This is a genomic window from Nevskia sp. (assembly GCF_023266035.1).
Classification (GTDB): Bacteria; Pseudomonadota; Gammaproteobacteria; order Nevskiales; family Nevskiaceae; genus Nevskia.
Genome location: NZ_JAHFRY010000018.1, coordinates 1 through 45777 on the forward strand (window position 1 = coordinate 1; position 45777 = coordinate 45777).

Here is a 45777-nt window from a genome sequence, read left to right on the forward strand (position 1 = left end):
CGTTCATCTTCGGTGACAGGGTTAGCCGCAACCTGAGACCACGTTATACCACCATCAGTGGTGGACAAAAAGAGGCCATAGGCCCCAACTGCATATCCTCGATTAGCATCGATGAACAACACATCGAAGAGAGGTTTATTCAAATCCGGCTGGAAGTTCTGCAGTATCCAGGTTATGCCGCCATCAGAGGTATGAAGTATCACCGAATCGTGACCAACAGCCCAACCATTTTTTGTATCTGTAAAGGTCACACTCGTCAAAAGACTGTCCACAGGCGTTTTAGCCTGCAACCATTTTCTTGCATCCGCCGACACAAGAATATGCCCCCGGTTGCCAACAGCAACATAGCGTTCGCCGGTATTGACGACTTTAACGAGTGGACTACTGGGTGCCTTGACAGCCATTTCCACAACATGAGGCTGCGTCGAAGATGAAGCAACCGATGAGGCTTGAATTTCCGCTGTATCCAGACTTCCTGCCGCAACATCAGGTGCCTCCCCTTGAGACATCGCCGACATTGACAGGGCAACGAGGCTTAGCCCGAAGCTCATGCTTACCGATTTTTTACAGTGCTCAGTCATTATCTTTGCCCGATAGCAGGATCTGTTACAGCGGAAGTTCTTTAGAACTGATATTTGAGGAAGAAGCCGATGTTGTCACGATCGCGAATGCTGTTGTTTGCACCACCACGCGTGTACATATTGTAAGTAATGGACAACGACGTGGCCTTCTCGTAGCGGATCTCAAAAATCGAATTCAGCTGAATACGGCCCTCGACGAAGTTAGCACCTGGCCCCGGCGAGTTATGGTAGACGTCGTGCTGAAAGATCAGAATGGGCTGAATCGAAATGCCGGGAAGCACGGATTCATAACTGATTCTGCTGACCACGCGATACCCACCTGCTAGTGCATGCGCGAACTGATTGCGGCTTGCCTGGTAGGGGTTGAAGCGCAAGCCATCCCCACCGATCGAACATGCTGGATTTGTCGAGCAAGCAAGTCTGGAACCATCGGCACCACTGCCATCGGCACCCGCCGAGGCATGTGTCGACGCGCCAAACGGCCCCTCAATCTGCAATTGATCATACTTCGGGAGATTCAGGACATGGGTCGCAGCCACTTCGTACAACAAAATGACTTGATCCGCGCCAATCCAGTTTTCCGAGCCACCCAAGACACGCGTGGCCCCAAAAGCGTATTGCATGACCTTGCCAGGAATCCAGCCCTGGATGTAGGAGTTCGGTGCATTCTCGCCGATAGTTCCACCACGATACGGAGTAATGAAATTGGGAAAGGAGCGAGCCGAACCGGGAACCGATCCCACGAGCAGGCTTAGATTGTCCGGATACGGGTTATTGCCATTCTCGTCAACAAAGTTATTACTTGGATATAGAGAATAAGAATTTCCTCCATTTTCAGTGAATGCAATGGTATTGGTGGTTCCACGGCAGCCGATGGTCTGGTCATGGCATCGAGACAATGTAGGCCCAAACGCCGCAAAGGCAAGATCCACTACTGATACCTGCAAAGGCAAATTTGGCCGATACGAGATTTCACCTTGATAGGAGTAATCACCATAAGTCGTATTGAAGCTGAATCCGAATAATTTTCTATTTTCAGGATAAGACAACTGGATGCGTGCTGTATCGAACGGCACAGCGTCAGAAATTTGCAGCCCAGGGCGTGGCAGGAGAAGATTTGCAAATCCCAGCAGAGAACCACCCAAGTCTTGCAAAACCAGTGGGTTCGTGGCAATCAATTGCGCAGCCTCTTGAACAATCTGACTGCTGCTGCTCGTGTTCAATGCAATTGGAAGATTCGGACAGTAAGAAAGAAACGTCGTGGAACTGACAGCATCCATACCGAACGCATTCCCTTCACGGCGCGCGCAACTGGCATCCGTTGCATACGTACTCGCATAAGGAAGTTTGGAATGATAGTTCATGAAGTACAGACTGAGATCTGTACCGTTATTCAACCATTCGGCAAAATGCGTCAATTTGAAACCGAACTGCCCGCTGTCCTTGGCCTCACGATCGGGCAGACGCGGGATGCGTAGAGCCGTTGGCGTGATTGTAGTCAACGGGTTGTCCAGCCTGCCGCCTGCCAAGCCTTCGAGATCATCCGCTGCGGAGCCAAAACTGGCGTTAACTGCATCACGCTGATTGGGGGTGCCAACATCAATGAACGAGTTGAATGTCCCCGGTGTCGGCACCTCAACGATGCGGGACTCGAATTGGTAATAACCTTCGATCGAAAGGCTGTCTACGATGTTCGTGGACATCCGCAGCATGTTGACCGGAATATAAAGATCTTCCAATAGGCCGTTGCCGCTGCGGAAGAACGCATTTGCATTGATAGGCTGGGCCTGATTGATTGAATTCACGATCGCGACGGTAGCTTCACCCCATTGCACCGTCTGGCGCCCCAGACGAACCTGCAGTTGCCGATCACCTGGAAGGGAAAACCTACCGAAGAAGTTGGTGTCAAGCGGCTGATACCTCAAGCCGATCTGCTGGGCTTCGTCCTCGTTGCGGGCTTCCTCAAAGGCACCACCGGGTCCGTAAACCTGATCATAGTAGCGATTCGAAGGGCTGCCGCCGTTGATGCCGACTCCACCGCCGGATATTCCGACACTAGAAAAATTTCCACTCGTGATCCGATTCCGGTATTTCACTTTGCCGTGGTACAGCGCCGGATCGTAGATGGCTCGTCCTCGATAGAAAAAGCCATAGTCGCCGGATTCGATCTTGAGATCATGCGTCCAGACGATCGGGGACTGTGTGATGTCGCCGCGGTCGAAATTAAGATCGCCGTCATCAAAGTTAAGGGATGGTGCGCCCGGAGACCGACGCAATTGCTCGGCAGGATAAGTCTGCGTTCGGTTCAAGCCCTGGCAAAGCTGATAGACACCCGTGCATACGTTGGGATTAATGTTTGCCTTTCCTATCAGGCGGCTATCCCGTTCTTCGATACGAAACGCTGCACCTGCGGTTAGCGTCTGATTGAGAACCGCGTTGAAATCCTGATCCAGAAACTTCACATCCAGTTCAACCGCCGATGCAGCCATCGACCAAAATCCAACTCCCAAAGCACCAAATATCCAAACGTGAGCACTTTTCTGCTTCATTTCTGTTTCCCCCAATTCGCACAAGATAGCCAAGGTTCCCGGCTTTATTGAAAGCCAGTGAAAATCCGGGTTACAACTTTCGTAACCCGGACTCGTGCCTACTGCGCAGCCTTAACTTTACTTCGATGTCCGCTTCTGAACCGTATCAGCACTGAAGTCGTCATCACTGAAAGTCACCGTCTGGTCATACGGCTGATCTTCGTTATTCATCGCCGTCACGAAGTAACGACCTGAATCGAAGTGATAGATCACTTCTGGCTGCGTCGTCGCAGCGAGTACGTTCGCATACTGAATCAGGTGGCCTTCCTGGAACTGCAGGAGTTTGCCCTGCTGATCATAGTCATCGATCGCGACGATATTCCAGGTATCTTCATCGAAATACATCGTCCGCTTCTTGAAAGTATGGCGCTGTTCCGGTTTGTTGTTTGCTTCAACAACCCAGACACGATGCAGCTCGTAGCGCGGAAGATCAGTATTGACGTGATTCGGACGCGCAATATCCTTGTACTTGACCGATGGCCCCGCGATCTTGTAGCTGTTATACGGGATATACATTTCCTTCTTGCCGACGAGCTTCCATGTAAAGCGCTCGAGCACGCCGTTGTACATATCGACCTGATCGTAGAACTGATGGCCGTCGGTGCCTTCATACGGGTTATCGCAGCAGACTGCTGGTGCGCGGCGGATGCGCTTCAGCACCGGCGCATACAACCATGCGGACCGGCCCTCAGGTCCAAACCCTGCCTTTTCGTGGACCAGAATGAAAGTTCCGGCAACACGCGGCGGCGAGATCGTTTCCGACAGATAGCGCAGGAAGTCCGCACCCGGCTTCAACTCGATCGGCGTCTTGTTATTGATATTCGAGTAGTAGAACTTAACATCCTCGACCACTTTGGTCTGAGAGAATTTTCCGTCCTGCTGAACAATCATCTGATTGTTATAACGCCGTTGGGCGCCACCGCGGTACTTCACGCGATGATTCCAAACCGGCTCTGCTCCGCTTTGTGGAATCGGGAACGGGAAGCCTACGAAAGCGCCCTTCGGATTGTCGACGCCGTCGAGCTCAGCGCGCGTTGCGTTCAGCTTTGTCTCATCAAGCAGCTTGTCCGGGAACGTATACTTTCGGTGTGATGGGTATACCTGCATCTTGTAGGTGCCTGGATAACGCTTGAACAATTCCTTGTGGCCTTCGGACAGTTTGTCCGCGTACTTGGCGACGTCTTTCGCCTCGATCACCATCAACGGCTTTTCATTGGCCAACTCCGGATCGTTCGCATACTCGCCCTTGAGTGCGCCGCGCGCCTTCTGCGGTGTCCAGGCCGGAATCGTGCCTTCCTTGTTGCCAGCCTTTTCGGCACCGACTGGCGTCAGCTCCTTGCCGAGCTTGGCGGCTTCCTCAGGGCTGACCTTCGCGTATGCCGGTGCGGTCATTGCCACCAACGCCGCCATCAATGACGACATCCAAATTCGCTTCTTCATCTATCGATCTCTCTTGCTCGTTGAACGACTGTTGGTTACCGCGTCCCATCGTCGGCGCACCAGCGACATTGACGCGGCATCGCACAAACCGGATTACTCCGATTTCCTCCTGCTGAGCTGCGGGTGCCAAAGCTCAGAGCCATCGACCCCTCAGCCTATCTCGTAAGACAATTTGTAATTTTTCTTGCGCTACTTCGCAGAGGCCTTAGCTGCTGCAGCCTCAGCCTTTGCAGCTTCCTTCGCAGCCTTCGCTATCAGCTTCTCGGGCTTAAGCAAAAAGTAGGCAAAAGCTGGCAGCAGCAGAACCGCAGCGACAGCATTGGCTACGAACATGATGGTCAACAGAATGCCCATGTCGACCTGGAACTGCAGGCCCGAAAACAACCAGGTGCAGACCGAACCAGCCAGCGCCAACGAGGTGAACACCACCGCCTTGCCGGTCTGGTGCAGGGTCTGCTTGTAGGCATCGCGCAGGCTCATGCCGTTCTTCACGCACTCCTCGAGCACCGAATAGATGTAAATGCCGTAGTCGACTCCGATGCCCGCCGCAAAAGCAGCCACCGGCAATGTCGAGACCTTTACACCGATCTGCAGCCAGACCATCACGGCATAGGACATCACCGACACCAATGCCAGCGGGAACAGCACACAGATGACGCTTGAAATGGTGCGGAACGAGATGAACACGCACAGCGCGATGCCGGCGTAGACCCAGAACAGCACGGTCGGCTCGGTTTCGGCGACGACATCATTAACCGCCGCCATGACGCCGACATTGCCTGTCGCCTTGCTGAACTTGACCGGCGAGTCAGCGGGCTGTTCGGCAATGAACTTGTCGATTCCGGAGACGATCCCGTCTATGGTTTCTGCTTTATGGTCGGCAGTGAAGATGAACACCGGAATGGCGCTGCAGTCTTCATTCAGTAAACCCGTAGAGCTAGGAAAAGGTTGGACCGTGATTACCAGCGCCCCACTCTCCCGAGGAAGAACGTTCCATTTCGGATTCGATTCGCCATAGGCATTGAATACTTTCCTCTGAGCCTGCGGCAGCGACAGCGTCGACTGCACGCCAGGCGTGTTCTGCATTCGCCACGAAAAACGATCGATATTCTCGATGATGCCATGGTCGATGCAACCATCAGCTTTCGACTCTGCGATCACCTTCATCACGTCAACGCCGATCGAGAAATTGTCGACAATCGTCTTAGAGTCGCGATTGTAACGAGAATCAGGACGCAGCTCTGGAACGCCGTCAAGCAACTCGCCGATCTTCAGATCCTTCGCAACGTGATCATTGTAGAGATAGAAACCGATGGACAACACAATGGTGCCGATCGCAAAAGGCTTCAGAGTAAGCGTGGAAACAGCGCTCCAGATTGGCTCGAAGATGCGGTCACGACGCGCCTGGTGAGCCCGGAATTCGACCGGGTTGCTGATCTTCGCGTAGGACAGCAGACAGGGCAGCAGCATCTTCTTGCAGAAGATGATCGCGACAAGGCCGAACATGGCGTTGACCGCCATTTCCTGAACGATGCCGATCGGCACCAGCAAGATGGTGCCGAAGCCGACGACATTGGTCAGCACCGCTGAAATACCCGGCACGACAAGACGCCGGTAGGTCGCCCGCGACGCTGCAAAACTGTCGAGACCATGATCGGCGACTTCGTAAAGCCAGAAGCTGGTGATCTGGATGCCATGCGACACACCGATCGACAGCACCAGAAACGGCACCAGGATACCGAACGGATCCAGCGCATAGCCGAACAGATGCAGCATGCCGAGTTCCCAGATTACCGCCAGCACTGCGCAGGACAACGGGATCAGCGCGATCAGCGCGGAGCCGGTGTACAGCGTCAGCAGCATCCAGGTCAGCGCCAGAGTGAGAAAGAAAAACCCAACCACTTCGAGCAGCGAGTCGGCAACGTCGCCAACGACCTTCGCAAAGCCGATAATGTGAATATCAATATCGGGATTGAAATTCGGGTTGGCGACTTCGGCAACATCGAAATCACTGCCTTCCAGTTCAAACACCTGGCTACTTCCATCGGCAGCCTCGGTATCGACGACGATGGTCTTGAACCGGAAAAAGAGGCTGCGCGGGTCGTGATACTCCCGCCTGACCACCTCGCCCGCCTTCAAAGGCTCGTGGTCGGCCTTCAACCGGTATTCGTACATCTTCGAATTAATGTACTTCTGGCGGATGTCCTCGATGACACCTGCCGTCTTGATGTAGTCGATGGTTTTTCCGGTGATCGGGTCTTTTTCGAGCAGTTCCGAAAAGATCATCGCGCCGCGCTGATCGTTGGCGACCAAGCGACCGATGATGCCGGCCTTCGATACATTGGCCTTGACCTTGTCGAGGTTCTCCGGCGTCGGCGTGAAATCCGCCGAGATCACGTTGCCGCCGGCGAAGCCTTCTTCGACGACTTCCAGATAACGCACGTCCGGCGTGAAGATCGAACTGACTCGAGCGCGATCGGTGCCCGGCAGGAAGGTGACCGAGTCGGTTACTGCCCTCAGCGTGTTCATGAACGCCGGGTTGTAGATGTCCTTTTCCTTTTTCTCAGTGACTGCGAACAACACCACGTTCGCACCACCGAATTCCTTTTCGTACTGCTTGAATACCTTGATGTACGGATGGCCAAGCGGCAACTGCTTCTCGAAGCCGGAATCGACCTTGAGGTGAAGCGCCTGCCAGACCATGAAAATTGTTACCGCCGCCAATACCAGCAAGGTGCGGCCGCGGTTACCAAACACGATCGGCTCAGTGACACGGACAAACAGTTTGGAAAATTTGCCTTGCGCTTCTGAATGCATCGATTACCCCCGTTAACGAATGATCTCGGCCTATTGCCCATGGCTGACCGTATTTTTTTAATGCCGTTTTTATACGACGGTTTCTAACGAACGTTAGCTTATTTTGATCGCATCTTCAAGCCTATTCGAGATGAGGCGTTCGGTCTGCTGTCGTAATTTTGGCTTTGCCGGTCAATCGAAGGTGCCTTTGCCGCAGAGCCAACCATCTCCGTGGGCTTGTCGAGCAATGGCACCGCTGAATTTCCTGCACATGAAGGCCCTTGGTAGCATAGGTTATAGAAATAACTAACAGTAGTTTGATTTTTTGCCAAGTTTCGCTTTTAATGTCTGCCTTCGCGGCTCGATCAAATCAGCATGCCAACGGAAACTGACCTCTTGACAACCTCGGTACCGCTTGTCCGTCCCGACAACCTGCACCTGGCAGGCGGCCATTCAGTTCGTGCCGTGTTCGAGTCACAGCAGACGACAGCACTGCGCTGGCGCTTATCGACGGTGGGGCAGCGAATCGCGAGGATCCGAAAATTGCGCGATGCGGTACTGGCAGCTGCGCCAGCGCTGCGAATCGCTGCAGCCGCTGACTTCCGCAAGCCGGAGGCCGAAGTCAATCTGACCGAGATTTTCACCGTAGTCTCCGAAGCCAACATGGCCATCCGTCGGCTGAAACGCTGGATGAAGCCAACGCGTGTCGGATTTTCTCCGTTGATGGCCGGAACGCGTGGAAGCATCGAGTACCAGCCACGTGGGCGCTGCTTAATCATCGCCCCCTGGAATTACCCGGTGAACCTCAGCTTCTGCCCACTGGTCCTGGCACTCGCTGCTGGCAATACCGCGATTATCAAGCCTTCGGAAATGACGCCCAATCTTGCTGCTGAGATGCAGAAGATCATTGATGAAAGCTTTCCGTCAGATGAAGTCGCGATGTTTCAGGGCGAATCCGACGTCGCTCAAGCGCTTCTCGATCTGCCATTTGATCACATCTTCTTCACCGGAGCACCAGCTCTCGGCAAGGTGGTGATGGCTGCGGCGGCGCGACACCTCACCAGCGTGACCCTTGAACTGGGAGGCAAGAGTCCGACCATCATCGATGCCAGCGCCGATCTCAAGGCCGCTGCACACAATGTGTGCTGGTCCAAGTTCATGAACAACGGCCAGACCTGCATCGCGCCCGACCACTTGTTCGTGCACGACTCGGTCGCCGACGAGTTCCTGGATCTGGTGCGCGAGCGGCTTGCGGAAGTCTTCGGCAAAGATGACGACGCGCGCTTCCGGTCGCCCGACCTCGCCCGCATCGTCAATGCCCGACACACATCGCGCGTGCGACGACTGCTGGACGATGCACGTGCGCGCGGTGCCACGGTCGTCGTCGGCGGCGACGTAAGGGAAGAACACTGCTACGTCTCACCAACGGTGCTCGAAGGCGTACCCGCCGATGCCGCCATCCTGCAGGAGGAAATTTTCGGACCGCTGCTACCGGTGATCCGGTTTGACGAACTCGACGCGGTCATCGACCGCATCAACGGCGGCGACAAACCGCTTGCGCTGTACGTCTGGGGCAAGGACCGTGCACGCATCCGCCGCGTGCTGGACCGCACCTCCTCGGGCGGAGCCTGCGTCAACAACACCGTCGTCCAAGCATTGCATCCCCTGCTGCCATTTGGTGGCGTCAATTATTCGGGGCTTGGCAGCACGCACGGGGAGTTCGGATTTCGAGCGTTCTCTCATGCCAGAGCAATTGCCGACACCCGCGTCGGGATGGTGCATCTGTTCTTTCCGCCGTATACAGCGCGCGTGAAGCGGATCATCGAGATGACTTTGCGCTGGCTCACATGATCCCACGCCGGGCGGGCCTCACCCCGCTCCCGTTTTGGTCTCGTCAATCGAGGCCTTCTTTATATTTATAGTCGATTTTTCTCATTCTGGAGAAGCACATGAGTCAAGCTGTGATTGTTGCTGGTGTCGGCATGGTCCCCTTTGCAAAACCCGGGATGTCTGCACCTTATTACGAGATGGGTGCCGAGGCAGCCCGCCGCGCACTCACTGATGCCGGTGTTGATTATCGGCTTGTGCAACAAGCCTATGTGGGTTACGTCTACGGTGATTCCACCTGCGGTCAGCGCGCGCTATACCCAGTAGGGATGACTGGCATTCCGGTGATCAATGTCAACAACAATTGCTCTACCGGCTCGACTGCACTGTTTCTTGCTCGTCAGGCCGTACAAAGCGGTGCTGCTGACTGCGTGATCGCGCTCGGTTTCGAGCAAATGAAGCCGGGAGCACTAGGTTCCTATTACGCGGATCGCCCGACGCCGTTCGAGCCGTTCGACAAAGTCTGCGACCAGCTCGTCGGCCAGCCTGAAGTGCCGATGGCGATCCGCTACTTCGGCGGCGCCGGCATGGCGCACATGGAAAAGTACGGGACCAAGGCCGAGACCTTCGCGAAGATCCGCGCCAAGGCCAGCCGTCATGCCATGAACAATCCTGTAGCGCTCTTTCGCAAGGAAGTGACGGTCGATGAAGTGATGGCTTCGCCGACTCTGATCGGCCCGCTGACGCGCTTGATGGCCTGCCCGCCGACATGCGGTGCTGCGGCTGCCATCGTCTGCTCGGAAAAATTTGCCAAGACTCACGGGCTCGATTCGCGCGTGAAGATCGTCGCTCAGGCGATGACCACTGACACACCGGCTACCTTCGACGCAGGAAACATGATGCAGCTGGTCGGCTACGACATGACCCGCGCCGCCGGCGATCAGGTCTATGCGTCAGCAGGCGTGGATCCGACGGACGTCGATGTCGTGGAACTTCACGACTGCTTTGCGACCAATGAACTGCTCACCTATGAAGGCCTGCGTCTTGCCCCGGAAGGCGGTGCGGAAAAAATGATCCGCGACGGCGATAACACTTATGGCGGACGGGTGGTAACCAATCCCTCCGGTGGCCTGTTGTCGAAGGGCCATCCGCTGGGTGCAACCGGACTTGCGCAGTGCACCGAACTGGTCCAGCAGCTGCGTGGGACTGCGGAGGCGCGACAGGTCAAGGGTGCGCGCATTGCGTTGCAGCACAACCTCGGTCTCGGTGGTGCTTGCGTCGTGACGATGTACCAGGTCTGAGAGGGGAATTTTCATGATCGACACCAAGCACATCGGTCGGCAGCTCGCGACCACTTTTTTCGAAGTGGAGAAGGGGCGCTTGCGCTTCTTCGCCAAGGCCACTGGAGAGACCCGGCCTGAATACATCGACGAGGCCGCGGCCAAGGCTGCGGGGTATCGCAGCCTGCCGGTGCCGCCCACCTTCCTGATGGGGGCGGACCTGGACGCGGGCATCATGTTCACGCTGCTCGATGAGCTGGGCGTGCCCATCGGCAACATCCTGCACGGCGAACAGAGCTTCACCTACCACGCGCAGGTCTGCGCCGGCGACGTACTGAAAGTGGAGTCGCGCATCGCCGACATCTACCACAAGAAAGGCGGCGCACTGGAATTCATCGTGAAGGACTCGGTCATCACCGACCTGAACGGTGTGAAGGTCATGGAGGCCCGCAGCGTCATCGTGGCCCGCAACCCCAAGGAGAAGTCGGCATGAGCGTCCCAACATTCGATCAGGTCAAGGTCGGCGACGAACTCCCCGCGCTGAAGCTGCCGCGCGTCACGCGTACCACGCTAGCGCTGTTTGCGGGTGCGTCCGGTGACCACAACCCGGTCCACATTGATCTGGATTTCGCCAAGGCCGCAGGCATGCCGGACGTGTTCGCGCACGGCATGTTGCCGATGGCATACCTCGGCCGCTTCCTTACTAACTGGGCGCCTCAGACGCAGCTCCGGCAATACGCGGTGCGCTTCTCGGCCATCACGCCGATCGGCGCCAAGCTGACCTGCGGCGGCAAGGTGGTGGAGAAGCTCGAACGCAACGGTGAACGGGTCGTGAAGCTGGAGATCGGCGTCGTTGACGACAAGGGGGAGCTCAAGCTCTCCGGCGACGCGCTGGTCGCGCTGAAGTAATCACATTCAACACTCAGGAATCAGACTCCATGAAACTCGCAGGCAAGGTTGCACTCGTCACCGGGTCGGGCCGCGGCATCGGCCGTGAAATCGCTCTGAAGCTCGCATCGGAAGGGGCCAGTGTTGTCGTCAACGATCTCGATCCCGTTCCAGCGGAGGAAACCGTCGCGGCCATTGTCGCAATGGGTGGAAAAGCGGTGGCCTGTGCAGGCAGCGTGACTGAGAAGGGCTTCGCCGAACGCTTCGTCAATACCGCTATCGAGCAGCTAGGTGGCCTGGACATCATCGTCAACAACGCTGGCTATACCTGGGACAACGTCATCCACAAGATGACCGACGAGCAGTGGCACGCGATCATTGACGTGCACGTCACCGCGCCGTTCCAGATCCTGCGTGCGGCTTCCGAGTATCTTAGGGTGCAGACCAAGAAGGAAGCGATGGAAGGCCGCGAGGTGTTCCGCAAGGTCGTCAACATCTCGTCGATTGCAGGCACCGGCGGCAATGCCGGCCAGGCCAATTACTCGGCCGGCAAGGCCGCAATCATCGGCCTGACCAAGGCCATGTCCAAGGAGTGGGGCCGCTACAAGGTCAACGTCAACTGCGTGGCCTTCGGCCTGATCAAGACGCGCTTGACCGAGGCGGCCGCCGGCACCGACGCCAGCATCGACGTCGAAGGCCGCAAGATCAAGGTCGGGGTCAATCCGGATCTGCTCAAGACCATGGAAGCCATGGTGCCTTTGGGTCGTGCGGGAACGCCGACTGAGGCAGCGGGTTCCGTTTACCTGTTCTGCATCCCGGAATCCGACTACGTCAGCGGCCAGGTGCTGATCTGCGGCGGTGGCTTCTCGATGTGAGCGCGACCATGAAAAAGGCAGAATCGCCATGGATGAACGAGGAACTGACGCTATTCCGCGATAACGTCCGCAAGTTCATCGCTGCGGAAATCACGCCACACGAGGAGCAGTGGGCCGAACGGCAGTACGTGGACCGCGATCTCTGGCACAAGGCCGGTGCGGCAGGGCTGCTGTGCACGGATGTGGCCGAGGAATACGGTGGCGCCGGCGGCACGTTCGCGCACGAGGCGGTGATCCTCGAGGAACAGGCCTATGCCGGCAACACGGCTTGGGCCAAGGGCGTGCATGAAATCGTCACGCACTACATTGTTGGCTGCGCCACGCCAGAGCAGAAGAAGCGCTGGCTGCCAAAGCTGGCGTCGGGTGAAATGGTCGGCGCCATCGCCATGACCGAGCCCGGCACCGGTTCGGATCTGCAGGCGGTACGCACGCGCGCCGAGCGGGACGGCGACAGCTATCTCATCAACGGCTCCAAGACCTTCATCTCCAATGGCCATCATTGCGGGCTGCTGATCATCGTCTGCAAAACGGATCTGTCTGCAGGTGCCAAGGGTATCTCCCTGATCGCGGCCGAAAATCCGACGGAGCTACCAGGCTACAAACGTGGCCGACTGCTGCACAAGATCGGCCAGAAGGGTCAGGACACTGCAGAGCTGTTTTTCGAGAACCTGCGGGTGCCGGCAGAAAACCTGCTGGGCGGACGCGAGGGCCAGGGCTTCTACCAACTCATGAATCAGTTGCCCCGCGAGCGCCTGATCATCGGCGTCGGCGCCATCGCTGCGGCGGAAGCGGCGATGCATCACACGCTGGACTACGTCCGTCAGCGCAAGGCTTTTGGCAAGACCCTGCTGGAATTCCAGAACACGCGCTTCAAGCTGGCAGAGCGACAGACCGAACTCACCATCGGCCGGGTGTTCATCGACCACTGTATTCAGAAATTGCTGGATGGCAAGCTCGATGCGGCGACCGCCTCGATGGCCAAGTGGTGGGGTACGCAGAAGCAGTGCGAGATCGTCGACGAATGCCTGCAGTTCTTCGGCGGTTTCGGCTACATGACCGAGTATCCGATCGCACGCATGTACCAGGATGCACGCGTACAGAAGATCTACGGCGGCACCAACGAAATTATGAAAGAACTGATCGCTCGGTCGCTGGAATAAGCCCGACCAATTCACCACCTTGGCCCTCACCAAAACGATGCGTAATTTTTACGAACGCAACATCCTGCCCTCGATGATTGACGTGATGTGCGGTATGCCGATGTTCGAGCGCCATCGTCAGCGTCTGGTACCGCAGGCCTCGGGGCGGGTGCTGGAAATCGGGATCGGTACTGGACGCAATATCGCCCATTACCGTCCAGAACAGATCCAATGCCTGTGCGCTGTTGATCCCGGCCTTCATCGCAAGGCTCGGAGACGGGCACGCAAGCGTGGAATGGAGATCCTAGAAGTACCGTTGACGGCCGAGAAGATTCCTGTCGCCGATGCCAGCTTCGATTGTGTGGTCTGCACTTTCAGCCTGTGCACGATCTCCGACCCTAACGCAGCGCTGTCCGAAATGCGTCGCTTGCTTGCCCCCGGCGGCAGGATGCTGTTTGCCGAACACGGTTCAGCGCCTGAAGCCTGGGTGCGTCGCTGGCAGGAAGGGATCACCCCGTATTGGAAGCTGATCGGGGGCGGCTGCCACCTCAATCGCAACATTCCTGCACTGATCGAGAGATCCGGCTTCCGCATCGAGGGACTGAAGGCCGGTTATGAACGTGGGCCACGCGTACTCAGTTACCTCTATTCCGGGACCGCTGTGCCCCGCTGATACTTCCGATCATTCCCCTTGGCACACGACCCTATTGCACCCGCTACTCTCAAGCCCATTCAACTCCTGGGGCTGAACGGCCTTCGTCTGGCCGGCGAGTCAGCCGGCAACCCGACGCATGTGCCGGTGGTTCTCCTGCATGGCGGAGGACAAACTCGCCATGCATGGGCGAGCACGGCGATCCGGCTGGCTGAAGCCGGCTATTACGCCCTGGCCTACGACGCTCGTGGACATGGTGACAGCGCCTGGTCAGAGTGCGGTGATTACAGCCCCGAAGCGCTGATTGGCGACCTGCGCGCGGTCACCTCCAGGCTGAGTGCGCGACCCATCCTGGTCGGCGCATCGATGGGCGGACTCACTTTGATGGTGGCTCTCGGCGAGGCTGAAGAGGACTATGCGAGGGCGCTGGTGCTGGTGGACATCGCCGCCCGTCTCGAGGCGAGCGGCGTGGCACGCGTACTCGAGTTCATGCGAGCGCACACGTCCGGCTTCGCCACTCTCGACGAGGCGGTGGACGCGGTCGCCGCCTACAACCCGCACCGGCCCCGCCCGCGCGGCACCGAGGGCCTGCGCAAGAACCTCCGACACCGCGACGGGCGCTGGTACTGGCACTGGGACCCGCGCTTCCTTGACCATGCCACGCGCACGCAGGCCGGTGAAGCGCTGATTCAGCAAGAGCGCCGCGAGAATGCTGCGAGGCGTATCCGCGTTCCGACCCTGCTGGTGCGTGGCGGCAGCAGTGACGTGGTCAGCCCAGCAGGTGCTCGCGCCCTGCAGGAATTGATTCCGCACGCGGAACTGGCCGATGTCGCAGAGGCAGGCCACATGGTGGCCGGGGACCGCAACGATCTGTTCAGCGAGGCAGTGATCGCATTCCTGCATTGCCATGCCCCCCCGCACCAGAGTGCCTGATGTCTACCCTGATCTATCCCGCAGCGTTTTACGTCCTGTACATCTTCGCTCTGTTCCTGAGCCTGATGGTGGTGCGCGTGCGCGCGGTGAAATCCGGCAAGGTGGCGATGGCCTATTTCGCGACGTATTCCGGCGAAGGTCCGCCGGAATGGACGTGGTGTTGGGCCGTCATTACGACAACCAGTTCCAGGTGCCCCTGCTCTTCCTGCTCACCTGCAGCGTGCTCATGCACGCCGGCGTGCAGGATGGATTGACACAGGGGCTTGCCTGGCTGTTTGTAGCCTCGAGGCTCGCGCATTCATGGGTGCACTTGCGCGGCAATGTTGTCGTGAGACGCCTGCAGGCCTATGCGCTGGGCTGGTTCACCATCGTTGCTCTTTGGATCCGACTGCTGCTGGCGGCCTAAACCGACGAGCGCCTGCCACGGCGCTTCACGCCGCCTGGTGTGAAGCCGATCCGATACCGAATTGCGGTACCCAATTATCTCATCATCTCTATCTGAGGATATCTCCCCGTGGATCTTGATTTTTCACCAGAGGACCAGGCGTTCCGCGCCGAAATCCGCACCTGGATGCAGGCCAATGTTCCGCCGAAGGCTGGCCCAGAAATTGGCCTGCCGAACCACCGGGAAACGCAGGCCGCCTGGGAGCACAAGCTCGGCAAGAAAGGCTGGCTGGCCTGCAACTGGCCCGCTGAGTACGGCGGGCCAGGCTGGACCGCGACGCAGCGTTACATCTTCGATACCGAGCGGGCACTGGCCGGCGCCCCGCCGTTCAGCCCCTTCGGACTGATGATGCTGGGGCCGGTGCTGATGGCCTACGGCACGCCGGAACAGCAGTCACGCTACCTGCCGAAGATCGCCAGCGGCGAGGAATTCTGGTGTCAGGGCTATTCGGAACCAGGCTCCGGTTCCGATCTGGCCAGCCTGAAGACCCAGGCGGTTCGGCACGGTGACCGCTATGTCGTCAATGGCCAGAAGATCTGGACGACCCAGGCGCACTGGGCGAGCTACATGTTCTGTCTGTGTCGTACCAATACCGATGTGCCCAAGCAGCAAGGCATTTCCTTCCTGCTGATCGATATGCGTGCGCCGGGGATCGAGATCCGGCCTATCACCACCATTGATGGCGAGCACCATCTGAACGAAGTTTTTCTGACTGATGTTCAGGTGCCGGTTGGCAATCTGGTCGGCCAGGAAGGCCAGGGCTGGACCATTGCGAAGTACTTGCTCACTCACGAGCGAACGGGTTTGGCCGGAATCGCGGACAGCTACTTCCAGATCGGCGAACTGCATGGTGCCGTCAACCGCGATGCGAGCCTTGCTGATGACCCTCTGGTGCGACGGCGATTGGCGGCACTGGAGGTTGATCTTCTTGCGCTCGAATTCACCAATCTGCGCACCTTGGACCGTGTTGCCCGAGGCGAGCCGCTGGGTGCAGGGTCATCAGGCCTCAAGATTCGCGGCAGCGAGCTGCAGCAGGCGATTTCTGAAGCACAGGTGGAACTCGGAGGGCTTTCGGCCTTGCCGTGGCTCGGCGAGGTGTCGACTGGAGACCCGGTATTCCGCACTGCAACCCAACGCTACAACTTTCTGCGCGCCTGCACCATCTACGGCGGCAGCACCGAAATCCAGAAGAACTTGCTTGCCAAGCTGCTGCTTGGCACTAATTGAGACGGAGGCGGAACAATGGACTTTTCCCTTAACTCCGAGCAGCAGCTGCTGCAGGACAGTGCCAACAAGTTCGCGGTCAAGGGCTACGGATTCGATCGCTACCGGACGACGTTGAAGCTCGATGGACACCTCGATCCAGCCGCCTGGGCTCAGATGGCAGAATTCGGCTGGCTCGCCCTTCCCCTGCCGGAATCCGCTGGCGGCCTCGGCGGCAGCAGCACCGACGTAACCCTGGTTGCCGAAGCACTGGGTGCTGGCATGGTGCTGGAACCCTACGTCTCTGGTCTGGTGCTCCCGGGCAGGCTGCTGACCCTGGCCGGCAATGATCGGCAGCAGCAACGGTTGGAGGCGCTTGCGGCAGGCAACCTGCAATTGGCGGTTGGATGGGCTGAACCCGGCGACCGTCAGAATCCGGCTCACTGTGCAACCCGGGCGGTGGCGAAGGGCTCGGGCTACGTGATCAATGGCAGCAAGCTATGCGTGCTGAACGCCCCCAACGCGCAGGGCCTGATCATCAGTGCACGAACCTCGGGCAAGCCCGGCGACCACGGCGGGATCAGCCTGTTCGAGATCGACCCCGCAGCCCCGGGTGTCAGCCTCGTCCGCTACCCGCTTATGGGCGGAGGCTCGGCTGCGAACGTGATCATGGATGGGGCAAGTGTGTCCGCCGATGCTTTGCTGGGTTCAATCGGGGAAGGCTTTGAACTGCTGGATGACGCTCTCGACCATGCAACAGTTGCTGCCTGCGCGCAGGCACTGGGGGCCATGCAGGCGCTGGTCGAACGTACCGCCGCGTACCTGCGGGTTCGCAAGCAGTTCGGGGTTCCAATCGGTAGTTTCCAGGTGTTGCAGCATCGCTTGGTCGACATGTATGTCGACGTCGAACAGAGCCGTTCGATGGTGTTGATGGCTTCAGTGCGCGTCGGCAGCGCCAACGTGGCCGATCGCCGGCGAGCGGTTTCTGCGGCCAAGGCTTATCTTGGCCAGACGAGCAAATTCGTGGCGCAGCATGCCGTGCAGCTGCACGGCGGGATCGGTGTCACCGAAGAGCTTGACGTCGGCCATTACTTCCGCCAGCTCACTGCATTCGGGATCCTCTACGGCGATCGCGAGCGGCATCTTGACCGCTACGCCAGCTTGCCGCGCGCGGCATGATTCCGGCACGAAGAAGGCAATGATCATGATCCATGTCGCGCCACACCCTTTCCTGACCAACGATCACGACATCTACCGCCAACAGCTGCGCCGTTTTGTGCAGCTGGATTGCGAGCCCAACATCGAGGCCTGGGAACAGGCAGGCGAGTTGCCCCGGTCCCTGCAGCGCAAGGCTGCAGAAGCCGGGGTGCTGGGCATCGGCTTCCCGGAGGAGTACGGCGGCAGCGGAGACAGTGATCCATTTTTCCAGTCGATCATGGCGGAGGAGCTGGCACGGACCGGGTCCGGCGGGCTGATCGCCGCTCTCGTCAGCCATCGGATCGGCAGCCCGCCAATCGCAGTCCATGGCAGCGCAGACCAGAAGGAACGCTTTCTGCGCCCCGTGCTGGACGGCAGCAGGATCGCCGCGCTGGCAATCACCGAACCGGGAGGGGGCTCCGATGTCGCCAGCCTGCGGACCACTGCCCGGCGCGATGGCGATCATTACATCGTCAACGGCTCCAAGACCTTCATCACGTCTGGAATGCGTGCCGACTACATCACGGTCGCCGTCCGTACCGGCGGCACCGGTATGGGAGGTATTTCGCTGCTGGTGGTGGAAGCGGGCACGCCAGGATTTTCCCGCAGCCCGCTTCAGAAAATGGGCTGGTGGTGCTCGGATACGGCGACACTGTATTTCGATCAGTGCCGGGTGCCAGTAAGCAACCGTATCGGCGAAGAAGATCGCGGCTTCATGGCGATCATGGACAACTTCAACAACGAGCGTCTGATGCTGGCCGCTCAGGCCTGGGGTCTGGGTCAAGTCTGCTACGAGGAGTCACTGAACTATGCGCGCCAACGCCAGACGTTCGGCCAGCCGCTCATCGTCCGTCAAGTGATCCGCCACAAGCTGGTCGACATGAAGATGCAACTCGACGCCATCAAGGCGCAGCTTGATCTGTTGTGTTGGCAGGTTCGAGAGGGCCACATGCCCGTCGCGGAAATCTGTCTGCTGAAGAACCTGTCGACGTCGGCACTCGAACAGATTGCCGGCGAAGCAGTGCAGATCTTCGGTGGTGCCGGCTATCTGCGTGGGACAAAGGTGGAACGCATATTTCTCGAGACCAAGGTGATGTCGATCGGCGGCGGTGCCAGCGAGATCATGAAGGATCTGGCTTCACGTCAGCTTGCCTACTGAGGGCAATCGATTCGACCGAATGAAGCTCATGGCGCCAGTCACCACTTCTGTCCAACAGCTCCAGATGCCTCGCTCACCCTAAAGTCCGCACACGTTCAATTGGCGGTCACAATATAAACAGGAGGAGACAAAAAATGACGACCCGATTCGTTCCTGCACTTGATCTCGGCTGGTTGCTGCTGGAAACCGTCGATACCCCCAACCATGTTGGCGCGCTGATGATCTTCGAGCCGCCGGAGTCCGCTGGGCCAAGTTACATGAGGGATCTGACGGCCCATCTTCGCGCGGTCGATACTCTCGTCCAGCCTTGGAACCTGCACCTGCGGGATGGGCTGTTCAAGTCTGTCTTGCCGATGCTGGATACCTCGGGGAAACCGGACATGGAGTATCACGTCCGCCGGCTTGCGCTTCCCCAGCCCGGCGGCGAGCGTGAACTGGGTGAACTGGTGTCGCGCCTGCACGCAAACGCGCTCGATCTGCGCCGACCGATGTGGGAGTGTCATGTCATCGAAGGACTCGAAGGCAATCGATTTGCCCTGTTCATCAAGATCCATCATGTGCTGATCGATGGCGTCGCCGGCATGCGCATGTTCCAGCGGGCGATGTCACCCAATGCGCGGGACATCCGTCCCGCTCCCTGGGGCTATGTGCATCAGCTTCGGGGATCGAAAAAGGAAAAGGTGATCGGGAACCGAAATCACACTGCGCCACCGGCTGTTGCCAGTCGCAGAGGCCTGGTGCTCAAGTCGATCGCCAATCTCTATCCAATGCTGAGGCCTCGCAACAGGCGAGTGAAAGATCTGGTCACCGGCTTTTCAGCGCCTAGCACAGTGCTCAATACGCGTATCACCGTTCAGCGGCGCGTTTCGACGCAGCGCTATTCGCTGCTTCGCCTCAAGCGCATTGCCGACGCCGCAAAGGTGTCGGTCAACGATGTGGTACTTGCATTTTGCGGCGGGGCTCTTCGGCGACTGCTATCAGAAGCGGGCGAACTGCCGAGCAAAAACAGCCTCAATACGTGCGTTCCCATCAGTCTCCGCTCCGCCGACGACGATATCAGCGTTGGAACGGCGATCAGCTTCGGCTTTGCGGATCTCGCGACCAATGAATCCAATCCATTGCGCCGACTTGAAAAGGTACACGCTTCAACCCGCGCGCTCAAGGAGGAATTGAGCACCCTTCCGAAAACCACTGTCGGCGCATTTTCCCTTGCCGTCATGGGTCCCTACGCAGCGCAACAGGCTGTAGGCCTCGCTGGACGGATGCGGCCGATGTTCAACGTGGTGATCTCGAATGTACCGGGCCCAACCGACGATCTGTACCTGTTCGGTGCACGAATGGATGCCATGTACCCGGCATCGGTGCTTTACCACGGGCAGGCACTGAACATCACCTGTGTCCGCTACGGCGACCATCTTAACTTCGGCTTCACGGCATGGCGCGACGCATTACCCCATGTTCAGCGCATTTCCGTGTACTGCGCCGATGCAGTGGCCGAGCTGGAACAAGCTTTGGGATTATCTGCAGACCCTGTGAGCTGATCACCGTCGAGCGACTGGGGATAGAAGTCATCGGCATGAATCTGGAGGATTCACGCAGATTCGACCAAAAAGGCACCTTCGGAAATCAGCGATGCGATCTGCCGTGCAAGCTGCTCTACCGATCCTTTTTTGGGATCGTACCATTCTACCGTCCAGTTGACTGCCCCGAGCATCACCAGACGCGCAAGATGGATATCAATCCCCGGCCGCAATTCACCCTTGACTGCCGCTTCAGTCAGCAGCTCATCCCAGAAATCGCTGTACGACCTTCGCAGTTTCTGGTTGGCTTTCCTCAGCTTGTCTGGCAACTGCCCGTAGTTCCTGATGTTCGCCGACGTGAAGTCCCCGTGTTCAAGCAGACCGAAGAGGTGACCCTCGACAGCAGCCGCAATCTTGAGTCTTGAACTTGCATCTTCGGGCAGCGTGGCCAGACGCGCATTTACCGAATTTTGAACAGCGTTGATCCCGGCATCGAGAATCTCCAGCAACATCTCCTCCTTGGAACCGAAATGGTAGTAGACGCTGCCCGCCTGGATTCCAGCCGCGCCGGCAATCTGGCGAACCGTAGTTGCCGAATAACCCTGATTACGAATCAGTCGGGCTGCCGAAGTCAGCAGGAGCCTGCGGGTGACGTCGGCAATTGCTTCAGGAGCCTTCTTTTTCTTGACAGACCTGCGCGTCGCGATTGCCATTTTTCCTTGCCAATATGTTTTGGCTGCGATTTTGACACGCATTTGCCGAAAGCGGCTTCCAGCGCGAGGATCAGCTTGCGACGCCCTCCTTGCGGCCGGTGCCGATCGGCGATGATCGTCGCCCGCATCGGGGCGTAATCCGCACCGATGCTGCGGCCTTCGCCGATAGCGGTACCGGTGCGCGCGAGGTACGCGTCTGGTGCGCGCCAGCAGAGGATCTCGCCGCAGTTGACAATCAACAGCGTCGAGAAACCCACGCCACTTCAGCCCAGACTCGGCCAGCGCGGTTTGCGCTTTTCGAGAAAAGCCTGCTGCCCCTCCACGCCCTCGGGGCCGCGGTTGAGTTCACCGAAGCGACGACCCGCATATTCGATCAGCGCATCCAGCGGCATCTCACCGACCCGGTTCATGATCGCCTTGGTCGCCGAGCAGGCCATCGGCCCGCAGGCGTCGATGTCGTCCAGCATGCGCGCGAGCCTGGCTTCCAGTTCGGCCGTAGTCTGCGCGACCTCATGCGCTACGCCCAGGCGCACGGCCTCCTCGCCGTTGAGACGACGGCCGGTGAGACCGAGATAGCGCGCGTTGGACAGGCCGACGCGGCGCACCACGTGCGGTGCGATCTGCGCCGGTGCGACGCCGATGCGGGTCTCCGACATGCCGATCTGCACGTCGTGCATCACCAGCGTGATGTCGAAGGTGCAGGCGAAGCCGAAGCCGCCACCGAGCGCGAAACCTTCGACCACCGCGACCGTGGTCTGCGGCAGCTTTGCGAGGCGCAGGAACATGCGGCCGGCGCGGATGTTGCGCTCCATGGCGATGTCCGCGCCGGGACGCGACTCGTTGGTCTGCGCGCGGCGCTCGCGAATGTCGCCACCGGCGCAGAAATGCCCGCCTGCGCCGCGCACGATTACCGAGCGCACGGAAGGATCGTCCTCCAGTCGCGTGATGAGGTTCTCCAGTTGCATCAGCATCGCGTCGTTGAGCGCGTTGCGGCGCTCGGGACGATTGAAGGTGACGAACAGACGCGCGCCGTCCTGCTTCAGCAGTAGCGTCGGGGATTCCGTTTCCGAGTTCTGCATGGACTTTCTCGCGTGCTTGATGGCGGATTCAGGACGGCTGCATGCGTCGACGCAGGTCGTCCACTGCCTGCGGATTCACCAGCGCCGACAGGTCCCCCGGATCGCTGCCCTGGTAGACGGCGCGCACCACGCGGCGCATCACCTTGAGGTTGCGTGTCTTGGGCAATTCATCGGCGAACACCACGGATTTCGGACGGTAGGACGTGCCCATGCCGTCGACCACGGCTTTCGACAGACGCTGACGCAGGGCCTCGTCAGCGACCTCACCCGGCATCGGCACACAGACGCAGACCAGCGCCGAGCCTTTCGATTCGTCCGGCACGCCGATCACCGCGACTTCTGAAACGGTGCCGGTGGCGGTGAGGAGATTCTCGATTTCGGTCGGGCCGGTGCGCTTGCCGGAAACCTTGATGGTGTCGTCGGAGCGGCCGAGCACGTAGTACATGCCGTCGGCGTCGTGGCGCACGAAGTCGCCGTGTACCCACAGGCCGGGCAGCAGGTTCCAATAGCTGTCGAGGTAACGCGCGTCGTCCTTCCACAGGCTCTTGGTCATGCCGATGCTGGCCTGGCGCAGCACCAGTTCACCCACCTGTCCCAGCGGCACCGGATCGCCTGATTCGCTGACGATGCCGAGGCCCACGCCGAGACCCGGTCCGGCGAAGGAACTCGGGCGCTGCGGATGGTGCAAGGTACTGACCAGATTGCAGCCACCGACTTCGGTGCCCCCGACGATGTTGAGAATCGGCAGCCGACGCTTGCCTACGTGTTCGAACATCCATCGCCAGGGTGCGGCGGTCCAGGCTTCGCCACCGGAATGCAACATGCGCAGGCTCGAAAGATCGTAGCGTTCCACGTCCTCGTTGCCGTAGCGCATCAGGTTGCGGATCAAGGTGGGAGCGACCCCCAGATAGGTGACCTTGTGATTCTGGATCAGGCGCCAGAAGCGGCCGGTATCGGGATAGTCAGGGGTGCCTTCCGCAACCAGCAGGCTGCCGCCGAAGTAGCTCGGAATGCAAGCGCACATCGCGCCGACCATCCAGCCCATGTCACTGAGGAAGAAGTAGCGGTCGCTGCCGCGAAAGTCGGCGCAGATGTGCATGTCGCGCGTGACCATCGAGCCTAGAAAACTCACGTGCGTCCACACGCAGCCCTTGGGCTTGCCGGTGGTGCCGGAGGTGTAGAGCAGCACGGCCGCAGCTTCGGCATCCATCGGTTCGGTCGCGAGCGCGGCGGGCTGCGGCGTGACCCGCTCGTGCCACCAGTGATCGCGCCCGGCCTGCATCGCCACCGGCAGCTTGTCGCCAAGCCGCCGCACGACGATGACGTGCTCCACGGTCGGCACTTGCGGCAGCGCCTCGTCCAGCACCGGCTTCATCGCACCCAGGCTGCCACGCCGCCAGGTACCGTCGGCCGTGATCACCGCGCGCGCGCCGCCGTCATTCAGCCGCGTGATCAGTGGCTGCGGGCCGAAGCCCGAGAACAGCGGCATGACGATGGCGCCGATCTTGAGGATGGCGAAGAAGGCGACGAAGGTTTCCGGCAGGTTGGGCATGTAGATGCCCACGACGTCGCCCTCGCCGACCCCGAGTTGCTTGAGCGCGTTCGCGAGCCGGCAGATCTCGGCGTCGAACTCGGCATAGCTGAGCTTGCGCTGTTCTTCCGGTTTCTCGCCCTCCCACACGAGGAAAGTCTGATCCCACACCGGCGTGCCGCGATGGCGATCAATGCAGTTGAGCACGATGTTGGTGGTGCCGCCGATGCACCAGCGCGCCCAGGGCTGGCCGCGCGACACGTCGAGCATCTGCGTGCAGGGCTGATAGAAACGGAAATCGCTGAACTGGAACACCTGTTCCATCAGCCAGCCCGGATCGGCGTCGGCGCGTGCGCTCAGGGATTCGAAGCTCGCCTCGCCGACGTGGCGCAGGAAGGCAGTGAGCACGCTGCCCGCGATCAGCTCGGGGGTGGGCGTCCAGTCGAAGGGCGCATCGGGTGCAGCGGCGTTCGGGTTCATGACGGGGCTCTTTCAGCGCGAAGCGTGGCGGCGGTTCCACGAGGGCTTGCGCTTGTCGAAGAAACTCTGCATGCCTTCCTTGGCCTCCTCGGTTTCCCAGAAGTCGGCGAGGCGATCCACGGTGTAGATGAGGTTGTCCGCCTCGTTGTGGCGGGCGACGTACTGCGCGAGGCGCTTGGTCATGGCCACCGCTCCCGGGGCGCAGGACAGCGCAAGGTCCAGCTCGGCGTCGATCGCATCATCAAGCCGTGCCGCGGGCACCACTTCATGCACCAGGCCCAGGCGCTGCGCCTCGGTCGCCGTCATCGGCCTGGCGTTGAGCATCACGCGACGCACCTGGCTGGGGCCGAGCTTGGCGGCGACGTAGGGCGAAATGGTCGCGGGCACCAGTCCCAGACGCACCTCGGTGAGCGCGAAGCGCGCGCTGTCCACCGCAACGGCGACGTCGCAGACCGCGATCATGCCGACGCCGCCGCCGTAAGCCGGGCCGTTGATGCGGCCGATGACCAGGCGCGGAAACGTGTCGAGCCGCGCCAGGATGTCGGCCAGGGGACGGCCGTTCCTGATGCGCTGCGCACGTGGCTGTTCACGCTGGCTTTGCTGCCAGCGGAAGTCGCCACCGGCGCAGAAGCTCTCGCCCTCGCCGGACAGCACCAGCACGCGCACGGCAGGGTTGGCCTCCAACAGATCCAGCGCCGCAGAAATCTCCGCGAACATGGTCTGGTTGAGCGCGTTGTGTACCTCGGGGCGCGCGAGTGTGAGGCGCGCAACGCCGGCTTCGTCGACGGCGAGCTTGATGGTTTCAAAATTTTCCATGGTGCTTTCAGCCCGCCTTACCGATTCTGACGACCACCGCATTGCGTTCCACCGTCTGGCCTTCCGTGCAGTGCGTGGACTCGACCACGCCATCAGCCTCGGCGCAGATGCGCATTTCCATCTTCATGGATTCGAGGATCGCAACAACATCGCCGGTCTTCACCGCGTCGCCGCTCTTCACGTTGACCTTGAGAATCATCCCCATCATCGGCGCGCGAAGCTCGCCGCTCGCCTCGCTGGTGGCGCTGATGTAGCTGAGATAGGGCAGCGCCTCGAAGGCGTGCGTGCCAGCGTCGTCCTGCACGTGGACCGTATCGCCGTCCTGGATCACGCGCACGTTGAGGCGGCGGTTGCCGAGGATGGCGAGATAGCGGTGGTCACCGAGGGGGCGCAGGTTCAGTTCCGTGGGCGCGTCGTCCACCGCGAGCCGCTGGCTGCCGTCGGCAGCCAGCGGGGCGAAGCGGATCGCGGCCGAGACCACTCCGCTTTGCAGATGCAGCGCGGGGATCGGCGCCAGGCCATCGCCGGAATCGGCCATCTGCCAGCCGGTGAGTGCAGCTGCGGACCACACGCCGGCCGCGGGCTCGGCGCGATTGCGCAGCAGCCAGACGTAGGCAGCAATCGCGAGCGTGCCATGGTCGTGCAGTGCGGTCTTCAGTGACCACGAGGCTATCTGCTCGTCGATGAGCCGCGTGTGGAAGCTGGCGTCGCGCGTCTGCGGCAAGGACAACAGGCGCTTGAGGAACGCGCGGTTGGTGATGACGCCGAACACGCTCATCTCGTCCAGTGCGAGCTGCATGCGGTCCATCGCCTGGTCGCGTGTCGGCGCGTGGGTGATGAGCTTGGCCAGCATCGGGTCGTACCAGGGCGTGACCTCGCTGCCGGTATCTACGCCGGCCTCCACGCGCACGCCTCGGGCCGGGAAACTCACGTGCGCGAGCCGTCCGGTGGAGGGCAGGAAGTTGGCGGATGGGTCCTCGGCACAGATGCGCGTCTCGACCGCGTGACCGCTGACCTTCACATCGCTCTGGTTCAGCGCCAGCCCTTCACCCGAGGCGATGCGCAGCATCAGTTCCACGACGTCCAGCCCGGTCACCTCCTCGGTGACGGGATGCTCCACCTGCAGGCGCGGGTTCACCTCCAGAAAATAGTAGTGATCGCCCTGCACGATGAATTCCACCGTGCCGACGTTGCGATAGTTCAGGCGCTCGCCGAGGCGCACGGCGTCGGCCAGCAGGCGCTCGCGCAGACCTGGCGCGAGCGGCGCAGCGGGTGCTTCCTCGACCAGCTTCTGGTGGCGGCGCTGCAGGGTGCATTCGCGCTCGAACAGGTGAATAACCTTGCCCTTTCCGTCGCCGACGATCTGCACTTCGATGTGTCGCGCCCGCTCGATCATCTGTTCGACGATCAGCGAGGGCGAGCCGAAGGAGTTCTTCGCCTCGCGCATCGCCGACTCGATGTCCGCAGCCAGCGTGTCCAGCGTGTCCAGCGCACGCATGCCCTTGCCACCGCCGCCGGCCGCGGCCTTGAGCATCACCGGCAGGCGCAGGCCGCGCACGGTGTCGGCGATTTTCATGGCGTCATCGCTGGCGCCCTCGCTGCCCGGCACCACCGGCACGCCGGCCGCTATGGCCTCGCGCTTGGCCATGGCCTTGTCGCCGAGCCGGTCGATGACCTCTGGCGTGGGGCCGATGAAGGCGAGGCCCGCGGCCTCGACCGCGCGCGCGAAAGCCGCGTTCTCGGCGAGAAAGCCGAAGCCCGGATGGATGGCCTCTGCGCCTACGCTTTTGGCCGCCTCGATCACGCGCTCCATGCGCAGGTAGCTCTCGGCGGCAGGCGCACCGCCGATCTCGATGCTCTGGCCGATCTCGCGCACATGCAGCGCGTCGCGATCCGCTATGGAATGCACGCCGGCCGCGCCGACGCCGAGGCGGCGGCAGGTGCGGGCGATGCGGCAGGCGATTTCGCCGCGGTTGGCGATCAGGATTTTCTTGAACATGGTCGGGTATCAGGTATTGGTCGGCCGCGCATCACATGCGGAACACGCCCATGCGGGTCGGAATGGCCTTGGTGCGGCCGGCGAGATCGAGCAGCAACGCCATCACCTCGCGCGTCTCGGTGGGTTCGATGACCATGTCGCACCACAGGTTGCGCGCGTAGTTGTACGGGCTCACGAAGTCGGTGAACTCCTGCCGGATTGGCGCCTCGTAGGCGGCGCGCTCGTCGGCCGTCCAGCTCTTGCCTTCGCGCTGCTGGATGGTCTCGCGCACCATCGACATCGTGGTCGCCGCCTGGTCCGGCCCCATCAGTCCGGCGTGCGCCGTCGGCCACATCATCATGCAGTGCGGGCTGAAGCCGCGGCCGCACATTGCCATGTAGGCCGCAGCATAGGACGCGCCGGTGATCAGCGTGTACTTGGGCACGTTGGCCGAGGCCATCGCGGTCATGAACTTGGCGCCGTGCTTGGCGATACCCGCGCGCTCCACCGTGGTGCCCACCATGAAGCCGGGGGTATCGACCAGGAACAGCATCGGCACATCGCGCTTGCAGCACATCTCCATGAAATGCGCGCCCTTGACCGCGCTTTCGGGGAACATCACGCCATTGCTGGCGAGAATGCCGATGGGATAGCCGTGGATGTTGGCGAAGCCGCAGATGAGTGTTTCGCCAAACAGCGGCTTGAATTCCTGCAGCACGCTGCCATCCACCAGCCGCGCAAGAATCTCGCGGGTGTTGTTCGGCACACGACGATCAGCGCTGAACAGGCCGTAGATTTCGGCAGGGTCGTACAGCGGCCGCTCGGGCTGCGCGAGCGGCCAGCGCAGCGCCGGACGCGGCTCCAGCCGGGCGACAATGTCGCGCGTGATGGCCAGCGCATGGCTGTCGTTCTCGGCCATGTGATCGGTCACGCCGCTGATGGTGCTGTGCATCAGCGCGCCGCCGAGCGATTCGATGTCGCTCACCTCCTTGGTCGCGGCGTAGACGAGCTGCGGGCTGCCGAGAAACATCGCGCCCTGGTTGCGGATGATGACCACCTCATCGCACAGCGCCGGGATGTACGCCCCGCCCGCGGTGGACGGCCCGTGGACGATGGCGATCTGCGCGATGCCCTCGGCCGACATGCGCACCTGGTTGTACATGATCGAACCGGCCTGGCCCTCGTCCGGGAAGATGTTCGCGAGGTCGGGCAGAAATCCGCCACCGGACTGGACCATGGTGATGCACGGCAGTCGGTGCTGCCACGCAAACTGCTGCGCCCGCGTGTGGCGCTTGGTGGTCATGCCGAACATGGTGCCGCCCTTCACCGTCGCCTCGTTGACGATGAGCATGCAGGCGCGGCCCTGCACCATGCCGACGCCGGTGATGATGGTGGCGCCGGGCGGCACCCCCTCGTACATTCCCTCGCCCGCCATGTGGCCGAATTCGAGGAAGGGCGAACCGGGATCCAGCAGCGCGCTGATGCGCTCGCGCGGCAGCATCTGCCCGCGGCTCTTGTGCAGCGCGCGGGCTTTTTCCGATCCGCCGACGCTCGCCGCAGCGCGGCGTGTCTTCAGCTCGGCGATCTGTGCGAGATAGGCCGCGCGGTTGCGCGAGAATTCTTCTGACGAAGTCGATACATGGGAAGTCAGGACGCTCATGGTGTTCTCGTCCTCACATCCGGAACACGCCGAACTCGGTGGGCTCGGCCGGCGTGCGGCCCGCGAGCTCCAGCAACAGGCCCATCACCGTGCGCGTTTCCAGCGGGTCGATCACCATGTCGCACCAGGTGTTGCGGGCAAAGTTGTAGGCATTGGCGAATTCCTCGAAGGTCTTGCGCGTCGGCGCCATGTAGGCCTCGCGCTCCTCGGGCGTCCAGCTCGTGCCCTCGCGCTTGTGGATGTCGTCCTTGACCATCGCCAGCGTGGTCGCCGCCTGATCCGGACCCATGATCGCCGCGCGACCGCTGGGCCACATCAGCATCGCGTTGGGCTTGAACGCGCGGCCGCACATCGCGAGATACCCGGCGCCGTAAGACGCGCCGATGATCAGCGTGTATTTGGGCACCGAGGCGCAGGCCATCGCCGTGATCATCTTGGCACCGTGCTTGGCGATGCCGGCTTCCTCGGCCTCACGCCCGACCATGAAGCCGGTGACGTCGGCCATGAACAACAGCGGGATGTCGCGCTTGCAGCAGATGTCGATGAAGTGCGTGGCCTTCATCGCACACTCGGCGAACAGCACGCCGTTGTTGCACAAGATACCGACCTCGAAACCCATCATGCGACCCCAGCCGCAGATCAGGGTCTCGCCGTACAGCGGTTTGAATTCGCGGAACTCGCTGCCGTCCATGAGCCGCGCGACGATCTCACGGTTGTCGGTGGGCACGCGGGTGTCGCGGCTGACGATGCCGTAGATGTCCTTCGGGTCGTGGACCGGCGGACGCGGCGGCAGCGCCTTCCAGCGCTGCGTCGGCGGCGTGCCCAGATTGGCAACCAGGTCGCGGACGATGGCGATGGCGTGTCCGTCGCTCTCGGCGAGATAGTCGGTGACGCCGCTGACCCGCGAGTGCATCTCGCCGCCGCCGAGTGTCTCTTCGTCCACCACGTCCTTGGTCGCCGCGTAAACGAGCTGCGGGCCGCCGAGAAACATGCGGCCCTGGTTGCGCACGATGACGTTCTGGTCGCACAGCGCCGGCATGTAGGCGCCGCCAGCGGTGGATGTGCCATGCACCGTCGCGATCTGGGCGATGCCCTCGCCGGACATGCGGATCTGGTTCCAGAAAATGGTGCCGAACTGGCCCCAGTCCGGGAACACGTGGGGCTGGTCCGGCAGGTTGGCGCCACCGGACTGGACCAGGGTGATGCAGGGCAGGCGGTGCTGCCAGGCGAAGCGCTGGGCGCGCACGTGCTTCTTGCAGGTGATGCCGTAGTAGGTGCCGCCTTTCACGGTGGCGTCGTTGGCCATGATCATGCACGGACGACCGGACACCAGGCCCACGCCGGTGATGATGCTGCCACCCGGCGGCACGCCCTCGTACAGGCCCTCGCCCGCCAGGTGCGAGAACTCCAGGAACGGCGAGCCGGGATCGATCAGCGCTGCCACGCGCTCGCGCGGCAGCATCTGCTTGCGCTGCTTGTGCAGTCGCCGCGCGCGCTCGGGGCCGCCGGCGCTGGCTTCAGTGCGGCGCCGCTGCAGGTCGGCCACGCGGGCGAGATAGGCCTCGCGATTGAGGCGAAAGTCCTCGGTGGAGGACGACACCCGGGAAGACATCAGGGCCATCGGCTTCGAAACTCCTGGAACGGTCGACCCGGCACCGGGCGGCGTCGGGGAAAACGGTATTGACGCCGTCTAGTGGACGACGCGGCCCCCGATCACTGCGCAGTCGAGGCGGGTCGCAGGCTTGCGCTGACCCGCCGACACCCGGTACCCGCCTCGCAAGTCGCGCAGAGGTCTGGGTCGCACACGCTGCCTGAACTGCCACTGCATCGGCCAGGCTGATGCATTCGACGCGGCGCGATGCTTCGGCGAACGACTACTGCCCGCCGCAATCCGGTCCCTGCCCTCCGCAGGCCGCGCTCGGCGGGAAGGCCGGCAGCCTCGCTGCACCAAACTTGCGCAACAGCCCCGGAACACCGGGCCGGTTCCCTGGTGACCCTGCCCGACCCGGTCCATGATTTCATTTTCTATCAAACGCTTGATAGAATTTATGACGATTTTCGGTCGCAGCTCAATGGACATCGACAATGCTTTCCCCTGGGTTTCCGCGTCGTTCGGATGTCCGCGGAAGGGACATCGACGCTGTCTTTAAGGCTATGAGAGTGCCCGCGCAAGCTCGCAAGCGCAAGCCCTTCCGGGATCGCGCGATGCCCTGCGCAGACCCTACACGCTGCACCCGCGACCGGAGTCGCAGCGCAGCCTGCATCAAGGTGCGCTGATTCGAGGACACTTGCTGATCAGCAGGGACACAAGGTATTCCGTCGCACCGCGTCAGCTCAGGAGCAGACCATGAACCACCGCAGCGCATCGCCCGTGATGGATCGGGGTCAGTCCCTGAAAATCACCCGCGCTTGGGAAGCGTTTCTCAGCGGTGAGCCGGTGCCGGACGAGGGCTTGCGTCATCTGGTGCTGGCGTCCTGGCAGCGCAGCCACCTGCATCAGGTGGACCCGAAGTTGAGCAAGGCACCGGTCGATCCTGATCGACTGGCCAGCGCCCGACTGGCCCACAGCGAACTGATCGAATCGGCGATTCCGGTCCTGTGCGAAACCGAGCGACTGTTGCACGAGGCCGGTGTCATCGTCCTGCTGTGCAGCCCCAGCGGCCTGATCCTGGAATCGCGCGGCTCGCGCAAGATCCTGGATCTCGGACTCGACGCCAACATCATCCCGGGCGGCATCTGGCATGAGGACGTGTGCGGCACCAATGCCGTAGGCACCGCCATCACGGCGGACCGGCCGATCCAGCTCAACGGACCGGAGCATTTCTGCGAGGGCATCAAGCGCTGGACCTGCGCCGCCAGCCTGGTCAAGGACCCGCTCGACGAGCGGCTGCTGGGTGCACTCGACATTTCGTACAGCGAAGCGCAGCTCGACCGGCATGCCCTGCCCCTGGTGATTTCCGCCGCCAGGCGCATCGAGGCCAACCTGTACGGCCGCGAAATGAAGCGGCAGCACTTCCTGCTGGAAAGCTACCTGGATCGCTACGCACATCGCGCGCACGACGGCCTCCTGCTGCTCGACCGCCGCGACCGTCTGCTGCGCTGGAACGAGAATGCACCGCTGGCCCTGGCCCGCCGAGGCATCACCCTGCCGCTGAAGCGCGGTGCGGCGCTCGATGAGGGCCTGGCTGCACGGGGCATGATTGACGATCGCTGCGACTCGACGCTGCCGCCGTGGATCGCCCCGGACTGGGTGCAACCCCTGATCCTGGATGGCCGTCGCGAGGGGTCCGTGGTCATCATTCCGTTTCGACCGCCCGCCCGCCCCATGGCAGCGTCCGGAAGTACCACCGACACCGGGCATGGTGTCCGCGATCCGCGCCTGGCCGGGCATCGCAGCCCCGGTATGCGCCGCGCGCTGGAGCAGGCCGAGCGGGTCGCCGCACTCGATATTCCCGTGCTGATCGAAGGCGAAACCGGTACCGGCAAGGAGTTGCTGGCGCACGAGATTCATCAGTGCAGCGCCCGGAGCGGCAAGCCCTTCGTCGCGGTGAACTGCGGCGCGATTCCGCGCGAGCTGCTGGCGAGCGAGCTGTTCGGCCACACGGAGGGGGCGTTCACCGGCGCGCGCCGCGGCGGCCACGCCGGCAAGTTCGAGCAGGCCCACGGCGGCACCTTGTTTCTGGATGAGCTGGGTGAACTGCCGCTGGACCTGCAGCCCTACCTGCTGCGCGTGCTCGAGTGCAAGGACCTGGTTCGATTGGGCAGTGCGAGCAGCCGGCCCATCGACGTCAGGATCATCGCCGCGACCAACCGTTCACTGCGCACACAGATGGAACGCGCGCAGTTCCGCGACGATCTGTTCTACCGCTTTCACGTCAGCCTTGTCCTGCCGCCGCTGCGCGAACGCAGGGAGGACATGGATCGCTACATCGCGCACTGCCTCGACGAGCTGGCGCGGCGTCACGGCCTGGACCGATCCCTGAGCCCGCGGCTCATCGCCGCGCTGAAACGCTATTCATTCCCCGGCAATCTGCGCGAGATGCACAACCTGGTCGAGCAGATGGCGGTCATGAGCGACCGTCACGAACTCGACATGCCCGACCTTCCCGAACCTTTGCGCAGCCAGCTGGATCGGCCGGATCCCGCGCAGGGGCTTCAGGTGGAACGCCCCCAGTCCCTCCGACACGCCGAGCGTCAGGCCATCCTCGCGGCCCTGAGCGCCGAGCGTGGCAATCGCGGCCACGCAGCGCAACGCCTGGGCATCTCGCGCACGACGCTGTACCGCCGGCTGATCGAGTACGACCTCGTTGAGGTCCTGACTGCGGACACGGACGCCGCCGATTCGACGATGCATCCGATGCCCCGGGGCGCGAGCGCCATGCAGTAATCGCGAGTCCTAGGAAATGGTGGCCTCGCGCAACTCGCGCTTGAGGATCTTGCCGACCGGGTTGCGCGGAATGACCTCGACCACACGCAGCGATTCAGGGAGCTTGTAGCTGCCGAAGCCCTGCTCGCGCATCCATCCGGTGACCTCGCCCAGCGTCGGCGGAAGCCGAGTGTCACGCGCCACCACGCAGAGGCAGACCTTCTCGCCCATGATCTCGTCCGGCACCGCGATGGCCGCGCAGTCGGCAATGGCCGGATGTCCCAGCGCCATGTTCTCCACTTCGGCGGCGCTGATGTTGAAACCGCCGCGGATGATGATGTCCTTCTTGCGATCGAAGAAGCTGAGGAAATTGCCTTCCAGGATCTTGAATGTGTCGCCGGTGTAGAAGTAGCCGTCGGCGTCGAAGGATCGAGCATTGACGTCGGGCTGATTGAAGTAGCCTGGAAAGACGTTCGGCCCCCTGTATGCCAGTTCGCCCACGCCGCCGGGCTCGGTCACGAGCGCGCCATCCTCGCCGACGATCTTGACCTGCACGCCGGGAATGGCCGACGCCCACTGCACGCCCTCGCGGCCCCACCATGGCAGGTGATCGACGCGCTGCGACGGGTCGGGCACATCATGCGGCCCGGCGACCAGCGCAGTGCCCTCGTTCTGGCCCCAGAGGTTGATGATCTCGATGTCCCAGCGGCGCTTGAATTCCTGGATCGCGTAGGCCGAAGGCGGCGCCGAGCCGACTGCCAAAGTACGGATGTGACTCAGGTCGATCTGGTCCACGTTCGGCAGCTTGCAGATCATGTTGAGCATGGCCGGCACCAGGCTGGAAAACTGCACGTTCTCCGTCGCGAGCTGCCTGACAAACAGGTCCAGGTTCAGCGGGTGATGCAGGATCAGGGTGCCGGCACGGAACAGCCAGGGCAGCAGCATCGCGCCGACCCCGGTCATGTTGACGATGGGCGCGGCGCAGAGAATGCGATCACCATCCCGCACGTCGACGAGTGCCAGCACGCGACCGGACTGAAAGAACCAGTTGTTGTGCGACAGCGGCGTGCCCTTGGGCAGCGACTCGGTGCCGGAGGTCCAGCACAGCGTGAACACATCATTGGCGTCGAGCGAGACCTGTGACAGCAGGCCAGGCTTCGATGCGCCACTGGCCCACCTCGTCAGTTCCGCAAGACCGATGCGATGCTCGATCCGGTGCGCGCCACGCAGCTTGTCCACCAGGCCCAGATACTCCGTGCCCTTGAACGAGTCGGCTGCGATGTAGAAGCGGGCGGCCGTGGTTTCGGCAACGTGTCCGAGCTCGTGCTGGCGCCACTGCATGGCCAGCGGCGAAGGAATTCCGCCGGCCATGCTGACGCCGAAATACAGCGCGATGAGTTCCCAGACATTGGGCAACTGGATGATGACCACCTCATCCTTGTTCAGGCCCAGCTCCAGCAGACGGCTGGCGATGGCCTCTGCCGCCGCGCCGATCTGCGCCCAGGTCTTCTGCTGCGGCGCGGTCCCGACCAGAGCCACGCGATCGGCCGGATCGATCACCGCCATGCGATCGCCGTACGCGGCCACCTGTTCGCGAAAGGCATCGACCAACGTCCGCGTCCCCCAGTAGCCCGCGGCGACGTTTTCACGAATGATTTTTTCGTGGTTCAGGATCATGTTGTTTCTCCGTTGCAGCGATCGGGGTGTGCGCGGTTCAGGCGTTTGCGGTGCTGCCGAGCCGGGTGATGAAAGGCCACAGCCCCTCGCCTCCCACTTCCAGCGCCTTCCTGCCGAGCAGCGTGTTCCAGTACACCTCGGTGCCGAAGTCGTCGCGCCAGCTCCACAGCCGCTTGGTGTAGTGGTGCAGGCGGTGTTCGTAGGTGAAGCCCATCGCGCCATGCACCTGGTGTGCAATCCGGGTCGCCGATTCCACCGCCATGCTGGCGCGCGCCTTGGCCACCGCGATGTCGAACAGGGCGTCGCCGACACTGTGACCGTACTGGGCAGCGTCGGCCGCTGCATCCACCGCAGCATCCACCGCCGCCACTTCCGCAGCCAACAGGGCCAGCTCCTGCTGGATCGCCTGGAATGCCGCAAGCGGGCGGCCGAACTGCTTGCGCTCCAGCACATACGCGGAAGCCAGCGCGAGGCAACGCTGCAAGGCGCCGGCCATCTGCGCGCTGCGCATCAGCGCGCCTCGCGCGAGCCAGGGCATGGCGTCGATGGACGAGGTCACATCGAGACTGAATTCGGAACCCGCAAGGTTCAGTTCGTCACTCGGTTCGCCAGCGAGATTGGCACCTTGCTTGATGACCAGCGCTCGCGGATACAGCCTCAGACGCCGTTGGCCATCGACGCCGCCGAGCGCGACGACCGGCAGGCTGCGGCCCCAGGGCACGCGCTTGTGTGTACCCGGCAACGGGCCGCTCGCGGCATCGGGCGGCGCAATCGTCAAGGCACCGCCGGGCAAGGACTGTCCCGCGTCGACCAGCGCCAGGCCGGCAAGCCAGTGTTCGGCCAGCGGCACCGGAGCGGCGTGGTAGCCCGCGACCTTGAGCAGGGCCACACCGTCGCCGAGGTCCAGGTCGCTGCCGCCGCAGGCCATCGGCAACAGTGCGTTGGCGAGCCCATTCTGTTCCAGCGCATCCCACAGAACCTGGGCCCACTCGCCCTGTTCCAGGCGGTTCACCTGCTCGACCGTGCTGAGGTCGGTGAAGATGCGGTGGGCAGTCTGCAACAGCAGTTCGGTCGATTCGCTCATCTCAGTCCCAGTCCTCTTGCAATTGCACCGCGCAGGATTTCGTTGGTACCACCACGCAAAGTTGACGAGGGCGCGCGCAGCACGGCCTCCGCCAGCAGCCGGCCGAACTCGCCTTCGTGCAGTGGCATTCCCGCGGCGGCGGCAATCAGGCGCGCCTGTTCCGGCAAAAGGCGCTCGAAGCGCGTGCCGAGGTCCTTGACCACCGCGGCCTCGATTTCCAGCGAAGCGCCAAGCTGCAGGCGACCGGCGACCGACAGCGACATCTGCCGGAGGGTCGCGAGCTGCGTGACCAGCGCGCCGACCGCCGTGGTCAGCGGACCGTCCGACTCGCCGATCTGCGCCGCCAGCGGGCCGAGCAGGCTGGCGAGCACCGGGTAGTAGCTGAGAAAGCGTTCCGGCCCGCTGCGTTCGTAGGCGAGTTCACTGACCACCTGCTTCCAGCCCCCGCCGATGTCACCGATCACGCGCGCGTCCGGCACCAGCACATCGTCGAACACCACCTCGTTGAAGTGGTGATGACCGGTGAGATTGAGGATCGGGCGCATCTGGATGCCCGGCGAGTCCAGTTCCACCAGCAACTGGCTGAGCCCGGCGTGGCGATCGTCCTCCTTGGGGGAGGTTCGGCACAGCACGATCATGCAATGCGCATCGTGCGCAAAGCTGCTCCAGATCTTGCGGCCGTTCAGGCGCCAGCCGCCGTCCACCCGATCGGCGCGGGTACGCACGGCGGCCAGATCGGAGCCCGCATCGGGCTCGCTCATGCCGATGGCGAAAAAGCATTCGCCGCGCGCGATTCCCGGCATGAAGCGCAGGCGCTGTTCCTCGGTGCCGTAGCGCAGCAGCATAGGGCCGGTCTGCCGGTCCGATATCCAGTGCGCGCCCACCGGCGCGCCGGCCGAAAGCAGTTCCTCGGTGAGGACATAGCGTTCCAGCGAGCTGCGCTCCGCCCCGCCGTACTTCCTGGGCCAGGTCATGCCCAGCCAGCCGGCGCGGCCGAGCTTGCGCGAGAATTCCGGCGAGGCATTCATCCAGGAATCACTTGCGGGCAGGAAGTGGCCCGCCGCCAGTTCTTCGCGCAGGAACGCGCGAACCTGGTGGCGCAGCGTCTCCGCCACCGCAGGCAGGCGCTCGTGGGGAAACAGTAATCGCTCGGTCATCAATCTCGTCGCTCTCATCGGGGCTTGTCGCGCGAATGGCTTCGCATCGATTTTCTTGAAGGACAGTCAACGCGAATCCGCAACCGCCGTGCCATGCACATGCGGGCGACCCACTTGATGCCGGACGCTGGCGCAGAGTGCGCCCACCGACGGGCTTTGTATCCGGCGACGAGTCCTGTTCGCGCCCATGCACCTGCTGGCATCCCGGCGGCAAAATGTTTCAGGATGGAACGTGGTTGTTCCAGATGTTCCGGAACGACCCACTGCATTCAGGGCGGCCGATGCGCCAGACGCGGCGTGGCAGCGCGCACTACGCGGTTGTTGCAGGGTTCTCTTCGAACGGGGATTTCGATTCCGTCAATGGCACGAGCCTTGCGCCTTCGGGCATCGACATGCAGCTAAACCTGAAAAGCTTCTTCGAACGCACCCGCACCGAACAATATTTTCCTCGCAACGAGGCAGCGCAACCGGTATCGGCACTCGATGGCGCTGTGCATCGCCGACGTCATGGGCCTGGCCGAGCGCGACACCCTGCTCCCCGTGGTGCCGATGTTCCACGCCAATACCTGGGGCCTGCCCTACGCGGCCTCGCGGTAGGCGCGAAGAGGTTTGCCGAGATGCAGGCACGTCCGCGCAATATTTCCAGCCTGCGCCAGTTGATGCTCGGCGACCTCGCCACCATCACCCATGTGCCGCGCGACTTGCTCGACGCAGGACACGAGGCTTGCCTGGACGTGCGCGTCCGCCAGGGCATCCCCATGCGCAAACTGCGCAAGCAGGTCTTGCGCGACGTCGTGCGCTGATCCGCTGCCAGGTCATCCGAGTCGCAGCGCCCGACGATCCGACAAATTCTTTACCTGAGAGAGAGAACGGTACCCATGGAAAACGACATCGCGCTGCCCGATTGCACCAGGCTGTTCATCGGCGGCCACTGGGAGGAGCCGGCCGTTGCCGCGTCCTACACCAACGAGAACCCCGCGCTGCGCAAGGGACTGTGCGAAGTCGCCATTGCCGGCGAGAAGGATGTCGATCGCGCGGTGAAAGCGGCGCACGCGGGTCTGGCCAGCAAGGAGTGGGCGGGTCTGCCGGCGGCGGATCGCGGCCGCCTGCTCTGGAAGGTGGGTCAGATCATCCGCGAGCGCGCCAAGGAGCTCGCCACGCTGGAATCGCTGGACACCGGCAAGCTCTATGTCGAAGCCCTGTACGGCGACATGGAAAACGCCGCAGGCGCATTCGAGTACTACGGCGGCTGGAGCAACAAGATCACCGGACAGGTGCTGCCGGTGCCGCCCAAATTCCTCGACTACACACGGCGCGAGGCGGTGGGCGTGGTCGGCGCGATCATTCCCTGGAACTTCCCGCTGATGATGGCGGCGATGAAGATTGCGCCGGCTCTGGCGATGGGCAACGCGGTGATTCTGAAACCCGCCGAGCAGACGCCGCTGACGGCTATCGCCCTGGCGCGCATCCTCGAAGAAGTGGGACTGCCCAAGGGCATCCTCAGCGTGCTGACCGGGTTCGGCGATACCGGCAAGGCGATGGTTGCGCACCCGGGCATCGACAAGATCACCTTCACCGGCTCCACCGCGGTGGGCAAGGCGATCATGCGTGGCTGCGCCGACACGCTGAAGCGCGTTTCGCTGGAGCTGGGCGGCAAGTCGCCGAACATTGTGTTCGAGGATGCGGACATCAAGCGCGCCGTGCGCGGCGTCACGACCGGCATCTATTACAACCAGGGCCAGATGTGCACAGCCGGATCGCGCGTTCTGGTGCACGAGAGCATCCACAACCAATTCATGGATGCCTTCCTCGCAGCGGTGAAGGAAATCGAAACCGGCAGCCCTTTCGACAAGACCTCGCGCATGGGCTCGCTGGTGTCCAAGGAGCAGTTCGAGAGAGTCAGCGGCTATGTCGAGCTGGGCCGGAAGGAAGGTGCGACCTTGGCCCTCGGTGGCACGCCCGGCGGCAGCGAGGGCTACTTCTTCCGCCCCACCGTGTTCACCGACGTGCAGCCGCATCACCGCATCGCGCAGGAGGAAATCTTCGGGCCGGTGGTCGCCACCTCGACGTTCAAGACCGAGGAGGAAGTGCTGGCCGTGGCCAACAACGTCAGCTACGGACTGGCCGCCGGCATGTGGACCAACGACTTGGCGCGCGCGCATCGCATGGCGCATGCGCTCAAGGCGGGCACGGTCTGGGTCAACACCTACAACGCCATGTGGCGCGAGTCGCCCTTCGGCGGCTACAAGCAGAGCGGCCACGGGCGCGAAGGCGGCCAGGATGGTGCCGAGCTGTACACCGAGGTCAAGAACATCTGCATTTCGATCTGAAACCCGGCGCGGCCCGGACGCCCTTCAGGAGGCACCACAGCCGCTCCGTTTCAGGTACGCTCGTCTACCTAACATTCGTTCAAATTACGAATGAGTGACGTGGGCCTCGCCGTTCACGCGACACCTCATCACTGGAGTGAGAAATCATGCCTAGCAAGGAATCTTTCGCACTGGAAAAGCTGTACCGCGACTGGGTCGCCGAGATGTCTGCGAACCCTGGCGCCGGCGTGGACGAACTGCGCAAGCTGTTCGATCACTGGGGCGATGTCACCGCCGAGCCGGGCGGCGTGGACTATCTCGAAACCGAGGCCGGCAGTGTGCCCGCGATGTGGGCCGTGCCCAAGGGCGCGCTGACCAACAAGGTGCTGCTGTGCTCGCACGGTGGCGGTTACGTGGTGGGTTCCATGTATACCCACCGCAAGCTGTTCGGGCATATCGCCAAGGCCGTCGGCTGCCGCGCGCTGATCGTTCACTACGGACGCGCTCCGGAAAACCTGCACCCCGGACCGGTCAACGACATGGTCAAGGCCTACCGCTGGCTGCTGGAGACCCAGGGCTTCAAATCCGGCGACGTCGCCTTCACCGGCGACTCGGCCGGTGGCGCGCTCGCGGTGACGACGATGGCGGCGGCGCGCGAGCAAGGACTGCCCCTGCCGGCGGCCAGCATGCCGATGTCGCCGTGGGCGGGCGCGGATACCTCCGGCGAGAGCTACGACACCAACGCGCAGCGCGACGCCCTGGTTTCGCGCGCCACCTCGGGAGGTCTCGGCAGCCTGTTCCTCGGCGAGAAGGGCGACCTCAAGGATCCGCTGGCCAACCCGCTGTACACCGACTACCGCGGCATGCCTCCGATCTATATCCAAGTCGGCGAGGCCGAGACCCTGCTCGACGACAGTCGGCGCATGGCCGAGCGCGCGAAGCAGGCCGGCGTCGACATCAAGATCGATCTGTTCCAGGACATGCAGCACGTCTTCCACTTCCTGGCCGGCGCAGCGCCCGAGGCCGACGACGCGATCAGGCGCATGGCGCAGTGGGTGCGGCCCAAGCTCGGCATCGCCTGACGTCCCGTCGGCCACCTCGCAGGGAGCAGCGCATGAATCAGAGTGACTATGACGTGGTCGTGGTCGGCGCGGGCTTTGCCGGCCTGTATCAGCTCTACAGGCTGCGCGCGCTCGGCTTCCGCGTGCGTCTTTACGAGGCGGGGTCGGAACTGGGCGGCATCTGGTACTGGAACTGCTACCCCGGCGCGCGCGTGGATACGCACGTGCCGATGTACGAATACGGCCTGGAAGAAATCTGGTCGGAATGGAACTGGAGCGAGCGCTTTCCTGGCTGGGAAGAACTGCGTCGCTATTTCGAATTTGTAGATCGGAAGCTGGACCTGCGCCGCGACATCCAGTTCGACACGCGGGTCAGCGGCGCGCGTTTCGACGCGGCATGCAACCAGTGGCAGATCCGGATCGAGCCGGGCCAGTCGGTGCGCGCGAAGTTCCTGGTGCTCTGCGTAGGCTTCGGTTCCAAGATCTTCATTCCGGACCTGAAGGGACTGGGCCGCTTCGAGGGACCCTGCCACCACACCGCGCGCTGGCCGCAGGACGGACTGGATTTCAGGGGCAAGCGCGTTGCGGTGATCGGTACCGGCGCGAGCGGGGTCCAGGTCGCGCAGGTCGCCAGCCGCGAGGCCGCGCAGCTCACGGTGTTCCAGTGCACGCCCTGCCTGGCCCTGCCCATGGGTCAGCAGACGCTGACCCCGGCCCTCCAGTCGGAGTGGAAGAAGAACTACCGCGAGCGCTACGCGAATCGTCGCAATACCTTCGGTGGCTTCGACTTCAACCTGCTCGACGGCTCGGCCATGGCCGTCAGCGAGGCGGAGCGCAACACGAAATACCAGGCGCTGTGGGACGAGGGCGGCTTTCATTTCTGGATCGGCACCTACATGGAGGTGCTGACCAACGAAGCGGTGAATCGCACCGCCTACGACTTCTGGCGCGACAAGACCCGCCAGCGCATCCACGACCCGGCCATCGCCGACCTCCTCGCGCCGATGGACCCGCCCTACCCCTTCGGCACCAAGCGGCCCTCGCTGGAACAGGGATTCTTCGAGATCTTCAATCAGGACCACGTGCGCCTGGTCGACCTCAACGCCGATCCCATCGAGGAAATCACGCCGCGCGGCATCCGCACCCGCCACCAGGATCTGGACTTCGACGTGATCGTGCTCGCCACCGGTTTCGACGCGGTGAGCGGAGGGCTGACCGACATCGACATCCGCGGCACCCACGGCCAGACGCTCAAGCAGAAATGGGCCGAAGGCACCCGCACCTATCTGGGCCTGGCGAGCGCCGGCTTCCCGAACCTGCTGTATCTCTACGGGCCGCACAGTCCGTCCGGCTTCTGCAACGGACCGAGCTGCGCGGAGTTGCAGGGCGACTGGGTGGTGCGCTGCCTCGCCGACCTGCGCGAGCGGGGCATCGACCGTTTCGAGACCACCGAGGCCGCGGAGGCCATCTGGGGACAGGTCGTGAATGGCCTTGCCGACACGACGCTCTTTCCGCGCACCAACTCCTGGTACATGGGTGCCAACGTACCCGGCAAGACGCGCGAGATGCTGAATTACCCCGGCGGCCTCGCGCTGTACCTGCAGCAGTGCGAGGCCGTGGCCGACCGGGGCTACGAGGGCTTCGTGCTGGACGGGCATCCCGTCCCCCCGGTCCTGCACGACGGCCAGCCGGTCTTCGAGGTCGAGCGCCTGACCCTGGCCGCGCAGGCCGTGCACACGGCGGCCTCCTGCCCGGTCGCACCCACCCGCGACAGCGCCGGAGCCGCCGCATGAGCTACGACACCCTGCGGTTGAGTCACGAGGACGGCATCGACATCCTCACCCTGTACCGGCCCGGCGCGCTCAACGCCTTCAACGCGACCATGTCGGCGGAGATCGAGGACTACTTCCGCCGCGTCAACGACCGCGACGAGGTTCGCGCCGTCGTCGTCACCGGCGACGGGCGCGCGTTCTGTGCCGGCGTGGACTTGTCCTCCGGGCTCGGCAAGTTCGCCGATCCCGCCAGGGCCGCGACCACGCTCGCCGAACTGGATGCTCATTTCGATGACGAAAGCATGCGCGGCGTACGCGACATCGGCGGCCGCTCCACGCTGGCGATCTACGACTGCATCAAGCCGGTGATCGCTGCGATCAATGGGCCCTGCGTGGGCATCGGCGCCACGCTCACCCTGCCGATGGACGTGCGCTTTGCCAGCGAGGATGCGCGCATCGGCTTCGTGTTCGGCCGCGTCGGCATCGTGCTCGAAGCCTGTTCGAGCTGGTTCCTGCCGCGCATCGTCGGCATGAGCCGCGCGCTCGAGTGGTGTTACCGCGCCCGCGTGATGAGCGCGCAGGAAGCGCTGGACGGCGGCCTGCTGCGCGAGCTGGTGCCCGGCGACCGGCTGCTCGCGCACGCCGTTGCCTTTGCGCGCTCGCTGATCGAAGTCAGCTCACCGGTGTCCATCGCCATGACGCGCCAGCTGCTGCTGCGCAACAGCGCGGCCGCGCACCCGGCCGAGGCGCACAAGGCGGAATCGCTGACGCTGCTGCACGCGCTGACACACGACGCCACCGAGGGCGTTCGCGCCTTCCACGAGAAGCGCGCACCGCGCTTCACCTCCAGCCCCTCGCGTGACCTGCCGCCGTTCTTCGCGGACTGGGTCGCCGGCCGCCGCGGGCCGGCGGACGCGAACTGAAGCCCGACTAGAACTGCAACCGACCGAGAACCCCAAGCCATGCGAATTACCGCCGCCGTGCTGCGCGAGGTGGGCAAGCCGTTCCAGATTGAAGAACTGGAACTGGCTGCGCCCAAACAGGACGAGGTCCTGGTCAGGACCGTCGCCAGCGGCATCTGCCACAGCGACTACTCGATTGCCCACGGCGTGCTGCGCGCGCCGATGCCGATCGTGCTCGGCCACGAGGGCGCGGGCGTCGTCGAGGCGGTCGGCCCCGGCGTGACGCATCTGAAGCCCGGCGACAAGGTGATCGGCTCGCTGACGCCGAGTTGCGGCGAGTGCGCCATGTGCAAGGAGCACAAACACTTCATGTGCGTGCAGATGGGCGCGCTGCTCAACAACTGCACCTACATCGACGGCACCACGCGCCACAAGACGCTGGAGGGCCAGGACGTGTACGCGATGTGCGGCCTGGCCTCGTTCGGCTCGCACATGGTCATGCCGGCGGGTTCGGCCATCAAGGTGCCGCACGATACCGCGCTCGAATCCACCTGCCTGATCGGCTGCGGCGTCACCACCGGCGCCGGTGCCGCGCTCAATACCGTGAAGGTCAAGCCGGGCGACGCGGTCGCGGTGGTCGGCTGCGGCGGCGTGGGCCTGTCGATCATCCAGGGCGCGCGCATCGGCGGCGCGAGCATCATCATCGCGGTCGATCCGATGCCGGAGAAGCGCGAGCTGGCCCTGCGCATGGGCGCCACGCACACGGTGAATCCCTTCGAGGAAAATCCCATGGCCAGCGTGCGCAAGATCAGCGGCGGGCTGGGCGTTCACTACGCCTTCGAGGCGCTGGGACGGGTGGAAACGATGGAGCAGTGCTGGGGCATGATCCGGCCCACCGGGCGCGCCGTCATCGTCGGGATCGCCGCGCTCAATCAGTCCGTGCGCCTGTCCGCGGCCGGCCTGCTGGCCGAATACGAAATCCAGGGCAGTTGCTACGGCTCCTCGTCGCCGGCCGTGGACATCCCGCGCTTCGTCGAACTGTACAAGAAGGGCGATCTGCTGCTGGACGAAATGATCACGCAGCGCATCAGGCTCACCGACATCAACCGCGCGTTCGAGGAGATGGGCCGCGGTGTCGGCGCCCGCTCCGTGATCATGTACGGCTGATCCCGCCCTCGGGTCGCAGCGAATTTGCGCCTACGAATTCAAGCCGGTCGCGAATCGGTGGAGAACATCAAGACATGAAAACCAAAGCAGCCGTGCTCTATGCCATCGGCCAGCCCCTGGTCATCGAGGAGCTGGAACTGGAGGCGCCGCGCGAGAAGGAAATCCTCGTCAAGTGGGTCGCCAGCGGCATCTGCCACAGCGACTACTCGGTGCGCGACGGCACCCTGGGCCTGACCCTGCCCGCCGTGCTCGGCCATGAAGGCGCAGGCATCGTCGAAGCCGTCGGCCCCGGTGTGACCCAGCTCGCGGTCGGCGATCACGTCATCGTCTCGCTCACCCCGCAGTGCGGCAACTGCGTGTTCTGCAAAGAAGGCAAGCCCTATCTCTGCGCGCAGATGAGCAGGGGTCTCACCAAGGGCCTGCAAACCGATGGCAGCAAGCGCCTGAAAAACAGCAGGGGCGAAGAGATCGGCCAGTTGCTAGCCCTGGGCACGTTCTCCGAACGCACCGTGGTGCCGGCCGGTGCCGCGGTCAAGGTGCAGCACAACCTGCCGCTGGAAACCGCCTGCCTGATCGGCTGCGGCGTGACCACCGGCGTCGGTGCCGCGCTCAACACGGTCAAGATCAACCCGGGCGACAGCGTCGCGGTGATCGGTTGCGGCGGCGTGGGGCTGTCGATCATCCAGGGCGCGCGCATCGCGGGCGCGACGACCATCATCGCCATCGATCCCGTGGCGGAGAAGCGCCTGCTGGCGATCGAGGTCGGCGCCACCCATGCGCTCGACCCGAGCGGGGAAAACGTGGTCAAGCAGGTGCGCAAGATGACCGGCGGCGGCGTTCATTTTGCGTTCGAAGCCCTGGGTCGCAAGGAAACCATCGAGCAGGCCTGGGCCATGCCGCGCCTCACCGGCACCGCCGTCATCGTCGGCGTGCCGAAGAAGGACACGATGCTCGAACTGCCGGTGCTCGGCTTCTTCGGCGAGAAGCACTTCAAGGGCTCGGCCTACGGCAGTAGCGTGCCCTCGCGCGATATTCCGAAGTACGCGGAGATGTTCATGAGCGGCGAGCTGAAGCTCGACGCCCTGATCACGCAGCGCATCGCGCTTGAACAAGTCAACGAGGCGCTGGACCAGATGGGGCGTGGCGAAGGCGCACGTTCGGTGATCGGATATCGCTGATGACGGTCAGGCTCGACATCGTCGGCGGGATCGCGCGCATCGTGCTGGCGAGGCCGGAGCGCTTGAACGCCTTCAGCGACGAGATGAAGGACCGGCTGATCGAGATCACTCGTCAGCTGCAGCTCGATGACCGTATCCGCGCCGTGCTGCTGTGCGCCGAAGGCCGCGCGTTCTGTGCGGGTGGCGATATCGACACGATGGGCGCTGCGGACGTGGTGGCGACGCGCGCGCGCATCCAGCAGGCGCATCGCGCGATCCTCGGTCTGGCGAATCTCGACAAGCCGGTGGTCGCCGCCGTTCGCGGTCCGGCTCTGGGCGTGGGCT

General features: G+C 62.6%; 37 protein-coding genes. 22 read left to right on the plus strand and 15 right to left on the minus strand.

Translation table 11 applies throughout. The features are described from left to right. The 4 genes from Q0D45_RS04110 to Q0D45_RS04125 all read right to left on the minus strand — a co-directional run. The coding region (locus Q0D45_RS04110; RefSeq protein WP_293388929.1) for a YCF48-related protein at positions 1-551 on the minus strand (551 nt) is incomplete at its 3' end. A 71-nt stretch (positions 552-622) separates the two neighbouring features. Next, on the minus strand, positions 623-3130 hold the full coding sequence (locus Q0D45_RS04115) for a DUF1302 family protein (protein ID WP_293388931.1): 2508 nt from the start codon (positions 3128-3130) through the stop codon (positions 623-625). 117 nt (positions 3131-3247) lie between these two features. Then, the gene (locus Q0D45_RS04120) at positions 3248-4609 is read right to left on the minus strand and encodes a DUF1329 domain-containing protein (protein ID WP_293388933.1); all 1362 of its coding nucleotides are present in this window, start codon (positions 4607-4609) and stop codon (positions 3248-3250) included. Between the two features lie 189 nt (positions 4610-4798). Then, on the minus strand, positions 4799-7426 hold the full coding sequence (locus tag Q0D45_RS04125; protein WP_293388935.1) for an MMPL family transporter: 2628 nt from the start codon (positions 7424-7426) through the stop codon (positions 4799-4801). Between the two features lie 375 nt (positions 7427-7801). Between Q0D45_RS04125 and Q0D45_RS04130 the strand changes: the two genes are divergently transcribed. The 13 genes from Q0D45_RS04130 (at position 7802) to Q0D45_RS04190 (ending at position 20544) form a co-directional block, all read left to right on the plus strand. Next, a complete protein-coding gene (locus Q0D45_RS04130) occupies positions 7802-9256 on the plus strand; it encodes an aldehyde dehydrogenase family protein (protein ID WP_293388938.1) in 1455 nt (484 codons plus the stop codon). 98 nt (positions 9257-9354) lie between these two features. Next, positions 9355-10533 carry a lipid-transfer protein gene (locus Q0D45_RS04135; RefSeq protein WP_293388940.1) on the plus strand — a complete coding sequence of 393 codons (1179 nt, stop codon included), beginning with the start codon at positions 9355-9357 and terminating at the stop codon, positions 10531-10533. Between the two features lie 13 nt (positions 10534-10546). After that, a complete protein-coding gene (locus Q0D45_RS04140) occupies positions 10547-11005 on the plus strand; it encodes a MaoC family dehydratase N-terminal domain-containing protein (protein WP_293388943.1) in 459 nt (152 codons plus the stop codon). After that, complete coding sequence (locus Q0D45_RS04145; RefSeq protein ID WP_293388946.1) at positions 11002-11421, plus strand: MaoC family dehydratase; 420 nt, start codon at positions 11002-11004, stop codon at positions 11419-11421. The genes Q0D45_RS04140 and Q0D45_RS04145 overlap by 4 nt, the downstream gene beginning before the upstream one ends. A gap of 29 nt (positions 11422-11450) precedes the next feature. Next, positions 11451-12275 carry an SDR family NAD(P)-dependent oxidoreductase gene (locus tag Q0D45_RS04150; RefSeq protein ID WP_293388949.1) on the plus strand — a complete coding sequence of 275 codons (825 nt, stop codon included), beginning with the start codon at positions 11451-11453 and terminating at the stop codon, positions 12273-12275. A 32-nt stretch (positions 12276-12307) separates the two neighbouring features. Then, positions 12308-13435, plus strand: coding sequence for an acyl-CoA dehydrogenase family protein (locus tag Q0D45_RS04155; protein WP_293388952.1), 1128 nt, complete (start codon positions 12308-12310; stop codon positions 13433-13435). 19 nt (positions 13436-13454) lie between these two features. After that, positions 13455-14087, plus strand: coding sequence for a class I SAM-dependent methyltransferase (locus Q0D45_RS04160; RefSeq protein ID WP_293388955.1), 633 nt, complete (start codon positions 13455-13457; stop codon positions 14085-14087). A gap of 18 nt (positions 14088-14105) precedes the next feature. Continuing rightward, a complete protein-coding gene (locus tag Q0D45_RS04165; protein ID WP_293388958.1) occupies positions 14106-14999 on the plus strand; it encodes an alpha/beta hydrolase in 894 nt (297 codons plus the stop codon). Between the two features lie 148 nt (positions 15000-15147). After that, positions 15148-15405 (plus strand): MAPEG family protein, encoded by a 258-nt coding sequence (locus tag Q0D45_RS21575; protein ID WP_366946345.1) that lies wholly within the window; start codon positions 15148-15150, stop codon positions 15403-15405. 108 nt (positions 15406-15513) lie between these two features. Then, positions 15514-16671, plus strand: a complete 1158-nt coding sequence (locus Q0D45_RS04175) for an acyl-CoA dehydrogenase family protein (protein WP_293388964.1) — start codon at positions 15514-15516, stop codon at positions 16669-16671. Positions 16672-16686: 15 nt separating this feature from the next. Further along, entirely contained in the window at positions 16687-17826 is a 1140-nt protein-coding gene (locus Q0D45_RS04180; RefSeq protein ID WP_293388967.1) for an acyl-CoA dehydrogenase family protein, read from the plus strand. A gap of 19 nt (positions 17827-17845) precedes the next feature. Continuing rightward, positions 17846-19003 carry an acyl-CoA dehydrogenase family protein gene (locus Q0D45_RS04185; RefSeq protein WP_293388970.1) on the plus strand — a complete coding sequence of 386 codons (1158 nt, stop codon included), beginning with the start codon at positions 17846-17848 and terminating at the stop codon, positions 19001-19003. Positions 19004-19137: 134 nt separating this feature from the next. Beyond that, positions 19138-20544: a wax ester/triacylglycerol synthase family O-acyltransferase gene (locus Q0D45_RS04190; RefSeq protein ID WP_293388973.1), complete on the plus strand. Its 1407-nt coding sequence runs from the start codon at positions 19138-19140 to the stop codon at positions 20542-20544. Between the two features lie 50 nt (positions 20545-20594). Here the strand turns inward: Q0D45_RS04190 and Q0D45_RS04195 are convergent, their stop codons facing one another. The 8 genes from Q0D45_RS04195 to Q0D45_RS04230 are packed head-to-tail and all read right to left on the minus strand — an operon-like array spanning position 20595 to position 30401. Beyond that, on the minus strand, positions 20595-21236 hold the full coding sequence (locus Q0D45_RS04195) for a TetR/AcrR family transcriptional regulator (RefSeq protein WP_293388975.1): 642 nt from the start codon (positions 21234-21236) through the stop codon (positions 20595-20597). After that, positions 21155-21493, minus strand: a complete 339-nt coding sequence (locus Q0D45_RS04200; protein WP_293388978.1) for a hypothetical protein — start codon at positions 21491-21493, stop codon at positions 21155-21157. Before Q0D45_RS04200 ends, Q0D45_RS04195 begins: the two co-directional genes overlap by 82 nt. 6 nt (positions 21494-21499) lie before the next feature. Further along, complete coding sequence (locus Q0D45_RS04205) at positions 21500-22315, minus strand: enoyl-CoA hydratase-related protein (RefSeq protein WP_293388981.1); 816 nt, start codon at positions 22313-22315, stop codon at positions 21500-21502. Between the two features lie 28 nt (positions 22316-22343). Continuing rightward, the gene (locus Q0D45_RS04210; RefSeq protein WP_293388984.1) at positions 22344-24326 is read right to left on the minus strand and encodes an AMP-binding protein; all 1983 of its coding nucleotides are present in this window, start codon (positions 24324-24326) and stop codon (positions 22344-22346) included. Between the two features lie 12 nt (positions 24327-24338). After that, positions 24339-25142: a crotonase/enoyl-CoA hydratase family protein gene (locus tag Q0D45_RS04215; protein ID WP_293388987.1), complete on the minus strand. Its 804-nt coding sequence runs from the start codon at positions 25140-25142 to the stop codon at positions 24339-24341. 7 nt (positions 25143-25149) lie between these two features. Next, a complete protein-coding gene (locus tag Q0D45_RS04220) occupies positions 25150-27141 on the minus strand; it encodes a biotin carboxylase N-terminal domain-containing protein (RefSeq protein ID WP_293388990.1) in 1992 nt (663 codons plus the stop codon). A gap of 31 nt (positions 27142-27172) precedes the next feature. After that, positions 27173-28780, minus strand: coding sequence for a carboxyl transferase domain-containing protein (locus Q0D45_RS04225; RefSeq protein WP_293388993.1), 1608 nt, complete (start codon positions 28778-28780; stop codon positions 27173-27175). A gap of 13 nt (positions 28781-28793) precedes the next feature. Continuing rightward, entirely contained in the window at positions 28794-30401 is a 1608-nt protein-coding gene (locus Q0D45_RS04230; protein ID WP_293388995.1) for a carboxyl transferase domain-containing protein, read from the minus strand. Between the two features lie 726 nt (positions 30402-31127). Between Q0D45_RS04230 and Q0D45_RS04235 the strand changes: the two genes are divergently transcribed. Further along, a complete protein-coding gene (locus tag Q0D45_RS04235; RefSeq protein WP_293388998.1) occupies positions 31128-33167 on the plus strand; it encodes a sigma 54-interacting transcriptional regulator in 2040 nt (679 codons plus the stop codon). A 9-nt stretch (positions 33168-33176) separates the two neighbouring features. On the opposite strand, the gene Q0D45_RS04240 is transcribed toward Q0D45_RS04235, so the two are convergent. From Q0D45_RS04240 to Q0D45_RS04250, 3 genes are read right to left on the minus strand one after another with little or no spacing between them, the layout of a single operon-like run. Beyond that, a complete protein-coding gene (locus Q0D45_RS04240; protein WP_293389001.1) occupies positions 33177-34823 on the minus strand; it encodes a class I adenylate-forming enzyme family protein in 1647 nt (548 codons plus the stop codon). 37 nt (positions 34824-34860) lie between these two features. Further along, entirely contained in the window at positions 34861-35907 is a 1047-nt protein-coding gene (locus Q0D45_RS04245; RefSeq protein WP_293389004.1) for an acyl-CoA dehydrogenase family protein, read from the minus strand. Next, the gene (locus tag Q0D45_RS04250; RefSeq protein ID WP_293389007.1) at positions 35904-37064 is read right to left on the minus strand and encodes an acyl-CoA dehydrogenase family protein; all 1161 of its coding nucleotides are present in this window, start codon (positions 37062-37064) and stop codon (positions 35904-35906) included. Before Q0D45_RS04250 ends, Q0D45_RS04245 begins: the two co-directional genes overlap by 4 nt. Before the next feature lie 236 nt (positions 37065-37300). Here Q0D45_RS04250 and Q0D45_RS04255 point away from each other — a divergent pair, with 236 nt between their 5' ends. From Q0D45_RS04255 to Q0D45_RS04290, 8 genes are all read left to right on the plus strand, one after another. Then, positions 37301-37867, plus strand: a complete 567-nt coding sequence (locus tag Q0D45_RS04255) for a hypothetical protein (RefSeq protein WP_293389010.1) — start codon at positions 37301-37303, stop codon at positions 37865-37867. A gap of 75 nt (positions 37868-37942) precedes the next feature. Then, the gene (locus Q0D45_RS04260; protein ID WP_293389013.1) at positions 37943-39394 is read left to right on the plus strand and encodes an aldehyde dehydrogenase family protein; all 1452 of its coding nucleotides are present in this window, start codon (positions 37943-37945) and stop codon (positions 39392-39394) included. Between the two features lie 146 nt (positions 39395-39540). Continuing rightward, positions 39541-40455, plus strand: a complete 915-nt coding sequence (locus Q0D45_RS04265; protein ID WP_293389016.1) for an alpha/beta hydrolase — start codon at positions 39541-39543, stop codon at positions 40453-40455. A 32-nt stretch (positions 40456-40487) separates the two neighbouring features. After that, positions 40488-42227, plus strand: a complete 1740-nt coding sequence (locus Q0D45_RS04270) for an NAD(P)/FAD-dependent oxidoreductase (RefSeq protein ID WP_293389019.1) — start codon at positions 40488-40490, stop codon at positions 42225-42227. After that, entirely contained in the window at positions 42224-43129 is a 906-nt protein-coding gene (locus tag Q0D45_RS04275; protein ID WP_293389022.1) for an enoyl-CoA hydratase-related protein, read from the plus strand. The genes Q0D45_RS04270 and Q0D45_RS04275 overlap by 4 nt, the downstream gene beginning before the upstream one ends. A gap of 57 nt (positions 43130-43186) precedes the next feature. Beyond that, positions 43187-44275, plus strand: coding sequence for a Zn-dependent alcohol dehydrogenase (locus Q0D45_RS04280; protein WP_293389024.1), 1089 nt, complete (start codon positions 43187-43189; stop codon positions 44273-44275). 74 nt (positions 44276-44349) lie between these two features. Continuing rightward, entirely contained in the window at positions 44350-45453 is a 1104-nt protein-coding gene (locus Q0D45_RS04285; RefSeq protein WP_293389027.1) for a Zn-dependent alcohol dehydrogenase, read from the plus strand. Then, on the plus strand, positions 45453-45777 hold a 325-nt coding region (locus Q0D45_RS04290; protein WP_293389030.1), incomplete at its 3' end, for an enoyl-CoA hydratase/isomerase family protein. The genes Q0D45_RS04285 and Q0D45_RS04290, both read left to right, overlap by 1 nt.

What these genes read in the sequence shown, in the direction of transcription:
- Q0D45_RS04115 (WP_293388931.1), bottom strand. Translation starts at nt 3,130, where the DNA reads ATGAAGCAGAAAAGTGCTCACGTTTGGATATTTGGTGCTTTGGGAGTT.
- Q0D45_RS04120 (WP_293388933.1), bottom strand. Translation starts at nt 4,609, where the DNA reads ATGAAGAAGCGAATTTGGATGTCGTCATTGATGGCGGCGTTGGTGGCA.
- Q0D45_RS04125 (WP_293388935.1), bottom strand. Translation starts at nt 7,426, where the DNA reads ATGCATTCAGAAGCGCAAGGCAAATTTTCCAAACTGTTTGTCCGTGTC.
- Q0D45_RS04135 (WP_293388940.1), top strand. Translation starts at nt 9,355, where the DNA reads ATGAGTCAAGCTGTGATTGTTGCTGGTGTCGGCATGGTCCCCTTTGCA.
- Q0D45_RS04140 (WP_293388943.1), top strand. Translation starts at nt 10,547, where the DNA reads ATGATCGACACCAAGCACATCGGTCGGCAGCTCGCGACCACTTTTTTC.
- Q0D45_RS04145 (WP_293388946.1), top strand. Translation starts at nt 11,002, where the DNA reads ATGAGCGTCCCAACATTCGATCAGGTCAAGGTCGGCGACGAACTCCCC.
- Q0D45_RS04150 (WP_293388949.1), top strand. Translation starts at nt 11,451, where the DNA reads ATGAAACTCGCAGGCAAGGTTGCACTCGTCACCGGGTCGGGCCGCGGC.
- Q0D45_RS04155 (WP_293388952.1), top strand. Translation starts at nt 12,308, where the DNA reads ATGAACGAGGAACTGACGCTATTCCGCGATAACGTCCGCAAGTTCATC.
- Q0D45_RS21575 (WP_366946345.1), top strand. Translation starts at nt 15,148, where the DNA reads ATGGACGTGGTGTTGGGCCGTCATTACGACAACCAGTTCCAGGTGCCC.
- Q0D45_RS04180 (WP_293388967.1), top strand. Translation starts at nt 16,687, where the DNA reads ATGGACTTTTCCCTTAACTCCGAGCAGCAGCTGCTGCAGGACAGTGCC.
- Q0D45_RS04185 (WP_293388970.1), top strand. Translation starts at nt 17,846, where the DNA reads ATGATCATGATCCATGTCGCGCCACACCCTTTCCTGACCAACGATCAC.
- Q0D45_RS04190 (WP_293388973.1), top strand. Translation starts at nt 19,138, where the DNA reads ATGACGACCCGATTCGTTCCTGCACTTGATCTCGGCTGGTTGCTGCTG.
- Q0D45_RS04195 (WP_293388975.1), bottom strand. Translation starts at nt 21,236, where the DNA reads ATGGCAATCGCGACGCGCAGGTCTGTCAAGAAAAAGAAGGCTCCTGAA.
- Q0D45_RS04205 (WP_293388981.1), bottom strand. Translation starts at nt 22,315, where the DNA reads ATGCAGAACTCGGAAACGGAATCCCCGACGCTACTGCTGAAGCAGGAC.
- Q0D45_RS04210 (WP_293388984.1), bottom strand. Translation starts at nt 24,326, where the DNA reads ATGAACCCGAACGCCGCTGCACCCGATGCGCCCTTCGACTGGACGCCC.
- Q0D45_RS04215 (WP_293388987.1), bottom strand. Translation starts at nt 25,142, where the DNA reads ATGGAAAATTTTGAAACCATCAAGCTCGCCGTCGACGAAGCCGGCGTT.
- Q0D45_RS04220 (WP_293388990.1), bottom strand. Translation starts at nt 27,141, where the DNA reads ATGTTCAAGAAAATCCTGATCGCCAACCGCGGCGAAATCGCCTGCCGC.
- Q0D45_RS04225 (WP_293388993.1), bottom strand. Translation starts at nt 28,780, where the DNA reads ATGAGCGTCCTGACTTCCCATGTATCGACTTCGTCAGAAGAATTCTCG.
- Q0D45_RS04230 (WP_293388995.1), bottom strand. Translation starts at nt 30,401, where the DNA reads ATGGCCCTGATGTCTTCCCGGGTGTCGTCCTCCACCGAGGACTTTCGC.
- Q0D45_RS04235 (WP_293388998.1), top strand. Translation starts at nt 31,128, where the DNA reads ATGAACCACCGCAGCGCATCGCCCGTGATGGATCGGGGTCAGTCCCTG.
- Q0D45_RS04240 (WP_293389001.1), bottom strand. Translation starts at nt 34,823, where the DNA reads ATGATCCTGAACCACGAAAAAATCATTCGTGAAAACGTCGCCGCGGGC.
- Q0D45_RS04245 (WP_293389004.1), bottom strand. Translation starts at nt 35,907, where the DNA reads ATGAGCGAATCGACCGAACTGCTGTTGCAGACTGCCCACCGCATCTTC.
- Q0D45_RS04250 (WP_293389007.1), bottom strand. Translation starts at nt 37,064, where the DNA reads ATGACCGAGCGATTACTGTTTCCCCACGAGCGCCTGCCTGCGGTGGCG.
- Q0D45_RS04260 (WP_293389013.1), top strand. Translation starts at nt 37,943, where the DNA reads ATGGAAAACGACATCGCGCTGCCCGATTGCACCAGGCTGTTCATCGGC.
- Q0D45_RS04265 (WP_293389016.1), top strand. Translation starts at nt 39,541, where the DNA reads ATGCCTAGCAAGGAATCTTTCGCACTGGAAAAGCTGTACCGCGACTGG.
- Q0D45_RS04270 (WP_293389019.1), top strand. Translation starts at nt 40,488, where the DNA reads ATGAATCAGAGTGACTATGACGTGGTCGTGGTCGGCGCGGGCTTTGCC.
- Q0D45_RS04275 (WP_293389022.1), top strand. Translation starts at nt 42,224, where the DNA reads ATGAGCTACGACACCCTGCGGTTGAGTCACGAGGACGGCATCGACATC.
- Q0D45_RS04285 (WP_293389027.1), top strand. Translation starts at nt 44,350, where the DNA reads ATGAAAACCAAAGCAGCCGTGCTCTATGCCATCGGCCAGCCCCTGGTC.